This window comes from Paraburkholderia sp. Tr-20389, assembly GCF_017104565.1.
Taxonomy (GTDB): domain Bacteria; phylum Pseudomonadota; class Gammaproteobacteria; order Burkholderiales; family Burkholderiaceae; genus Paraburkholderia.
Window position 1 is genome coordinate 284,517 of the sequence record NZ_JAAGPD010000001.1, and the last position, 57,671, is coordinate 342,187.

Annotated in this window: 50 protein-coding genes and 5 pseudogenes (2 of these 55 cut by a window edge); 36 read left to right on the forward strand and 19 right to left on the reverse strand. The window is 60.2% G+C overall.

The features are described from left to right. From G3N95_RS01320 to antC, 13 genes and pseudogenes are all read left to right on the forward strand, one after another. Positions 1 to 408, forward strand: the 3' portion of a protein-coding gene (locus G3N95_RS01320; protein ID WP_205968152.1) for a thioesterase family protein. It extends 6 nt beyond the left edge of the window; only the last 408 of its 414 coding nucleotides appear in the window; its start codon lies off the left edge, out of view; the stop codon is at positions 406 to 408. Between the two features lie 34 nt (positions 409 to 442). Then, positions 443 to 1,216 (forward strand): SDR family oxidoreductase, encoded by a 774-nt coding sequence (locus G3N95_RS01325; protein WP_205968153.1) that lies wholly within the window; start codon positions 443 to 445, stop codon positions 1,214 to 1,216. Between the two features lie 355 nt (positions 1,217 to 1,571). After that, positions 1,572 to 2,243: a GntR family transcriptional regulator gene (locus G3N95_RS01330; protein ID WP_205968154.1), complete on the forward strand. Its 672-nt coding sequence runs from the start codon at positions 1,572 to 1,574 to the stop codon at positions 2,241 to 2,243. A 115-nt stretch (positions 2,244 to 2,358) separates the two neighbouring features. Beyond that, a complete protein-coding gene (locus G3N95_RS01335) occupies positions 2,359 to 3,153 on the forward strand; it encodes an ABC transporter substrate-binding protein (RefSeq protein ID WP_205968155.1) in 795 nt (264 codons plus the stop codon). A gap of 68 nt (positions 3,154 to 3,221) precedes the next feature. Continuing rightward, entirely contained in the window at positions 3,222 to 3,920 is a 699-nt protein-coding gene (locus G3N95_RS01340) for an ABC transporter permease subunit (RefSeq protein WP_205968156.1), read from the forward strand. Continuing rightward, the gene (locus G3N95_RS01345) at positions 3,917 to 4,642 is read left to right on the forward strand and encodes an ABC transporter permease (RefSeq protein ID WP_205968157.1); all 726 of its coding nucleotides are present in this window, start codon (positions 3,917 to 3,919) and stop codon (positions 4,640 to 4,642) included. The genes G3N95_RS01340 and G3N95_RS01345 overlap by 4 nt, the downstream gene beginning before the upstream one ends. A 10-nt stretch (positions 4,643 to 4,652) precedes the next feature. Further along, a complete protein-coding gene (locus G3N95_RS01350) occupies positions 4,653 to 5,417 on the forward strand; it encodes an ATP-binding cassette domain-containing protein (protein WP_205968158.1) in 765 nt (254 codons plus the stop codon). A 51-nt stretch (positions 5,418 to 5,468) separates the two neighbouring features. Then, a pseudogene (locus tag G3N95_RS01355) lies at positions 5,469 to 6,845 on the forward strand (aspartate aminotransferase family protein); the annotation flags it as partial. Positions 6,846 to 6,862: 17 nt separating this feature from the next. After that, positions 6,863 to 8,455: a gamma-glutamyltransferase gene (ggt, locus tag G3N95_RS01360; RefSeq protein WP_205968160.1), complete on the forward strand. Its 1,593-nt coding sequence runs from the start codon at positions 6,863 to 6,865 to the stop codon at positions 8,453 to 8,455. Positions 8,456 to 8,487: 32 nt separating this feature from the next. After that, positions 8,488 to 9,465 carry an agmatinase gene (speB, locus tag G3N95_RS01365; RefSeq protein ID WP_205968161.1) on the forward strand — a complete coding sequence of 326 codons (978 nt, stop codon included), beginning with the start codon at positions 8,488 to 8,490 and terminating at the stop codon, positions 9,463 to 9,465. A 149-nt stretch (positions 9,466 to 9,614) separates the two neighbouring features. Then, positions 9,615 to 11,006: an anthranilate 1,2-dioxygenase large subunit gene (antA, locus tag G3N95_RS01370; protein ID WP_205968162.1), complete on the forward strand. Its 1,392-nt coding sequence runs from the start codon at positions 9,615 to 9,617 to the stop codon at positions 11,004 to 11,006. Continuing rightward, positions 11,003 to 11,491 (forward strand): anthranilate 1,2-dioxygenase small subunit, encoded by a 489-nt coding sequence (antB, locus tag G3N95_RS01375; RefSeq protein ID WP_205968163.1) that lies wholly within the window; start codon positions 11,003 to 11,005, stop codon positions 11,489 to 11,491. Before antA ends, antB begins: the two co-directional genes overlap by 4 nt. 13 nt (positions 11,492 to 11,504) lie before the next feature. Then, on the forward strand, positions 11,505 to 12,533 hold the full coding sequence (antC, locus tag G3N95_RS01380; RefSeq protein WP_205968164.1) for an anthranilate 1,2-dioxygenase electron transfer component AntC: 1,029 nt from the start codon (positions 11,505 to 11,507) through the stop codon (positions 12,531 to 12,533). Positions 12,534 to 12,587: 54 nt separating this feature from the next. On the opposite strand, the gene G3N95_RS01385 is transcribed toward antC, so the two are convergent. Beyond that, on the reverse strand, positions 12,588 to 13,601 hold the full coding sequence (locus tag G3N95_RS01385) for a helix-turn-helix domain-containing protein (protein WP_205968165.1): 1,014 nt from the start codon (positions 13,599 to 13,601) through the stop codon (positions 12,588 to 12,590). A 620-nt stretch (positions 13,602 to 14,221) separates the two neighbouring features. On the opposite strand from G3N95_RS01385, the gene G3N95_RS01390 reads away from it, so the two are divergent. Next, positions 14,222 to 14,509 carry a hypothetical protein gene (locus G3N95_RS01390; RefSeq protein WP_205968166.1) on the forward strand — a complete coding sequence of 96 codons (288 nt, stop codon included), beginning with the start codon at positions 14,222 to 14,224 and terminating at the stop codon, positions 14,507 to 14,509. Between the two features lie 304 nt (positions 14,510 to 14,813). Beyond that, complete coding sequence (gene yegQ / locus G3N95_RS01395; RefSeq protein ID WP_205968167.1) at positions 14,814 to 16,115, forward strand: tRNA 5-hydroxyuridine modification protein YegQ; 1,302 nt, start codon at positions 14,814 to 14,816, stop codon at positions 16,113 to 16,115. A gap of 298 nt (positions 16,116 to 16,413) precedes the next feature. Here yegQ and G3N95_RS01400 read toward each other — a convergent pair whose 3' ends face one another. Next, positions 16,414 to 16,983, reverse strand: coding sequence for a cysteine hydrolase family protein (locus G3N95_RS01400; RefSeq protein WP_205968168.1), 570 nt, complete (start codon positions 16,981 to 16,983; stop codon positions 16,414 to 16,416). A 259-nt stretch (positions 16,984 to 17,242) separates the two neighbouring features. On the opposite strand from G3N95_RS01400, the gene G3N95_RS01405 reads away from it, so the two are divergent. Both G3N95_RS01405 and pip read left to right on the forward strand, forming a co-directional pair. Next, positions 17,243 to 18,106, forward strand: a complete 864-nt coding sequence (locus G3N95_RS01405; RefSeq protein ID WP_205968169.1) for a neutral zinc metallopeptidase — start codon at positions 17,243 to 17,245, stop codon at positions 18,104 to 18,106. Positions 18,107 to 18,398: 292 nt separating this feature from the next. Then, positions 18,399 to 19,331 carry a prolyl aminopeptidase gene (gene pip, locus G3N95_RS01410; protein ID WP_205968720.1) on the forward strand — a complete coding sequence of 311 codons (933 nt, stop codon included), beginning with the start codon at positions 18,399 to 18,401 and terminating at the stop codon, positions 19,329 to 19,331. 228 nt (positions 19,332 to 19,559) lie between these two features. Here the strand turns inward: pip and G3N95_RS01415 are convergent. Both G3N95_RS01415 and G3N95_RS01420 read right to left on the reverse strand, forming a co-directional pair. Next, positions 19,560 to 19,922: pseudogene (locus G3N95_RS01415) on the reverse strand (cytochrome C); the annotation flags it as partial. Between the two features lie 46 nt (positions 19,923 to 19,968). After that, positions 19,969 to 20,328: pseudogene (locus G3N95_RS01420) on the reverse strand (DUF1924 domain-containing protein). Between the two features lie 277 nt (positions 20,329 to 20,605). On the opposite strand from G3N95_RS01420, the gene G3N95_RS01425 reads away from it, so the two are divergent. After that, positions 20,606 to 21,103: a hypothetical protein gene (locus tag G3N95_RS01425; RefSeq protein WP_205968170.1), complete on the forward strand. Its 498-nt coding sequence runs from the start codon at positions 20,606 to 20,608 to the stop codon at positions 21,101 to 21,103. A gap of 144 nt (positions 21,104 to 21,247) precedes the next feature. Here the strand turns inward: G3N95_RS01425 and G3N95_RS01430 are convergent. Continuing rightward, positions 21,248 to 21,859 (reverse strand): annotated as a pseudogene (locus G3N95_RS01430) (cation diffusion facilitator family transporter); the annotation flags it as partial. 287 nt (positions 21,860 to 22,146) lie between these two features. On the opposite strand from G3N95_RS01430, the gene G3N95_RS01435 reads away from it, so the two are divergent. After that, complete coding sequence (locus G3N95_RS01435; RefSeq protein ID WP_205968171.1) at positions 22,147 to 23,037, forward strand: transporter substrate-binding domain-containing protein; 891 nt, start codon at positions 22,147 to 22,149, stop codon at positions 23,035 to 23,037. Between the two features lie 10 nt (positions 23,038 to 23,047). Here the strand turns inward: G3N95_RS01435 and G3N95_RS01440 are convergent, their stop codons facing one another. The 6 genes from G3N95_RS01440 to G3N95_RS01465 all read right to left on the reverse strand — a co-directional run bounded on the left by G3N95_RS01440 (position 23,048) and on the right by G3N95_RS01465 (position 26,999). Further along, the gene (locus G3N95_RS01440) at positions 23,048 to 23,386 is read right to left on the reverse strand and encodes a hypothetical protein (protein ID WP_241018161.1); all 339 of its coding nucleotides are present in this window, start codon (positions 23,384 to 23,386) and stop codon (positions 23,048 to 23,050) included. An 88-nt stretch (positions 23,387 to 23,474) separates the two neighbouring features. Then, positions 23,475 to 24,353, reverse strand: coding sequence for an ADP-polyphosphate phosphotransferase (locus tag G3N95_RS01445; RefSeq protein WP_205968172.1), 879 nt, complete (start codon positions 24,351 to 24,353; stop codon positions 23,475 to 23,477). 551 nt (positions 24,354 to 24,904) lie between these two features. Continuing rightward, positions 24,905 to 25,723 carry a sulfite exporter TauE/SafE family protein gene (locus tag G3N95_RS01450; RefSeq protein ID WP_205968173.1) on the reverse strand — a complete coding sequence of 273 codons (819 nt, stop codon included), beginning with the start codon at positions 25,721 to 25,723 and terminating at the stop codon, positions 24,905 to 24,907. Between the two features lie 55 nt (positions 25,724 to 25,778). Beyond that, complete coding sequence (locus G3N95_RS01455; protein ID WP_205968174.1) at positions 25,779 to 26,231, reverse strand: YeeE/YedE family protein; 453 nt, start codon at positions 26,229 to 26,231, stop codon at positions 25,779 to 25,781. A 1-nt stretch (position 26,232) separates the two neighbouring features. Next, positions 26,233 to 26,667 (reverse strand): YeeE/YedE family protein, encoded by a 435-nt coding sequence (locus G3N95_RS01460; protein WP_205968175.1) that lies wholly within the window; start codon positions 26,665 to 26,667, stop codon positions 26,233 to 26,235. A gap of 11 nt (positions 26,668 to 26,678) precedes the next feature. Then, the gene (locus G3N95_RS01465; RefSeq protein ID WP_205968176.1) at positions 26,679 to 26,999 is read right to left on the reverse strand and encodes a metalloregulator ArsR/SmtB family transcription factor; all 321 of its coding nucleotides are present in this window, start codon (positions 26,997 to 26,999) and stop codon (positions 26,679 to 26,681) included. Between the two features lie 84 nt (positions 27,000 to 27,083). Between G3N95_RS01465 and G3N95_RS01470 the strand changes: the two genes are divergently transcribed. Beyond that, complete coding sequence (locus G3N95_RS01470) at positions 27,084 to 27,944, forward strand: MBL fold metallo-hydrolase (protein ID WP_205968177.1); 861 nt, start codon at positions 27,084 to 27,086, stop codon at positions 27,942 to 27,944. 84 nt (positions 27,945 to 28,028) lie between these two features. Beyond that, positions 28,029 to 29,699, forward strand: coding sequence for a bifunctional protein tyrosine phosphatase family protein/NAD(P)/FAD-dependent oxidoreductase (locus G3N95_RS01475; RefSeq protein ID WP_205968178.1), 1,671 nt, complete (start codon positions 28,029 to 28,031; stop codon positions 29,697 to 29,699). Between the two features lie 165 nt (positions 29,700 to 29,864). Here the strand turns inward: G3N95_RS01475 and G3N95_RS01480 are convergent, their stop codons facing one another. Together G3N95_RS01480 and G3N95_RS01485 are read right to left on the reverse strand one after the other, a co-directional pair. Beyond that, the gene (locus tag G3N95_RS01480) at positions 29,865 to 30,428 is read right to left on the reverse strand and encodes a cytochrome b/b6 domain-containing protein (RefSeq protein WP_205968179.1); all 564 of its coding nucleotides are present in this window, start codon (positions 30,426 to 30,428) and stop codon (positions 29,865 to 29,867) included. Between the two features lie 36 nt (positions 30,429 to 30,464). Continuing rightward, a complete protein-coding gene (locus tag G3N95_RS01485; protein WP_205968180.1) occupies positions 30,465 to 30,839 on the reverse strand; it encodes a cytochrome b562 in 375 nt (124 codons plus the stop codon). A gap of 153 nt (positions 30,840 to 30,992) precedes the next feature. Between G3N95_RS01485 and G3N95_RS01490 the strand changes: the two genes are divergently transcribed. From G3N95_RS01490 to G3N95_RS01515, 6 genes and pseudogenes are all read left to right on the forward strand, one after another. Next, on the forward strand, positions 30,993 to 31,655 hold the full coding sequence (locus tag G3N95_RS01490; RefSeq protein ID WP_205968181.1) for a response regulator transcription factor: 663 nt from the start codon (positions 30,993 to 30,995) through the stop codon (positions 31,653 to 31,655). Positions 31,656 to 31,687: 32 nt separating this feature from the next. Then, complete coding sequence (locus G3N95_RS01495) at positions 31,688 to 33,001, forward strand: ATP-binding protein (protein ID WP_205968722.1); 1,314 nt, start codon at positions 31,688 to 31,690, stop codon at positions 32,999 to 33,001. A 185-nt stretch (positions 33,002 to 33,186) separates the two neighbouring features. Continuing rightward, positions 33,187 to 33,336 (forward strand): annotated as a pseudogene (locus G3N95_RS01500) (Tn3 family transposase); the annotation flags it as partial. A 254-nt stretch (positions 33,337 to 33,590) separates the two neighbouring features. Then, positions 33,591 to 36,530, forward strand: a complete 2,940-nt coding sequence (locus tag G3N95_RS01505; protein WP_205968182.1) for a molybdopterin oxidoreductase family protein — start codon at positions 33,591 to 33,593, stop codon at positions 36,528 to 36,530. Positions 36,531 to 36,554: 24 nt separating this feature from the next. Next, positions 36,555 to 37,298 (forward strand): 4Fe-4S dicluster domain-containing protein, encoded by a 744-nt coding sequence (locus G3N95_RS01510; protein ID WP_205968183.1) that lies wholly within the window; start codon positions 36,555 to 36,557, stop codon positions 37,296 to 37,298. A gap of 72 nt (positions 37,299 to 37,370) precedes the next feature. Then, the gene (locus G3N95_RS01515) at positions 37,371 to 38,324 is read left to right on the forward strand and encodes a DmsC/YnfH family molybdoenzyme membrane anchor subunit (protein WP_205968184.1); all 954 of its coding nucleotides are present in this window, start codon (positions 37,371 to 37,373) and stop codon (positions 38,322 to 38,324) included. Between the two features lie 172 nt (positions 38,325 to 38,496). Here G3N95_RS01515 and tssE read toward each other — a convergent pair whose 3' ends face one another. The 6 genes from tssE to tssK all read right to left on the reverse strand — a co-directional run bounded on the left by tssE (position 38,497) and on the right by tssK (position 46,180). Then, positions 38,497 to 38,928, reverse strand: a complete 432-nt coding sequence (gene tssE, locus G3N95_RS01520) for a type VI secretion system baseplate subunit TssE (RefSeq protein WP_205968185.1) — start codon at positions 38,926 to 38,928, stop codon at positions 38,497 to 38,499. A 13-nt stretch (positions 38,929 to 38,941) separates the two neighbouring features. After that, positions 38,942 to 41,674, reverse strand: a complete 2,733-nt coding sequence (tssH, locus tag G3N95_RS01525; RefSeq protein ID WP_205968186.1) for a type VI secretion system ATPase TssH — start codon at positions 41,672 to 41,674, stop codon at positions 38,942 to 38,944. Positions 41,675 to 41,837: 163 nt separating this feature from the next. Continuing rightward, a complete protein-coding gene (locus G3N95_RS01530) occupies positions 41,838 to 42,323 on the reverse strand; it encodes an Hcp family type VI secretion system effector (RefSeq protein WP_205968187.1) in 486 nt (161 codons plus the stop codon). A gap of 94 nt (positions 42,324 to 42,417) precedes the next feature. Further along, positions 42,418 to 44,079, reverse strand: coding sequence for an OmpA family protein (locus tag G3N95_RS01535; protein WP_346778337.1), 1,662 nt, complete (start codon positions 44,077 to 44,079; stop codon positions 42,418 to 42,420). Positions 44,080 to 44,156: 77 nt separating this feature from the next. Beyond that, on the reverse strand, positions 44,157 to 44,822 hold the full coding sequence (locus G3N95_RS01540) for a DotU family type IV/VI secretion system protein (protein WP_205968189.1): 666 nt from the start codon (positions 44,820 to 44,822) through the stop codon (positions 44,157 to 44,159). After that, a complete protein-coding gene (tssK, locus tag G3N95_RS01545; protein ID WP_205968723.1) occupies positions 44,819 to 46,180 on the reverse strand; it encodes a type VI secretion system baseplate subunit TssK in 1,362 nt (453 codons plus the stop codon). Before tssK ends, G3N95_RS01540 begins: the two co-directional genes overlap by 4 nt. Positions 46,181 to 46,746: 566 nt before the next feature. Between tssK and tssB the strand changes: the two genes are divergently transcribed. The 9 genes from tssB to G3N95_RS01590 form a co-directional block, all read left to right on the forward strand. Then, a complete protein-coding gene (gene tssB, locus G3N95_RS01550) occupies positions 46,747 to 47,262 on the forward strand; it encodes a type VI secretion system contractile sheath small subunit (RefSeq protein ID WP_205968190.1) in 516 nt (171 codons plus the stop codon). Between the two features lie 70 nt (positions 47,263 to 47,332). Then, on the forward strand, positions 47,333 to 48,883 hold the full coding sequence (gene tssC, locus G3N95_RS01555) for a type VI secretion system contractile sheath large subunit (RefSeq protein WP_205968191.1): 1,551 nt from the start codon (positions 47,333 to 47,335) through the stop codon (positions 48,881 to 48,883). Between the two features lie 119 nt (positions 48,884 to 49,002). Next, positions 49,003 to 51,498 carry a type VI secretion system Vgr family protein gene (locus G3N95_RS01560; RefSeq protein ID WP_205968192.1) on the forward strand — a complete coding sequence of 832 codons (2,496 nt, stop codon included), beginning with the start codon at positions 49,003 to 49,005 and terminating at the stop codon, positions 51,496 to 51,498. Continuing rightward, a complete protein-coding gene (locus tag G3N95_RS01565; protein WP_205968193.1) occupies positions 51,491 to 53,569 on the forward strand; it encodes a DUF3274 domain-containing protein in 2,079 nt (692 codons plus the stop codon). Before G3N95_RS01560 ends, G3N95_RS01565 begins: the two co-directional genes overlap by 8 nt. Before the next feature lies 1 nt (position 53,570). Next, positions 53,571 to 54,449, forward strand: coding sequence for a hypothetical protein (locus G3N95_RS01570; RefSeq protein WP_205968194.1), 879 nt, complete (start codon positions 53,571 to 53,573; stop codon positions 54,447 to 54,449). After that, on the forward strand, positions 54,446 to 54,826 hold the full coding sequence (locus G3N95_RS01575) for a hypothetical protein (protein ID WP_205968195.1): 381 nt from the start codon (positions 54,446 to 54,448) through the stop codon (positions 54,824 to 54,826). The genes G3N95_RS01570 and G3N95_RS01575 overlap by 4 nt, the downstream gene beginning before the upstream one ends. A gap of 263 nt (positions 54,827 to 55,089) precedes the next feature. Next, positions 55,090 to 55,359, forward strand: a complete 270-nt coding sequence (locus G3N95_RS01580; protein ID WP_205968196.1) for a PAAR domain-containing protein — start codon at positions 55,090 to 55,092, stop codon at positions 55,357 to 55,359. A gap of 3 nt (positions 55,360 to 55,362) precedes the next feature. Next, on the forward strand, positions 55,363 to 56,799 hold the full coding sequence (locus G3N95_RS01585; RefSeq protein WP_205968197.1) for a hypothetical protein: 1,437 nt from the start codon (positions 55,363 to 55,365) through the stop codon (positions 56,797 to 56,799). 76 nt (positions 56,800 to 56,875) lie between these two features. Continuing rightward, positions 56,876 to 57,671, forward strand: partial view of an ImcF-related family protein gene (locus G3N95_RS01590; RefSeq protein WP_205968198.1) — the 5' portion only. 2,792 nt of this gene lie beyond the right edge of the window; 796 of the gene's 3,588 nt are visible here — the first part of the coding sequence; its start codon is at positions 56,876 to 56,878; its stop codon lies off the right edge, out of view.

Below are 57,671 nucleotides of genomic sequence, written 5' to 3' on the forward strand. Positions count from 1 at the left end.
AAGGAAATCATCTACAGCGTCGACGTGCAGTTTGGCGATTGCGATCCGGCGGGCATTGTCTTCTTTCCGAACTTCTCGCGCTGGATGGACGCAGCTTCACACCATTTCTTCAGGCAATGCGGCCTGCCCGCGTGGCATCAACTGACGGACCCGGCCGAGTGCATTGGTCCGCCGCTGCTGGAAATTCATACGCGCTTTCTAACCTCGGCGACTCACGGCGAGAAGCTCGATATCCATACCCGCATCGAAGAGTGGCGCGGCAAGGTTTTCATTCAGAATCATCGCATCATGCGGGGCAATACGCTGATCTGCGAGGGGCAGGCGACGCGCGCGCTGTGTGTGCGGCGAGCAGACGGCGGGCTCAAGGCAGTCCCGATGCCCGACCATATCCGTGCCGCGTGCGCCTGATCCGTGATGGCATGGCTGATACAAAGGAGCTTCCATGACGACCATGAATGACACGCGCGTCCTCATCACAGCAGGCGCGGGCGGAATTGGCCGCGCGATCGCGGAAGCGTTTCTCGCTGCCGGTGCCAAGGTGTTTGTCTGCGATATCGACGAGGCTGCGCTGAAGCAACTGCGCGGGCAATTGCCCGGTGTGATGACTTCGTCGTGCGATGTCGCCGATCGTGCTTCGGCCGCACGCATGATGGCCGAAGCGGTGGCGGCGCTAGGCGGCCTCGATGTGCTCGTGAACAACGCGGGCATCGCCGGCCCCGCAGCGAGCGTCGCGGAACTGGATCCCGACGCATGGGACAGCGTGCTGCGCGTGAACCTCACCGGCACGTTCATCGTGACGCAGCTGGCCATTCCGCATCTGAAGCAGTCTGCGGCGGGTTCGATCGTCGTGATGTCGTCGCTCGCCGGCCGCTTCGGTTATCCGAATCGCAGCGCCTATGCCACGACGAAGTGGGGGCTCATCGGCTTCACCAAGACACTTTCTCGCGAACTGGGTGAGTTTGGCGTGCGGGTCAATGCCATCCTGCCCGGCGCAGTGGAAGGGCCACGCTTGCAGCAGGTCTTTCAGGGACGGGCATCCGTCAGCGGACGCAGCGTCGCGGACGAAGAAGCGGCGGCGCTCGCCAACCAGTCGATCAAACGCTTCGTCGATCCTGCCGATATTGCGGCGCTCGCCGTCTTTCTCGCTTCGCCGGCGGGACGTTCGATCTCCGGCCAGATGATCCCTATCGACGGGGATTCGCAGAGCGCGTCGTAAAACCATGACGGCCCTGGCGGCCGTCTCGTCTGCCAGCCTGAAGGTCGGACCATGGCGCCCCGCGTTGCGCAGGGGCGGTCCACCTGTCACGTTCCTGATTCTTCCTCCCTCCCTTCTCCTTGTGGCCGGATCTCGAAGCCGATAGGCCCAGTCGCCCGAATTCAACGCGCGCGGCGCGAATTTCCCACGGCCGGACTTCTGTCTTCGTCGCCCAAAAGCGCACGAAAGAAATCAAACGATCACCCCAGGGTTATCCCTTATTTGCTTGCCTTTTTGGATTGATATATTAAATCCACGGATACAAATATCCAGTCTTACAAATAAATTTCAAACGAGTGCGACGATCCAGAACATCATGGAAGACAGCGTTCATTCATTTCGTGCCGGGTTCGCGGTCACGGCGGAAGAAGAGGCATACGCCTATGTGCTGTATCGCATCCGCATGGGTACTTACCGCGCCGGCGACCGGCTGATCCCGGAAGAAATCGCGGCCGAGATCGACACGAGCCGCATGCCTGTGCGCGAAGCATTCCGCAGACTCGCGAGCGAGGGGCTCGTGGTCATCCGGCCAAATCGCGGGGCGATCGTTCGTGGACTCGATGCCGACGAAATGGAAGAGGTCTTCTGCATGCGCGGCGCGCTCGAAGGTCTGGCGGCGAAAATGGCGTTGCCGCGAATCACGCCGGTGCATATCGGCGAACTCACCCGCCTGCTCGACGTGATGGAGAGCCACGAGCAGGATGCGCACCAATGGGTGAGCGCGCATCGCAACTTCCATGAATACCTGTGCCAGTTGAGCGGCCGCAAGCGCCTTGTCGCGCAGATTGCCGGACTGCACACCGTCGTCGAACCCCATATGCGTCTCTGGTTGCAACTCGCGGAGAAGCAAATGACTTCGCGCGACGACCATACGACGATCATCGACGCCATCAAGAGCGGCGATCCGGCTGCCGTCGAAACGACAGTGCGGGAGCACATCGAAGCGACCGTGCCGGCGTTGCGTCAGTGGATGAAGTCGGCCCGCTAGAAGGACGCGCCGCGAAGCGAACGGCGAATATTTATTGTCATTAGTAGTACGTATATAAAAGAGTGCGACGGAAGAAAAGGTCGCACATGATCACATCAACCCATTGAGCCTCGACATGAAACGACTCGCAAAGAATCTTCTGGGACTGGCCTTCTGTGTTCTTGCCTTGAATGCCCATGCGAAGGAATGGAAAGACATTCGCATCGGCTATGAAGGTGCGTATCCCCCGTTCTCGTCGATCCAGCCAGACGGCAAGCCGGTAGGTTTCGATATCGACATGATCCACGCGCTGTGTACGCAAATGCACGCGAACTGTACGCTGGTGCAGATCAACTGGGACGGCCTGATTCCCGCGTTGCAGGCGGAGAAGATCGACGCGATCGTCGCGTCCGTCGCGATTACGGCAGAGCGCAAACAGAAGGTCGACTTCACGGAGAAGTACTACAACTCGCCGCGCAGGCTGATCGCGTCGAAGAACAGTCCGATAAAAGACGCGACGCCCGCCGAACTGAAGGGCAAACGCGTCGGTGTGCAGCGAGGCACGCTGGCCGACAAATATGCGAGCGCGTACTGGTCGCAGAGCGGCGTGCAGGTCGTGCGTTATGCGACGCAGGACGAGGCCTATATGGACCTTCGCTCCGGGCGTCTCGATGCCGGCTTGCAGGATGCGACGGCCGCCTATAGCGCGTTCCTGACCAAGCCGGAAGGCGCGAACTTCAAGTTCGTGGGCCAGCCGATACTTGGCAGCACGCCGGAACAGAAGGCGCTGCTCGGCGAGGGCTATGGCATCCCCATCCGCAAAGGCGACGACGATCTGAAGCAGCAGTTCAATCACGCGATCGAAGCGATCCGCGCGAACGGCACCTATCAGTCGATCGAGAAGAAGTACTTCGACTTCGACATCTACTGATATCGCCGGCGATCTGCTGCAAGCATTCCTGCATCGCGGCCTTCCATTACGCATTCACAGGCGGAATCATGCTCGAACTTCAGCGGTACTTCCCCGCGCTTTTGCAGGGCGCCGGGATCACGCTCATCCTCGCTGTTCTCTCCGTGGTACTCGCGGTATGCCTGGGGATGATCGGCGCGGTGGCCAAGCTCTACGGTTCGCGTCCTGTCGTGTCGATGGCGTCTGCCTATACCACGCTCATTCGCGGCGTGCCTGAGTTCGTGATGATGCTGCTGGTGTTTTACGGCGGGCAACTGATCCTCAATCAGCTGGCATCGCTGCTGGGCTTTCATGCGCCGGATGTCGACGCTTTTGTTGCGGCCGTGCTGACTATCGGCTTCATCTTCGGCGCCTATTACACGGAGACCTTCCGCGGCGCGATTCTCAGCGTGCCGCGTGGCCAGATGGAGGCGGCGCGTGCGTACGGCTTCTCGGGCTGGCTCGCATTCCGTCGCATCCTGTTCCCGCAGATGATGCGGCTGGCGCTCCCGGCTGCCGTCAACAACTGGCTGGTGCTGCTCAAGGCAACGGCGATTGCTTCGCTGATCGGACTGCACGATGTGATGTTCATCGCCGACCAGGCCGGCCGCACGACGCAGACGCCAATGACGTTCTATCTGGCCGCCTGTGTCGTGTATCTCCTGGTCACCTCGGGCTCGACAGCCTGTCTTGCCCGGGCGCGCACATATCTGCACCGGGGCGTTCGCGAAGGGAGTCTGCACCGATGACATACGAACAATTCGGCCAACTGTTTGCTTCGTACGCGGGCGGTCTGTGGGTGACGGTGCAGCTCACGGTTCTGTCTCTCTCGCTCGGCTTGCTGATCGCGATTCCGCTCGCCGTGCTGCGTGTGTCACCGAACCGTTTTGTGAGCGGGCCGGTTGCGGTCTACACATGGTTCATGCGGGGCACGCCGCTGCTCGCGCAACTGATGATCGTGTACTACGGATTCGGCCAGTTTCAGTGGATGCAGGACGCCTGGCAGCGCGGCAATCCTGTTCTGTCTCTACTGCGCGATCCGTACTGGTGCGCGCTGATTGCCCTGACGGCGAACACGTGCGCATACACGACGGAGATTCTTGCAGGCGCACTGCGCGCGACACCTTATGGCGAGATCGAAGCCGCACAGGCCTACGGCATGAGCCGGACCATGGCGTGGCGACGGATTCTTCTGCCTTCCGCGCTGCGCCGCTTCATTCCTGCGTACAGCAACGAAGTGATCCTGATGCTGCACGGCACCTCGATCGTGAGCGCGATCACGATCGTCGATCTGACGGGCGTTGCGCGCGATTTCTATGCGAATTATTACGCGCCGTTCGAGGCATTCATTTCTGTCGGAACTGTCTATTTCGGGCTGACGACGATCATCACGTTCCTCGTGCGACTCACCGAGCGCAGATACCTGGTTTATCTGCGTCCCCAGAACTTTGCCACTCTCGCTAAAGGCTAAAGCACGTCACATGAATGCATTGACTGTCGAAAATCTGCACAAACGATACGGCGACAACGAAGTGCTCAAGGGCGTTTCGCTGTCGGCGAAAAGAGGCGACGTGATCAGCATGATCGGCTCGTCGGGTTCCGGCAAGAGCACGTTTCTGCGCTGCATCAACTTCCTCGAATCGCCGTCATCGGGCCGCGTGAGCCTGAACGGCAGCGAAGTGCGCACGTCGACCAGCGGAAGCGGTGAAATCCGCATCAGCGATCCCGCCCAGTTGCGGCAGATGCGGACCCAACTCGCGATGGTCTTCCAGCACTTCAACCTTTGGGCGCATATGACCGTGCTGGAAAACGTCATGGAAGCGCCGAGGCACGTGTTGAAGCTGACGAGAGCGGAGGCCGCGGAGCGTGCCCGGCGCTATCTGGAGCAGGTCGGCATGACCCGCTTCGCGAACGCCTACCCGTCGCATCTGTCGGGCGGACAGCAGCAGCGGGTAGCCATTGCGCGGGCACTTGCGATGGAGCCGGAAGCCTTGCTCTTCGATGAGCCCACGTCGGCGCTGGATCCCGAACTCGTCGGCGATGTGCTCAAGGTGATGCGCGATCTCGCGGAAGAAGGCCGCACGATGATCGTCGTGACGCACGAAATGGGCTTTGCGCGCGAGGTATCCAATCATGTGGTCTTTCTTCATCAAGGTGTGGTCGAGGAAGAAGGGCACCCACGGGACGTGCTGAAAGCGCCGAAGAGCGAGCGGCTTCAGCGCTTTCTGTCCGGGGCGATGAAATAGTCCGCTTACCGCACGACGAGAACATCAACGTGGAAGAGACGAACAAGGAATAAACCCATGCAAAACCTGAAACAGAACGACATCGAACATTATCTTCATCCGTACACCAATCTCAGCCTTCATCGCGAAGTCGGTCCGATGGTGATCGAGCGAGGCGAGGGCGTGTACGTCTACGATGCAGAGGGCAAGCGATACATCGAAGGACTCGGCGGACTGTTCTGCGCATCGCTCGGCTTCAGCGAAAGCCGGCTCGCGGATGCCGCCGACAGGCAGATGAGAAAGCTGCCGTTCTATCACGCGTTCGGCCATAAATCGTCGGAACCTTCCATCCGGCTCGCGGAGAAGCTGATTTCGATGGCGCCTGTGCCGATGTCGAAAGTGTTCTTCGCGAACTCCGGTTCCGAAGCCAACGACACCGCCGTCAAGCTGATCTGGTATTTCAACAATGCAACCGGCCGGCCGCAGAAGAAGAAAATCATTTCGCGCACGCGCGCTTACCACGGCGTAACGGTGGCATCGGCGAGTCTCACGGGCTTGCCGAACAATCATCGCGACTTCGATCTGCCTATCGACCGGATTCTGCACACCGACTGCCCTCACTTCTACCGTTACGGTCTGCCGGGCGAGAGCGAAGAGCAGTTTGCGACGCGCTGTGCCGAATCGCTGGAACGCCTGATTCTCGAAGAGGGTGCCGACACCATCGCGGCATTCTTTGCCGAGCCCATCATGGCGTCAGGCGGCGTGATCGTTCCGCCTGCCACCTACATGGAGAAGATACAGGCGGTGCTGAAGCGGTATGACATTCTGCTCGTCGCCGACGAAGTCATCTGCGGTTTCGGCCGCACGGGGAACATGTGGGGCTCGCAGACCTACGGCATGCAGCCCGACATGATCACGATGGCCAAGCAGCTGTCGGCAGGCTATCTGCCGATCTCGGCGCTGATGGTCAACGAGCGGATCTACAAAGGTCTCGTAACGGAAAGCGAGAAGATCGGCACGTTCGGGCACGGCTTCACGTATAGCGGTCATCCCGTGTGCGCAGCCGTCGCGCTGGAGACGCTGAAGATCTATGAGGAAGACGGGATTCTCGAACACGTGCGAGCCGTCACCCCGCATTTCCAGGAGCGTGTGGCGGAACTCGGCCGACATCCCCTCGTCGGCGAAGCGCGCGGCGCGGGTCTGCTCGCGGCTGTCGAGCTGGTCGCGGACAAAGAGAGCAAGGAACCCTTCCCGCCGTCGGAAGCCGTGGCCGCTTATGCCGGCACGCGGGCCTTGTCGCACGGACTGATTACGCGCGCGTTGGGCGATACCGTCAATTTCTGCCCGCCGCTGATCGTGTCTCACGCGCAGATCGACGAAATCTTCGACGCCGCGAAGCGCGCGCTCGACGACACACTCGCATGGCGCAAAGCGCTGCACGTCAATTGATGGAACGGGGATACAGCATGAGAGATTTCGAGCAACCGGGACGGTCGCTGGTGATGTCGAAAGACGGCATGGCGGCGACGTCGCATCCCGCTTCGACGCTCGCCGCAGTGAAGATTCTGGAGGCGGGCGGCAATGCGATGGATGCGGCGATTGCCGCGTGCGCGGTGCAGTGCGTGGTCGAGCCAGGTTCGACGGGAATAGGCGGCGACTGCTTCGCGCTGTATTCGCGCGGCGGCAGCGACGATATCGTCGCCTTCAATGGTTCCGGCTGGGCCCCGCAGGCAGCCAGTGTGCCGATGCTTGCGTCGATGGGCGTGTCATCGATCGAGCGTCATTCGCCCCATGCCGTCACGGTGCCGGGCGCCGTCGATGCATGGGCGACCCTCGCACGCGATCACGGTTCGATGCCGTTCAAGTCGCTGTTCGCGTCGGCGATCAGGCTCGCCAGCGAAGGCTATGCCGTGGCGCCGCGCGCGGCAGCGGACTGGGCGCATCAGGCCGTCTTGCTGCGGCTGGACAAGACGAGCCGTGAGCAGATGCTGATCGACGGCGCGTCGCCTGCTGCGGGCACGCTGCACCGGCAGCCGTTGCTCGCGAAGTCGTTGATGGCCATTGCCGAAGCGGGACCGCGTGTGTTCTACGAAGGCTTCATCGCGGAGGATATCGTCGCGTGTTTGAAGAGCAAGGGCGGCCTGCATACGCTCGACGACTTCGCACAGTATCGCGGCGAGTACGTGAAGCCCATCAAGGCGAGCTTCCGCGGCTACGACGTGCACGAGTGTCCGCCGAACGGGCAGGGCATCATCGCACTGCTGATCCTCAAGATACTCGAGGGATTCGATGCAAGCGACGATCCGCTGGGCGCCGACCGCCTTCATCGCGAGATCGAAGCGACGCGGCTAGCGTATTCGATCCGCGATGCGCTGCTCGGCGATCCGCGCGGCCAGCCGCTCGATATCGACCGGCTGCTGTCGGACGCAAACGTGTCGAAGCTGCGCGCGCGAATCTCGCTCGACCGCGCGATGTCCGACGTCCCCACGTATCGTCCCGCCGATCACAAGGACACCGTCTATATCTGCGTCGTCGACAAGGACCGCAATTGCGCGAGCTTCATCAACTCGCTGTTTCATCCATTCGGCAGCGGCATCATGGCGCCGCATAGTGGCGTGATGCTGCACAACCGAGGCCAGAGCTTTTCCGTCGAAGAGGGGCATCCAAATGCGATCGCGCCGCACGCGCGACCGATGCATACCATCATTCCCGGCATGGTCACGAAAGACGGAAAAGTCCAGATGACCTTCGGCGTGATGGGCGGCCACTATCAGGCAATGGGGCACGCGCATTTTCTGTCGAAGGTGCTGGACTACGGGCTGGACATGCAATCGGCGATCTCGCTGCCGCGCGTGTTCCCGCAACCTGGCACGGGTGTCGTCGAAGCGGAATCGACTTTGCCGCAAGCGACGCGCGACGAGCTGACCCGACGTGGCTTCAACCTCGTGCCGCCCAACTGGGCTATCGGCGGCGCGCAGGCGATCTCGATCGATTGGGAACGCGGCACGCTCACCGGCGCGTCGGATCATCGCAAAGACGGCTGCGCACTCGGCATTTGACGCACTCACATCGACCACACGTACGGATCGACATGGACAAACGCGAAGTCATACGCGGCGATGGTGCGATCCGTCGCGAATCGCCCTACGGGTCGTCGAAGGAAAACACCTATGCGGGTGTCGTTTCCTTCATGAGGCGTCTTTATACAAAAGATCTTTCAGGTATCGATCTGGCCATCACGGGCGTGCCGCTCGATATCGCCACGACCAACCGGCCCGGCGCGCGTCTCGGTCCTCGCGCAATACGTGCGGCGAGCAGCCAGCTCGGCGTGCTGCTGCCGTATCCGTGGGGGATCAATCCGTTCGACGACTATGCCGTGATCGACTACGGCGATTGCTGGCTCGACGTGCACAATCCGTCGACGGTGAAGGAGACGATCGTCGAACACGCGCGCACTATCCTGTCCTCAGGCGCGAAGATGTTGACGCTGGGCGGCGATCACTACGTCAGTTACCCGTTGCTGGTCGCGCATGCCGAGAAGTATGGCAAGCCGTTATCGTTGATCCACTTCGACGCGCATTGCGATACGTGGCCAGACGACCAGCCTGACAGCCTCAATCACGGTTCGATGTTCTACAAGGCCGTGAAAGAAGGCCTGATCGACCCGCAGCGGTCCGTGCAGATCGGCATCCGCACATGGAACGACGACTTCATGGGTTTCCATGTGCTGGACGCGCCGTGGGTGCACGAGCATGGCGTGAAGGCGACGGTCGAACGCATCGTGTCGATCGTCGGCGATCGTCCAACCTACTTCACGTTCGATGTGGACGGGCTCGACCCCGCGTTTGCACCCGGAACGGGAACGCCGGTTCCGGGCGGTCTTTCGACGGCTCAAGCGTTTTCGATCATCCGTGGGCTGGGCGACATCGACCTGATCGGCGCGGACGTCGTCGAGGTCGCGCCGGCGTACGACCACGCGGATATCACGGCGCTGGCGGCCGCGCACGTGGCGAGCGAACTGGTCTGCCTGTTCCGGCACCGCGCAACGAGCAGAAGATCTGCGCGATGAACATGCATCGAGCACGCACATTTACAAACGGAGTTCGATCGCCAAAATAACTGGATAGCAAACGCAAACTGGCTGGATAGTCCACCTGCCCCAATCGGTATTCAATGGTGCCATCGACATTCAAGCGATGACACGGAGGGGCAGAAATCATGAGTGAAACGCGAAGCGCATCCGAATGGAGCGAGTTCGTCAGCGGCTGTCTGGACTTCCGGCCGACGGAAGGCGTCTACCGGATTGCGCGCGAGATGTTTACCGAGCCGGAACTGTTCTCGCTGGAGATGGAGTTCATCTTCGAGAAGACCTGGATTTACGCTTGCCACGAGAGCGAGATAGCCAACAAGAACGACTACCTGACGATGCGCGCGGGGCGCCAGCCGCTGATCATCTCGCGCGACGGCAACGGCAACCTGAACGCGATGATCAACGCGTGCCAGCACCGTGGCGCGACGCTCACCCGCATGAGCAAGGGCAACCAGTCCACCTTCACCTGTCCGTTTCATGCCTGGTGCTACAAGAACGATGGGCGGCTCGTCAAGGTCAAGGCACCGGGCGAGTACTGCGAAGACTTCGACAAGTCCACGCGCGGCCTGAAAAAGGCGCGTATTGCCAGCTACAAGGGCTTCGTGTTCGTCAGTCTCGACGTGGACGGCACCGACACGCTGGAAGACTATCTCGGCGACGCACGCATCTTCTTCGACATGATGGTCGCGCAATCGCCCACGGGCGAACTCGAAGTCTTGCCGGGGCGCTCGACGTATACGTTCGACGGCAACTGGAAGCTGCAGAATGAAAACGGTCTGGACGGCTATCACGTCAGCACGGTTCACTACAACTACGTCGCGACCGTCAAGCATCGCCAGGAATCGAATAGCAAGAATGGCGAAGGTCCGAACGGCACGCTCGACTACAGCAAGCTCGGCGCGGGCGACGCCGATACCGACGACGGCTGGTTCGCGTTCAGGAACGGGCACAGCGTGCTCTTCAGCGACATGCCGAACCCGGAAGTCCGTCCCGGCTATAGCAGCGTGATGCCGCGCCTCGTCGAGGCATATGGTCAGCAGAAGGCCGAGTGGATGATGCACCGCCTGCGCAACCTGAACGTCTATCCGAGCCTGTTCTTCATGGATCAGATCAGTTCGCAGCTGCGCATCGTGCGTCCCGTTGCCTGGAACAAGACCGAAATCATCAGCCAATGTATCGGCGTGAAGGGCGAGTCCGACAAAGACCGCGAGAACCGCATCCGTCAGTTCGAAGACTTCTTCAACGTGTCGGGGATGGGCACGCCCGACGATCTCGTCGAATTCCGCGAGCAGCAACGCGGCTTTCAGGCGCGGCTCGAACGTTGGAGCGACATCTCGCGCGGCCATCACAAGTGGACTTCCGTCCCGACCGCGAATGCGGAACTGCTCGGTATCGCACCCGCCATGACGGGCACCGAAATGACGCAGGAAGGCCTGTACGTGAACCAGCATGGCACGTGGCGCGACGTCATTCTCAAAGGGCTGGCGAAGTCCGGCGCGATTCAGGGAGAGCAAGCATGAGCCAGCTTCAGCACGACATCGAACAGTTTCTTTATCTCAAGTCCGATCTGTGCGACCGGCAGCAATGGGACGCGTACCTCGATCTGTTCGATCCGCAAAGCGTCTTCCACGTGCCGCAATGGGACTCCGAACACGTGCACACGCAAGACCCCGCGCGGGAAATGTCGTTGATCTATTACACGAGTCGCGCGGGACTCGAAGACCGCGTGTTCCGCCTGCGGACGGGCAAATCGGCAGCATCGACGCCGCTGCCTCGCACGATGCATCAGATCAGCAACGTACGCATCACCCAAAAAGCGGACGCGCAGATTGAAGCGGCGGTGAACTGGTCGACGCTCTACACGCGCCAGGGCGTGACGGACTACTTCTATGGCCGCGCGGTCTACGATCTGCGCCCGGCAGCGGACAGCTGGAAGATCACGCGCAAACACGTGCTGTTGCTGAACGACACCATTAACGCGGTGTTGGACTTCTATCATCTGTAACGGGAGCACGGCCATGACGCATAAGGTCGCGTTGAATTTTTCCGACGGCAAGACCGCTTTCTTCGATGTTCACACCAACGAGCTGCTGCTCGACGCAGCGCTGCGCAACGGCGTGAACATTCCGCTCGACTGCCGTGAAGGCGTGTGCGGCACCTGCCAGGGACGCTGCGAAGCGGGCGCGTACACGCAGGACTATGTCGATGAAGAGACGCTGAGCGAGGACGATCTCGCGCAACGCAAAATGTTGTCGTGTCAGACGCGGGTCCAGTCCGACGCGTCGTTCTACTTCGACTTCGATTCGAGCCTGTGCCAGGGCGGCGGCACACGCACCGTGTCAGCGCGCGTCGAAGCCGTCGAACTCGTCTCCGAAACGACCGCGATCCTGCGTATCGATGCGAGCGCGCATGATCGACGGGTCGACTTTCTTCCCGGCCAGTATGCGCGTGTGAAAGTGCCCGGCACGGATGAATGGCGGTCGTACTCGTTCGCCCATCATCCGAACGACGCCAACCATCTGCAGTTCCTGATTCGCCTGCTGCCCGATGGCGCGATGAGCAATTACCTGCGCGAGCGATGCACGGCCGGCGACGCAATCGAGTTCGAAGCACCGCTGGGCGCGTTCTATCTGCGCCAGGTCGAGCGGCCGCTCGTGATGGTGGCGGGCGGCACGGGTCTCTCCGCGTTCCTCGGCATGCTGGATGACATGGCGCAGAAGAACGATGCGGGCTATCCCGTCCAGCTCTACTACGGCGTCACCCATGCTCGCGATCTGTGCGAAATGGCGCGCCTGAACGGTTACGGCGAGAAGATCGACGCCTTCACGCTCGAAACCGTCGTGATGAATCCCGCTGCGGAATGGACGGGAAAGACGGGCCTGATACCCGAGCACTTCGACCGGTCGTTTCTGGAGTCGAATGGATTCGATATGTACGTGTGCGGGCCGCCGCCGATGGTCGAAGCGATCAAGACCTGGCTCAGTGAGCAAGGCATTCAGGACTATCGGCTGTTCTACGAGAAGTTCGGCGAGAGTCACGCGCGATAACGTCGAGCTTCTAGCTCACGTGCACGACTCGCGGGCAAGCCGTCTGCGAGTCGTTTAACGTTTGACTTTGGATTTGCTTGCGGTGCGCTTGAGGGTATCGGATGGAGACTCGCCGAACAGCGCCTTGTACTCCGTCGAAAAGCGCCCGAGATGCGAGATGCCCCAGCCCATCGCCGCCGACGAGATATTGCGCACCGAACCGTCTTCGATGATCTCCCGTCTCACGGATTCGAGCCTGTATTGCTTCAGGTAGCCCATCGGCGTGCAGCCGAAGTATTCCTTGAACCCTTCGAACAGCTTGAAGCGGGACACGCCCGCGCAACGCTCGATGTCTTCGAGCGCAAGCGGTTCGCGTGCATTGTCCTGGATGAACTGACGTGCCTTCGTCAGATAATGCGGCGGCGTCTTCGCGGACCGGCCGGCCAATTGTTCCGAGTAGTTGTGCGGCTGCGAGAGAAGCAGGCCCTTGAGCAACGTCAGTTCGAAGTCGCTGGACAGATAGAACTGCGCGAGGAGCGGCCCGGACCGCTCCATTTCACTCATCAGGAACTTCACCATGCGCCACCACGACGCCTGATCGCCCGTGATCGCATCCATATCCGGTTGAAAGACGATGGGTGCGTCGACGGGCCGTTGCAGCATGGCTTGCAGCACCTGTTGCAATGCGGAGCGAGGAATCGCGAGGTGAATCTTCCGACAATTGCCGGCAATGTCGAGATCCTGTGATTCCTGCGGACTGACGATCAGCCCGCGATCCTGATCGGAGACCCAGAGCTGTCCCTGCGCAGCCAGTTCCTGCTGGCCGATCACCGGCAGGCTGACGCTATAGCAATTCAGCGGACTATCGCCGCGGACTGCCACCGTGACATCGGTTCCATACTCGACATAACCGATTGTGGTGGCCATCGAGCGCAACACCGTTCCCGACTGATGAAACTTCAGCCGTTCGGGACGGGTGACGCGCAGGCCGTGAGGCCCGCAAATGGACGCCATCCAGTCGCGCGCGCCATCCATGTCGCTGATCGCGGCCTGCATGTCAGTAAAACCACGCTCCGGGGTTGGCTGCATCTTTTTTGACGGTATATCGGGGAAATCGCACAACGGCTGTTAAAGGGAATTCGGGCGCGCTGAGGCCGGCCGGTGCGGCAGGGGGCATCGTCGATCTATTCGATATTGCCCAGGAAGAAATTGATGGTCAACTTGAAGTACCGCGCCGCGAAACCCTCTATGGCGTCGCCGATGCAGGTTTCGACTATCTGAGTTCGGGCGGCACGGCGTCGCGCGTGCGGGCACAAAGCAGCGACTGGGGGCGAGCCGGTTCCGCTTGCTTCGCGGCATGTACGACGCGATTCGCGATGTGAACAGCCGTATGCGCAATGTGTTCGTGGGTGCGCACAAAGAGCGGCCTGCTGTGCCAGATCATTACGCGCCGCCTCGTGGCGAAGATAGTTCGTCACGAAGCGGCTCGATCTCGTGACGAATGTGAGCTTCGTTCGTGCACGACACGCGAGCGAAGCTGCAATGCGGATGCCTGGCGGTGTCGGATGTTGCTTGCTTGCGATCGTCGCTCCTTACCGACCGTTACAGATTGACGCGGACGGTTTCATTCGCCGGCGCGTCGAGCGACTATTCTTCAGATGGCCATCTCATAGTCGGGCCAAATTGGCGAACCGATGGGAAGTCACATCATGAAGTACAGAATCTTGCTGCTGGCAATCGCTGCGACCACCTGCGTACCCTTGTCGGCTCTGGCTCAGGCCAATGCGGGCAACTATTACGCGCCGATTCCTGCGCCACCGCCGCCGGTGGTCTATCAATCCCACTTTGCGCCGCCGGGTGCCTATGGGGCGCCGGGTACCTATGTCTACCAGACCAGTCCACCGCCGGTCGTGTATTCGAGGCCGCCGACGGGCTATGGCTACGGCAATGGGCAGGGCGGTTGGCACAATGGATCGGAACACCATCGCCACTGGTGACGCTCTACAGCTTCGGGTCGAGAGCGCCGTGCTGCGTGGGTAAAGGCCGTTCTCGAAACCGATTGTTGCTTGGGTTGACCTAATGCCAGGTCGACTTGATCTCAGCGAATGACGACGTTGGCAGAGACGTCGGGGAATCCCGATGCGGCGGCTTAGTCCTGAGCGCGGCGATGCATGCCCGGCTGCGGACGGTCTGATCCGATCTCTGCGACGCGTTGAAATCAACGCTCCGACATGCGCTAGCGCAAGGCTTTTTCAGAGAAACGCGGGTACGCTCGCGAGCTTTGTTCCGCGAGCCTACGCCATGAAGCGTCCACACCTCCTTAGCCCCGCCGGTTCGCTGCGCGCCTTGAACTACGCCCTCGCATACGGTGCCGATGCCGTGTACGCGGGCTTGCCGCGCTACAGCCTGCGTGCACGCAACAACGAATTCCGCAATACGGGGTTCCTCGGCGAAGGTATCCAGGCCTGCCGGGCAGCCGGCAAGCGCTTCTATCTGACCGTCAATCTGATGGCGCACAACCGCAAGGTCGACACCTTCATTCAGGACTTGCGCGATGCGGTGGCCCTCGGGCCGGATGCACTGATCATGGCAGACCCCGGACTGATCATGATGGTCCGCGAGACGTGGCCCGACATGCCGATCCACTTGTCCGTGCAGGCCAATACTGTCAACTACGCCAGCGTCCGTTTCTGGAACTCGATCGGCGTATCGCGCGTGATCCTGTCTCGCGAACTCTCGCTCGACGAGATCGCCGAGGTCCGCCAGCGCTGCCCCGACACCGAACTCGAAGTCTTCGTGCACGGCGCATTGTGCATCGCGTATTCCGGCCGCTGTCTGCTCTCGGGCTACTTCAATCATCGCGACTCGAATCAGGGAACGTGCACCAACGCCTGCCGCTGGAGCTATCGCATGACCGAATCTGCGCTCACGACTGAAGGCGAACATGTGCCGCGCCACACGGCCGCGGACGGCGTGTATCTGCTGGAAGAGGAAGGGCGCCGCAGCGGCGAATGGATGGAGATATCCGAAGACGAACACGGCACGTATCTGATGAATTCACGCGACCTGCGCGCGATTGAGCATGTCCGGAGACTGGTCGATATCGGCGTCGATTGCCTGAAGATCGAAGGTCGCACGAAGTCACACTACTACGTCGCGCGTACCGCGCAGCTCTATGCGCAGGCCATCGACGATGCGATCGGCGGTCGCCCGTTCGACGCGCGGCTCATTGGCCGCCTCGACGGCCTCGCCAATCGTGGCTACACGAGCGGCTTTCTGCAGCGACATCCGTCGGAGGACTATCAGAACTACGCCAGCGGAGCCTCAGGCAATGGGCGTCAGCAGTTCGTCGGGGAGTGGCTGGCTTACGATACAGAGACCGGGCTGACGACGCTCGAAGTCAAGAATCGCTTTTCCGTTGGCGATGCACTGGAGATCATTTCTCCGGACGATACGCGGGACATAACGTTGACACGCATGAAAAACATGGAAGGCCAATCCTGTCATGTCGCGCCCGGCAGCGGCCACACGGTCCGGGTCGATATCGGAAAAACCGGGCCGATGACGCTTGTGGCTCGATATGTCATGCAGAACGATCAATAGGCGTTGAACAGAAGGATTTTCCCGCACCGCTCAGCCGGTGCGGGTGATACGGCGCGAGTAACTGCTCCTGGAAGTGGAGCCGCCGCTTCGACGCGCGCACCTTTAATGGCGGAGTCGGATAGGCTGTTCTCCTTAGGTCGGGCGTCTGACGTTCGTGTTTCAAGCACGGACATTCGGCGTTGCGCGAACGGCAACACTGGCCGACCGCTGCACATGATCCTCGAGTTCACAGCCTGCACATTTGGGGAGCCCTTGAATTGCACTTCTCGGATGTTCACATGCAGTTGTCAGCAACGCCTTAACCGGAAACGCTTAAAACCAGATCCGCAGTCACGACAGTGCAGTATTCGGAATCGAGATTGGCCAGCGACATCGCGTGAACGTCCTCGGCGCTCCGTGGTATTCCGTTCCAGTCCTTGCGGGCGAAAGTGAAGCAACCGTCTGCCACGAGATAGGGATGGAAGCCAAGGTTGCCGGCCATCCGAACCGTTGCCTCGACTGAATTGTTCGTGATGACGCCTGCCACGACCAATGTGTCGTGGCCTTTAGTGCGAAGCCGTTCTTCAAGATGCGTTCCGATGAACGCATTGTTCGTCTGTTTCTGAATCACTGGCTCGCCAGCGACCGGGGCAGTCTCCGGCTTGAATTCATGCCCGGGCTGGCCTGCCCTGTAATGGGACTGCGGATCGGTGGAGTCATGCCGAACATGCCACACCGGCCAGCCTCGGCTGCGCCAATGGACCAGCAGCCGGGCAATTTGCACCTCCGCATCCGGATTGTTTCGTTTTCCCCAGCTCGGGTGGTCTATAGCGCGTTGCAGATCAATCAGCAAGAGTACGGAACCGGGAGGCGGAAGCAGGTGGCTCATCTGTCGAGGCGGAAAAGTTTCGGGTCGATACGGCGCGGTTCTGGTTTGCGGTTCCAGCGGACGCAGACTCTATAACATGACACCGACCGGGTTTTCTTGTCTTGTACAGCCTCGCCGGATGCCTGTCCTGCATTTCTCGCGCGGCGCATGTCCATGCGCTCATGCCACCCATTGGACCTGCGTGCACGGGCATATAGAATGCAGCATCTTACGGATCATATAGCCTCGCAGGCGTCGCGAGCCATTTAAAGGAAAACACATGCGCCTTGATGATGAAGCAGAAAGTCAGAACGTTGAAGACCGGCGAGGCGGAGGGGTACGCGTCGGCGGTGGCATCGGTATCGGGACCATCCTCGTAGCGCTGGCCGCTTCATACTTCCTCGGCATCAATCCAATGACCATTATCAATGGCGCACAAGTGCTGCAAGGCGGCCCGCAGCAGCACCCGTCGCCGTCGAGCGCGCACCCCGTCGACGATCAGGGTAGCCACTTCGTTCGCCGCGTGCTTGGCAATACAGAACGAACATGGCAATACATTTTCAGCACGCGATTCCATCAGGACTATCCGGCGCCCAAGCTTGTGCTCTTCACCGACGCAACACCTACCGCGTGCGGCACCGGCCAGTCTGCGATGGGCCCTTTCTACTGCCCGGGGGATCGCACGGTCTATATCGACCTGTCGTTTTACCGCGAACTGCGTGACCGTTTCGGTGCGAGTGGTGACTTTGCTCAGGCGTATGTTATCGCGCATGAGGTCGGGCATCACGTGCAGAATGTCCTCGGGATCTCTGAGAAGTACGAAGCGGCGCGTGCGCGCCTGTCTGAGGCGCGAGGCAACGCGTTGTCCGTGCGCCTCGAATTGCAGGCGGATTGTTTTGCTGGCGTGTGGGCCGCTGTCGCGCAGCAACAGAATGCCAGGCTGATCGAGCCTGGCGATTTCGAGCAGGGTCTTCAGGCAGCCGGCGCGATCGGCGACGACCGGTTGCAGCGGCAATCGCAGGGACGCGTCGTGCCTGAAGCCTTCACACATGGTACGAGTGAGCAGCGCCAGCGATGGCTGAATCGCGGTATGGCATCGGGTGACATCCGACAATGCGACACGTTCTCGGCGCAGTCCTTGTGATCCTCACGCGTCGCGAATCGTGCACTTTAGCGGCGTGAATGGCATCGCCTACGGCCCCACTCACCCACGGCCGGAGCCGGAAGGCTGGAGCTAGAGGCACATCCGCTTGACGAGCGTACTGATGTATCGTTACTCCGGCAATGGTATTCGAGCAGGGGATGCGAAGGTAAATCAGAACCGCGTCTGATGGTGAAAGAACTACGTTAAACAGCACGAGAACACGGCGCGACCCATTCCTCCATTTTGCCGCCAACGCTTCCCATTTCCCTTCATGCACTCGAGTCGAAACATGATGTATCCACCCATCGAACCATACGCACACGGCCATCTCGACACAGGCGACGGCCATCAGGTGTACTGGGAGCGCTGCGGCAATCCCGCCGGCAAGCCCGTTGTGTTCCTGCACGGCGGCCCGGGTAGTGGTTGCAGCCCTGAGCATCGTCGCCTGTTCGACCCCGAGCGCTACGACATTCTGCTGTTCGACCAGCGCGGCTGCGGCCGCTCGATGCCGTACGCGAGCCTCGAAAACAACACGACCTGGCATCTCGTCGCCGATATCGAGCGATTGCGCGACATGATCGGCGCCGAAAAGTGGCTTGTATTCGGCGGCTCATGGGGTAGTGCACTCGCACTCGCCTACGCTGAAACGCACCCGGAACGCGTGAGCGAGATGGTGGTACGCGGCATTTTCACGTTGCGCCGCGCGGAACTGCTCTGGTACTACCAGGACGGTGCGTCGTGGCTGTTTCCGGATCTGTGGGAAGAATATCTCGCACCGATTCCCGTCAACGAGCGCGATGACCTGATGGCTGCTTACCATCGCCGCCTGACCGGCGATGACGAAACCGCCAAGCTCGACGCCGCGCGAGCGTGGAGTCGCTGGGAAGGCCGGACGATCACGCTGCTGCCTGACCAGACGCTGACGGATCACTACAGCGATGGCCACTTCGCGTTGGCATTCGCGCGAATCGAGAACCACTACTTCGTCAACAACGGCTTCGTCGACGAAGGCCAACTGCTGCGCGACGCACATCGTCTCGCGCACATTCCGGGCGTGATCGTCCAGGGACGCTACGACATGGCGACGCCAGCGCGCACCGCATGGGATCTGTCGAAGGTATGGCCACACGCGACGCTCGAGATCGTGCCGGATGCGGGTCACGCGTACAACGAACCGGGGATCCTGAAGGCACTGATTGCGGCGACAGACCGGTTTGCGACCTAGCGCGCAAGGCGGACTACCCCGGCGAATACCTGTCGGCGGCGTCACCCTTCGGGCTCTCGACTGTACTGCGCAGGACCACGACGAGTACGCACCCCATACGCCCTGCGGGATCATGGCGCTGTCGAATCTTCGCCGTTCCCGTTGCGGCCATCGGGCGGCAGGGCGCGTCTCGCGTTGGCTTGCGCCGCAAGGCTTCGTTTGGCGTTCGGAGTTCCAGAGATAGCTTGATTCGTGTCGAAACCACGTCGAGCGGGTGATGCGATCTTCGGGCGGATCAGCGTGCGTAGCCCCATCCGTTGCCGAATTTGCGGCGAGCCATGTCGAAATCTGCCTGACGGCGTCAGCGTCGAGTGACGCATCGGCGCCGAAATGGTGTTGCAGGTTGCCCAGAATGCGCTGCCACGACGCGGCAGGCAACATGTCCGGCGGATAGGCAATATGGCAGGCTGCGCATTCCTGCCGATACCTGGGCAGCAGGTTGACCTGACGGTATGTCTCTTCAGTTTCGGCGGCAGCAATCGAGGCCGCCAAAGCAGCCACAAGAGCGACGGCACAAACCTCAACAGAACGGGGCACGAGATTGAACAGCATGGGCAGCGCTCCGGTGGAAAGAACTTCCAATAGTGAAGAAAGTCGCCTACGGCTTGAGCGTCAAAAGCCAGGCGAGCAGATCCGCCTTCTCGGTTGCGCTGCACTCCCGTCCGACGACGCCGTTGCAATTGCGGCGGAACCATTTGTCAGTCTTCGAAGCGTCGGTAAAGCGCTCAGGGTTGAACGCAGGGGCTAGCGGCGCTATCGACTATCCTGTGGCGGCATGCCTGCCAGTCTGGGTGGGTACTGCGCCGTGGCACGAAGCGCAACGCCACTCGTGGCCATGTGAAGCATTTAAGAACTGTTGCCCACGCGACGAGTCCGGTTCTGCATTGCCCGACTGGGTACGATAAGCGCCGAGAAGTTCTGATGGCGTGGCGGCATTGGCGGCCGCCATTGAGATCATGGCAAGGACCAGCGCAAGCGGCCAATACAAACCCGGCAGCGAAAGAAGCGGTTTGCTCACGAGAATCTCCAGTAGATGCAGAACATCCTGGGCGAACTTCCTTACCGGAGTCTTAACGCTTCAATCTCGCGGTTTACTCATACCGCTTCCGACTTCTTTGCGAGAGTGCAAACCAGCGCGTCAATCCTTTGATGCGTGTCAAGGGGGGACGCCGATTGGCGGGTAGTGTTGAATGAAGACAGTGTCATTGCCGCTTGCTGCCACCGCGGAGACTTCCATGAAAGTGCTTCTGTTTCCTGTTGCAATCTGCATTGCGTTGACTCCACCGATGCTCTATGCGGCGTCAAAGGATGCAGCTGCCGCGCAAAGCACGCCAAAGGCTCAGAGCCCAGATACGGCGGCATTCGACAAGAATCTGGCCCAGTTCCAGGAGCAGATGAAAGCGATGCAGGCGCAGATGAATCAGATCCGTCAAACGCAGGATCCGAAGGAACGCCAGAAGCTTCTGCAGCAACACTGGGCGACGATGCAAAGTGCAATGACTACGATGCACGCGATGTGGGGCCCCGGCATGATGGGGCACGGAATGATGGGCCAGGGGATGATGGGCGGCGGCTGGGGTCATATGGGAGGGTACTACTCCCGGCTCAATCCCGAGCAACTGCGCCAGCGACAATATATGACTGACCAGTACCTGCAGATGCAACAGGAAATGATGAACAACATGATGTGGCAACAGCAGTATTTAACGCAGCCCCCTGGCTCGCCGCAGTAAAGTGCACGGGAGCGGATGATCGGACTGGCTTCAAGGCCAGGAAAATGCCGCCCCGAAGTATCCGGCGATGTTTCCGGACTTCCGTAGATCAAGACGTTCGCTGCTGACTCGCCAAGACGCTTACATCAGGCGTAGTTCGGGTTGTCACACGCCGGTTTGCACAGCGGTTCCATCGACACCGCTCAACTTGCGCGGATCCACATGGGTCATAACATTGAGCACGCGATGGCGGGTCAGTACCTGCTGGCGCGCAGCGACCGCTATCTGGTGGCCCGCTTCAACGGAAATTGCGGCGTCGACCTCGATGTGCACGTCGGCCACAATCATGTCGCCCATCTTGCGCGTGCGCAGATCATGCACGCCGATTACGCCGGGCGTAGCGAGCAGCGTCTGACGGACGGCGGTTACCTCGTGTTCATCCGCCGAACGGTCCATCAGATCGTGCAGGGCATCCCAGCCGAATTGCCATCCCATCTTGAAGACAAGCAAGCCGACGATCAGTGCGGCGATCGGATCCAGTATCGGGTAACCCGCCAGATTGCCGACGATGCCGACTCCCACCACGAGCGACGACGCGGCGTCCGACCTGGCGTGCCATGCGTTGGCGACAAGCATGCTGGACTTCACGCGCGTCGCCATCGCGAGCATGTAGCGGAACAGAAGCTCTTTCGCAATCAATGCGCCAATGGCCACGCAGAGCGCAGCGATGTGGACGCGCTGCACGGTTTCGGGATCTTCGAGCTTGCGAACCGCGGAAATACGGCGACCGTCGGGTTCGGAACGCTCTCAGGCATTCACAGTGCTTAAGGGGCCTGGCCTTCGACTGTTGCTCAACGCTCCAGCTCTATCAATTGTGAGACCGCGTTGCAAGGCAACGGAGCCGTTGATTTGAGTCAATCTGACGCCACCACTGCGGACCTATCGTCGATCTAACGTGGATTGATTCCTGACGAATCAAACATCCGTCGACCCGCCCACCGGGTCGGAGCGGCTTTCAAATGAAGCTCGTAACGCAACGCGTGTGTCGCGATCCGGGAGGCATCATGATCTATCGACTCCAACTGACGCTGGCCGCATTGATTGTCGGTCATGGCACCCTGACGGTCTCACACGCGCAGACATTGGACAAGATTGCCCGAACCAACCAGATCGTCGTTTCCTATCGAGAGTCTGCGATACCATTCAGCTATCTGCTGACGCCGCATAAGGCCGTTGGCTTTTCGGTGGATGTGACCGAAGCAATTGTTGATGACGTGCGCAAGGCACTCCGAAGGCCGGACCTGCATACTGTCTATATGCCTGTTACCGGGCAGAACAGAATCCCATTGCTCGTCGACGGCTCGATTGACCTGGAGTGCGGGTCGACGACCAATACATCGGCCCGCGGCAAAGAAGTCACATTTTCAACCAACTACTTCTATGCAGGCACGCGATTGATGGCCAAGCGTGAATCGCACATCGGCGATTACTCTGATCTCGCGCACAAGGTTGTCGCAACCGTTGGAGGAAGCACCAACGAGAAAGCCCTACGCCGCCAGCTCGACGCACAGCACGTCGATGCCGACGTAGTGCTGACAAAAGATTACGCCGATGCGCTGCGGGAGGTTGCGAACAACAGGGCAGCAGCACTGGCACTCGACGACGTTCTGCTCTACGGGTTACGTGCGAATGCCAGCGATCCAGATACGTGGGAAGTCGTCGGCAAGACGCTGCAGGTCGAGCCGTACGCATGTATGGTCCGAAAAGATGATCCGGCGTTCAAGCGGCTCGTCGATAGTACGCTGACAAGGCTGATGAAGAGCGGCGAGTTCACGCGCCTCTACGCAAAGTGGTTCGACTCACCGATTCCACCGCGCGGCGTAGATCTCAAGATGCCGATGGGCGCAGAGTTGAAGGGGAACCTGACCGAACGCAGCGATCGCCCCACACAATGAGTAGAGGCGATCACCCGCACATGAGCGTATCGTCGATCACTCTTTGCCCCGCGCTAAACCCTGCCATGAGTGCCGCCGCTTCCGTTCCGAACGGTTTCTGATGGTCATTCATCAGGCGGATGGGCGACAACAGCGCAGCTGGCGCGCCCTTTACGCCGATCGATACGATCGCGACAAAGCCGGTCGGTGGCGATAGCACGGCGCTGCGGGAGGGTACCCATATGGGTTCGAGGGATACAGTTACTTCGAAGCGATTGTAGGGGTAGGTCCTTTGCATAGCGGTGCGTGGATAGTCCTTCGGCGGCCCGAAGTGTACGCGTTCTTCGTCTTTCAAACCTGAAGGCAACATTAAGACGCGTGGAATAGCGGTGTTCACGAAGCGGGAGAAAATTCACGCGTTTTCTGGGTTTTGCCTAAGCACGACTTCTGGGCGCCACCTATGACTGCTCCCGATCGAGTGCCACACGAATCTGGGCCAATTCATTGCGGCGCTGAGTCGTGGTTTCGGGATACCGAAGATTCAATTTCTCTAGCATGTTCAGAATAATCTGGGAGACTATGAGCCGAGCGTTTTCCTTATCATCGGCAGGCACGACATACCATGGTGCGTTTTTAGTGCTGGTTGCACTGAGACATTGCTCATAAGCCTTCATATACCCAGACCAGAAATTTCGTTCTTCGACATCGGCAGTGCTGAGTTTCCAGTTCTTGTCGGGTTCATCGATCCGCGCGAGGAATCGCTTTCGCTGCTCCTCCTTTGAAAGGTGCAGGAAGAACTTGACGATGCGCGTGTCGTTGCGATGAAGATGGCTCTCAAGATCATTGATCGAGCGGTAACGGCCCTGCCAGAGGGCCGCCCCTGCGCCTGGTGAGTCGGATACGCCCTCTGCGCGAAGGATCTCTGGATGGACACGAAGGATCAAGACCTCTTCGTAGTACGACCGGTTGAAAATCCCGATCTGTCCTCGCTCGGGAAGATCGCGCGTAGTGCGCCAAAGGAAATCGTGTTGAAGCTCGGTCGCGCTCGGATGTTTGAAGCTGAACACTTTGCAGCCTTGTGGGTTGACACCCGACATCACGTGCTTGATTACCCCGTCTTTTCCAGCTGCATCCATTGCCTGGAGTATGAACAATACCGCGTAGCGATTATCGGCATACAGGACGCTTTGCAATGCGCGCAACTGTTTGATGTGTTCTGCGAGCATGGCATGGTACTGCTCTTTCGAGCCGTATACGGGCGCCACGCGCGATGGTGATTTGCCCAGGTCGACCACCGCACCTTCGTGAATGCGAAATGACTCGGGGTCGATCTTCATGTCCATTCATCCTGTCGAATCTGTTTGAGCGCAGCATCGGTCGCCGGGCTGTCGGATGCCCAGTGTGACTGTGCATCGGTCAGATCGAGGATGCCGGCGCCGGCCATCATGCCAGACACGGCTCCGCATCCCCAGTCTCCTCTGCCCGAGGGAGAGGGGTGCTCGGGGAGGTGTCGTGTCCTGAGACCGAAAAGAGCGGGAGATTCCGGTTGCAAGCGCGATGAGGCTCTTGCTCCATACTTGAATACGCGCTCCTGTCTCCCTCGCCTCGATACATTCATGTTCCCGCGCGCGAGAACCCTGACCAGACAGATCCAGCCTAAGCGCTGGGGACCAGTCTGTCTTGATACTCATCAACGCAGGGCGCTGCGCGTGTCGTTGATGGAAGGACAGCCATGAACTGGGAAGTCCTCAACAAGAACCGAATGGGGGAGGGAGCACTCGGCCCGGATGAGCCGTGCGCATTGAAACGCGTCTGCCAACGTGTGGCAAGTTCGCGCGAGGCCGCTAAGGAAAGTCCGGAAGTACCGGTGAGCTTCTGATTGGCGAACTTAAACGGACATGGCGACCTTGGCGACCATGCCGACGGCAATGAGACCCGCGACGAGTGCGAAGCCCTGTTGCAGCCTGTTAGCGCTCAACCGGCTGGCAACGAGCCGCCCAGCCAGCATGCCACTCAGCGCGCCTGCGGCGAACGGCACCCCCACCGGCCAGTTCATGTGACCTGAAATTGCGGTCGAGATGACCCCGGAGGCGGACACCAGCGTGATGACAGCAAGCGATGTCGCCGTGATTGACGGCATCGGCGCATTGGTGGCTTTACGCAGCGCGGGAACAATGATGAAGCCTCCGCCCACGCCGAGCAGGCCCGACAGGAAGCCTGCGCCGATACCCGCAAGGGCGAGTGCCCGCGTGCAGGCGGCGGTCCACACGAAACGCCCTGTGCCGCTATCGAGCTGACATGGTTGTAAAGGCGGAGCGCCGCGAACTTCATGAGGTGTGCCGGCGGCAGCCTGTCGGAACATCCGGAGCGCGACGTACGCCAATACGCCTGCAAAAGCGAGTGTGAGCGGTCTGTTCGGCAGCCGATGGGCAAGCCACAGGCCGACGGGCGAGAACACCGTCCCGGTCACTGCCATCAGCGTTGCGGCGCGGTAGCGAACGATGCGGGCCTGCAGTCCTATCAATGCACCAAGCCCGGCGGAGGCGCCTACAGCCAACAGGGCGATGGGCGCGGCGTCGGCGATGTTCAGATGAAGCACAAACAGCAGCAATGGCACTGCGAGGATGGCGCCCCCTGCCCCCGTGAGTGCGAGGATGAGCCCGACGACAAGCCCGAGTGCAGCGCTGCTGGCAATCACGTGTTCCATCGGACAACCTCTGTTTATTCAACTGCGTGACTTTCGCGGGTAGCGCAGATTGCACTCACGCGCGTTGCATCGTGGCTTTCGTCCGCTCGATCAGCTCGAAGACGGCCATGCCGGCAACCATTGCCGCCACGAAACCGAAGGCCTTGGGGTAGCCAGCGCCCAGTGCAACGAGCGCGGGGCCCGGGCAGAACCCGGCCATCCCCCAACCGATGCCGAACATGGCGCTACCCAAAACCAGTCTCGGCGTGATGGCCGTGCTGACGGGAAGTTGCATCGGCAAGTCGAGGTATGACCTGTCACGGCGTCTGGCTGCGAAAAATGCGAGTGAGCCGACCGCAATGGCGCCCGCCATCACGAAGGCGAGTGATGGGTCCCACCGGCCAGCCAGATCGAGAAAACCCAGCACCTTCGCCGGATTCGCCATGCCTGACACCATCAGGCCGACCCCGAAAAGAAGGCCGGCGAGCAATGCCGTAACCGGCGCAGGCGTTGTCTTGAGGGCTGCCATATCAGCCTCCGATCAGGTGACGTTGTACAAAGACAGTGAGAAATCCTGCGGCCATGAAGGTTGCGGTAGCGACCAGCGAGCGCACGGACCCTCTGGAGAGACCACATACGCCGTGGCCGCTGGTGCAGCCGCTGGCATAGCGGGTACCCATGCCGACAAGAAATCCGGCCGCAAGGATCGCGCCCCAGCTCGCCTTAATCTCCGCCTGTGCAGGCTTACCCAGCAGTCCCGCGATGACGGGTGCGCCCACGAGCCCTGCCAGAAACGCTAGACGCCAGTTGACGTCGTCGCGCGGCCAGCTCAACAGGGCGCCGAGGATGCCGCTGATCCCGGCGACGCGTCCGTTGAACAGTATCAGCACGGCAGCCGCGGCTCCGATCACGAGGCCGCCTGTCAACGAGAGGCCAGGCGTGAAGTGTCCAAGGTCGACCAGCATGATGCGTCTCCTCACTGCTTTGGGCAGAACTGTTCATAAAGTACCGCCATCACGGCGAGCGCCTCTGGACTCGCCACCGAATAAAAGATGTTCTTGCCTTCCCTGCGAGTGGCGACGAGGTCGTTTTCCCGCAATACCCCCAGTTGCTGCGACAGCGTGGGCTGACGGATGCCAAGCTGCTCCTCGAGCTCGCCGACCGACATCTCGCCTTGCGAAAGCTGGCACATCAGCAGCAGGCGGTCAGGATTGGCGAGCACCTTCAGCAGGGCGCATGCATTCGCAGCGCCGGCCTGCATCGTGACAAGGTCGATGGTTAGACGAGATTTTTTCATGGCCGATATTCAATCTACATCAACATAGTATATTGAAAAATAGATTGTATGTGAATAGAATGTTTTCATTCCTGGAGATTAGACATGCAGCCGATCATTCATCCCTTCTTTGACCCCGCCACCTGGACCGTGACTTACGTGGTGTTTGCAGAGGGCCATGCCGGGTGCGCCATCATCGATCCCGTGCTGGACTACGATCCCAAGGCAGGGCGGACGTCGACGGCCAGCGCCGACAAGGTGATCGATTTCGTGCGTGAGCGTGCTTTGGGTGTCGAATGGATACTGGAGACACATGCACACGCCGACCATCTTTCTGCTGCCGCCTATCTCAAGCGCAAACTGGGTGGTCGTATCGCGATCGGCCAGCACATCCGGCGCGTGCAGGGTGTGTTCAAGGCGCTCTTCAACCTCGATCCGTCGTTCCGTCTGGACGGATCGCAGTTCGATCACCTGTTCGAGGATGGCGAGATGTTCGCCATCGGTGGTCTGACGGGCAGGGCTATGCATGTGCCCGGGCACACCCCGGCCGATATGGCGTATCAGATCGGGGACGCCGTGTTTGTCGGAGACACGCTTTTCATGCCCGATGTGGGCACTGCACGGTGCGACTTCCCGGGCGGTGATGCGCATGAACTGTATCGCTCTATACGCAAGCTGTTGAACCTTCCGGCGGACATGCGGCTATTCATGTGCCATGACTATCCGCCCGAGGGACGCGCACCCGCATGGGAAACGACGGTGCGGGAACAGCGGGAGCGCAATATTCACGTGCACGACGGCGTAAGCGAAGAGCAGTTTGTCGCCATGCGCCAGGCACGCGACGCGACCCTCGCCATGCCCACGCTGATCCTGCCAGCGGTGCAGGTCAATGTCCGCGCCGGTGAGTTTCCGCCGCCGGAAGCGAATGGAGTGCGGTACCTCAAGATCCCTCTGAATGCCGTGTGACGTGATACCGCTCAAGTACGTATTCAGTGGAGGGGCGTGCCGGGCGGTCATCGGTCAGCCGTTAACGATTCCAGGATGCAGCCCATGAATGTGTGTTCTCTTACCGCAGATATTTCGGTTTCCCCGCAGATTGCCCCTACTGACGTAGCGACACTACTGACGCTGGGATTCAGGTCTATCGTCTGTCATCGGCCAGATGCAGAGGCGCCCGACCAGCCCAATTTCGAGGAAATCGCGCAGGCTGCGACGGCCGCCGGTCTCAAGGCAGTTCATCAGCCCGTGCCGGCAGGTCAAGCTTCGGATAGACAGGCGGCCGCCTTTGCCACGCTCCTCGCAGAACTGCCCAAACCTGTGCTCGCTTATTGCCGCACGGGAACGCGGTCTGCGACGTTATGGGCGCTGTCGCAAACCGACAAGCTAAGCGTAGTGGAAATCGAGCGCGCGTTAGCGAACGCGGGTTACGACCTCAAAGCAGTCGTGCGACGTATTTCGAATGCGCGGGTAGCATCGCTGGACGTTGTGGATGCGGAGCATACTGTAGTAATTGTCGGCGCCGGTGCTGCTGGTATCGCAGTAGCCTCGAGCCTGCGTACCCGTGATCCTTCGCTGGATATCGCAATCATCGATCCCGCCGACGTGCACTACTATCAGCCCGGTTGGACGCTCGTGGGCGCTGGCATCTTTGCCGCGGCTGACACGGCACGCACGATGGCGTCGCGCGTGCCCCGAGGCGTACATTGGCTCAAGGCCGCGGTAGTGGGATTTGAACCGGACAGACATGTCGTGGTGCTCGAGGGATGTCGGAAAGTGCGCTATCAGCGGCTCGTCGTTTGCCCGGGCATCAAGGTTGACTGGCATGGTGTCGAAGGCCTCGTCGAGACACTGGGGCACAACGGCGTGACGTCGAACTACCGTTTCGACCTCGCGCCGTATACGGCGGAACTGGTCAGGGCGCTGCGCGGTGGCAAGGCACTGTTTACGCAGCCGCCGATGCCGATCAAGTGTGCTGGCGCCCCGCAGAAGGCCATGTATCTCTCGTGTGATACGTGGCGCCGAAACGGGACCTTGGACAAGACGCAGGTGCAGTTCTTCAACGCGGGCGCGGCGCTGTTCGGCGTGCCGGATTACGTACCAGCACTGATGGAGTATGTGGAAGCGTACGGCATTGATCTGAAGTTCAGCCACACGTTGAAACGTATCGATGGTGCCCAGCGGCGCGCCGTCTTTGATCGCGCGTTGCCGGACGGCAGCACGGACACCGTCGAAACCGACTTTGACATGATTCATGTGGTGCCGCCGCAGACGGCTCCGGACTTTGTTCGCGCAAGTCCGCTTGTCAACGTTGCCGGTTGGATCGATGTCGACCCCGGCACGTTGTGCCACAAGAGCCATGAGCACATCTATGCGCTGGGCGATGCAACGAGCACGACAAATGCCAAGACGGCCGCAGCCGCGCGGAAACAGGCGCCTGTCGTCGCGCATAACGTGCTGGCGAGTCTTGGTCGCGTCGGCGGAACGGCCACTTACGATGGCTACGGTTCGTGTCCGCTCACGGTCGAGCGCGGCAAGGTGGTACTCGCCGAGTTTCTTTATGGCGGCAAGGTCGCGCCCAGCTTTCCTGCGTGGCTGCTCGACGGCAAACGACCGTCGCGTCTTGCCTGGTTTCTCAAGGAGCGGATCCTGCCGCCGCTCTACTGGGACGCCATGCTCAAGGGGCGCGAGTGGATGGCGCGACCCGCACTTGCTGATGGCTAACGCGACTGGAGAAAGCCGTGCATGGAAAGGATAGCGCCCCCATCGTCGTCCGATGCCCAAATCGCCCTTCGAAACAGGCAGCCAGGCGCAATGGCGCCGTTGCTGAGTGCACTGCATTCCGCCGGTTTTGCCGATGGTATTTGACTCGAGCGCCGCGCGAACAATTCAACCACGATCGCTCGTTGGCATCTTGTGCTCGACGCGCCTGGGAAAAGGCAGTATCCGGGGAAGAATGTTTTCCGACTTGAATACCCGGTGCGCTAGCGCCCCCAGTACATGCAATCCGACCAGTGCAGCCAGCCCATAGGCCGCCAGCGCATGCAGTTCCCCCAACCAGTGCGACAATTCGTGGCTTTTCGGCACCAGCGTTGGCAGCGAGAAGAGCCCGAAGCAACTGGCCACGTGTCCGGCCGCATTGGTCTTCACCCAACCGAGCAGGGGAATGGCGAGCATCAGCACGTAGAGCAGGTGATGGGCGGTCTTCTCGGCAAGGTAAGCGGGCGTTCCGGCCGGATTGGTCGACGGCGGCAGCCGACGCCGCACGCGCAAGCGGTTCGCGACACGGATCGACACCAGCCCGAGGATGACGATGCCGATCGACTTGTGTAGTCCAAGCAGATTCTCGCTATCGTCGAGCATCCAGCCGATGATCAGATTGCCGATCAGCGCGACGGCCAGCAGCCAGTGCAGCAGGCTGATTGAGAAAGGGTAGCGGGGCGCGTGTTTCATGCTACGGGGTTCCTTTTTAAATGCTTTTCAGGTTCGTCAGCTCAGCAGGTCGTGATAGTGCTTCCTCGTACCGTTAATCCGGTGCAATGCGCGCTTGGCGGCGTTCATGTCGTCTGCCTGGATAGCACGGTCGACCTCGGTCAATTCCTGCCGCAGCGACTGCATGCCTTCGTCGTAGGTGGATTGATCGCTGCGATAAGGCTGCCGGCTGGCCCGCTGCGCGTCGCTTTCGAGCCTGGCCACGTAGCCGCGCAGCTCGGGCATCGTGGTACTGGACATCGCGCCCTGCATCGCCAACTTCATGTCCTTCATCAGTGTCTTGATCTCGCCTGCATGGGCTAGCGGCGCGGCCACAAGCAGCGAGACGCACAGCAACGTACGGAAATGGGGGTGGAACGGCAGCATGGCCATGGGCATTGATCCTGTAAGGACAGTGAATGCCCGCGAGAATAGTCAGGTCAGGTTAACGGAATCTTAACGACAAGCCACGGCGACGCACGGGCTTGATACACGTCGGTGTAAGCGGTTATCGTTGCCGCCAGGAGCGAACAGGAGCACGGCGCGATGCGCGTATTACTCGTCGAGGACGACAGGCTTATTGGCAGCGGTGTGGAAGACGGCCTGATCGAGGCGGGCATGACGGTCGATTGGGCGTGCGACGGCAAGCACGCGCAACTGGCACTTGAAACCACGCCATACGATCTGGTCGTGCTCGATCTTGGCCTTCCCCGCATGTCGGGCGACGAACTGCTCGACTGGATTCGCAAGCGCCGTGACCATATTCCGGTGCTTGTCATGACCGCGCGCGACACCGTCGCCGACCGGGTGAGTGGCCTGAGCGCCGGTGCCGATGACTATCTCGGCAAGCCGTTCGACCTGACTGAACTGGTCGCGCGTTGTCGTGCGCTCGTGAGGCGCTCGCAGGGTCGAAGCACCGACACGATCGAATACGGCGACCTGCTGGTCGATCCTGGGAGCCTCACGGTCATGCGCGGAAGCGAGCGCATCGCGCTCAGCTCGCGCGAGTGCGCATTGCTGGTGGAATTGCTGGCGAATCAGGGCCGTCCTCTTTCCCGCGCGCGTCTCCAGGACAGCCTATACGGCTGGAACGAGGAGATCGAAAGCAATGCGATCGAGGTGCATATCTCGAACCTGCGCAAGAAGCTGGGCGCCCAGCTGATCCGGACGATCCGCGGTGTCGGGTATGTGGTGGAGAAGGCAACGTGAGGCGGTCGATCCGCCGACGCCTGACCTTGCTGATGTTGTCTGGCATCGTGCTGGTGTGGTTGTACTCGCTCTATTCGAGCTATCGTCAGGCAGTCCACGAAGTCGAGGAATGGGACGAAACACGTATCGAGCAGGTCGCCCGTGCGTTGCTCGTGCTTGACGTGCGCGATCTTTCGGCTTTTGCAGGCGCAAGCCTCACACCCCGTGACGACGACGGCGACAACGATACGGCGATGCTGCTCTATGAGGTGACTGCTGCAGACGGACGGGCACTCGCCGCCAGCCCCGGCTTGTCCTTGCTCGGCCTGCCGGCACGTCCGGCCCATGCATCTGGCCTGCTGCGGGCAGACGACGCGAAGTGGCGCATCTATGTGCTTGGCGACGCCGCGCGCGGCCGTACCGTGCGAATCTTCGAGCCGCGCACGCATCGCTCAGAGTTCTCCACGATGGTTGCGCAGCGCATCGCGCGCCCACTTGCGATTGCGTTGCCCGTGCTGGCCATCCTGGTCTGGCTTGCGATCGGCAGCAGCCTGACGCCCTTGCGTACGCTGTCGGAGGCCATCGAGGCACGATCGCCCGACAGTCTCGATGCCGTCTCGCTGAAGAGTGTTCCCGACGAAGTTTTTCCGCTCGTCGCTGCGCTCAATACGCTGTTGCAACGCCTGCGCCAGTCGCTCGATCGCGAGCGCGCGTTTACCGGCGACGCGGCGCACGAACTCAAGACCCCGCTCGCCGCCATCAAGGTTCAGGCACAAGTCGCGCTCACCGCGAGTGATCCGGAACGTCAACGTCGCGCGATGCAACGCGTAGTCGAAGCCGTGGACCGAAGTACGCACCTGGCCGACCAGCTGCTCGCGCTGGCGCGGCTTGAGGAAAGCACGCCGCTTCCCGGTGCGCGGGTCGATCTCGCGGACATGGCCAAAGCATGCATCGTCGACCAGCATGCCCAGGCGGACCACAAGCAGATGTCGCTGATGCTGCGGGCCGATGGAGCGACCACCCTGTGCGCGCCGCCCACGCTGGTGCGCATACTGCTCGACAATCTCGTCGATAATGCAATCAAGTACGGCCGCGCACAGGGGCACATAGAAATCGCTATCTGGAGCGATGCCGACACGAGGTTTCTTGAGGTGCGAGACGACGGTCCTGGTGTCGCGGAGGCGGACCTGTCACGCCTGCAGAACCGCTTCTTCCGTGGCGCGAACCACGTTGAGAAGGGAAGCGGGTTGGGCCTTTCGATCGTCGCACGCATCGTGGCCCAATTGCGGGGGAGGATCGAGTACACGACGGGAATAGATGGGCGGGGCTTCGGTGTGCGCGTCGGGTTGCCCTTACCTATGCGCTAGTCGACTGGAGGGAGGAGGAGAACGGCTCCTGACACTATCTGGCCGCGACATCTGCTGAGGCCACGAATCGCGCGGCCACACGAAAGAAAAGGGGAGTCTCCTCCGTGTCGCGGAGGAAACGATTCGCGAGCGAGCGCCGTTCGAACTATTGAGCCAACTGGGCGGGCGCGATCGGCTGTGCTTGATACACGGATTTGGCGATGGGTTTGGCACGGGCGCCTGGTTTTCATCTGTGCCCCCGCCTGTCCCATGTTCGTGACCGTCGACTCTACGTCCCCCGTAGGCACGACGTCCCACCACAACTTGTCAGGATCACCGATCGCGCTGTCAGTCTTGATCGCGACTGCTCGTTGCAATTGGGCGCGCACGTCAACCGCACACCATCAGGAGGCGACCTGTCTCAATGACGTACCGTCATACGATCGCCCCAGGTCTTTGGCAATCGTCACCGCAAGGATCCAGCGGACGGGAAAATTGCCAATGCATCAGCGCTTGCGATATTTTAGATCGGAAATTGCGATTTTCTTTGTGCGGAGCCGCCGTCTAGGATGAGCGGATTGTTACAGGACTCTCCGGATGGAGGCGCGCGATGGAGCACAAGGCACGAACCCAGAATGAGCAACTGGAAGTCAAGACGACGACGTGCTACATGTGCGCCTGTCGGTGCGGCATTCGCGTGCATCTGCGCGATGGCGAGGTGCGTTATATCGACGGCAATCCGGAGCATCCGCTCAATCAAGGTGTGATCTGCGCGAAAGGCTCGTCGGGCATCATGAAGCAGTACTCGCCTGCGCGCCTCACGCAGCCGTTGATGCGCAAGCCGGATGCGTTGCGCGGCACGGCGCAGTTCGAGCCCGTCTCGTGGGAGGTCGCGTTCGACGCGCTTGAAAAGCGCCTCGCGCACCTGCGCGCGACCGACCCGAAGAAGTTTGCGCTCTTCACCGGCCGCGACCAGATGCAGGCGCTGACGGGCCTGTTCGCGAGGCAGTTCGGCACGCCCAACTACGCGGCGCACGGCGGCTTCTGCTCGGTGAACATGGCCGCCGGCATGATCTATACGATGGGTGGCTCGTTCTGGGAATTCGGCGGCCCGGATCTCGATCGCGCCAGGCTCTTCTTCATGATCGGCACCGCGGAGGATCACCATTCGAATCCGCTGAAGATCGCGATCTCGAAGTTCAAGCGTGCGGGCGGCCGCTTCATTGCGATCAATCCGGTGCGCACCGGCTACGCGGCGATTGCGGACGAATGGGTGCCCATCCGTCCCGGCACCGACGGCGCGCTCTTCATGGCGCTGATGCGTGAGCTGATCGAAAGCAATGCGTATGACCGCGAGTTCGTTGAGCGCTTCACGAATGCGGGCGAGTTGCTCGACATGCGCGAAGACAACGACACGTACGGTCTGTTCGTGCGCAACGAACAGGCGGAAGAGCACAATGCGCTGTTCCCGCAGAATCATCTCTGGTGGGATCCGGTCGCCCAGCGCGAAGTGCTGCATCACGCGCCGGGCGTGCGTCCCGCGCTCGAAGGCCGCTACACGCTTGCGGACGGCACGCCTGTTGCACCGTCGTTTGCCCTGCTGCGCGAGCAGGTGGCGAACTGCACGCCCGAATGGGCGTCGGAGATCACGGGCATTCCCGCCGATACGATCCGCCGTCTCGCGCGCGAGATGGCCGATGTCGCCCACGACCAGAAGATCACGCTGCCGATTCCGTGGACCGACTCGTGGGGCGAAACGCACGACACCGTGACGGGCGCGCCGATCGCCTTTCACGCGATGCGCGGCCTTGCCGGTCATTCGAACGGCTTCCAGACGATCCGTGCGCTCGCCGTGCTGATGTCGCTGCTCGGCACCATCGACCGCCCGGGTGGCTTCCGCCACAAGCCGCCGTATCCGCGCGCGGTGCCGCCGTCGGCGAAACCGCCGAACAGTCCCGACGATGTGAAGCCGAACACGCCGCTGTCGAATGGTCCGCTCGGCTGGCCGGCCGGTCCCGAAGACCTGTTCATCCACGATAACGGCGACCCCGTGCGAATCGACAAGGCGTTCTCGTGGGAATACCCGCTCGCCGTGCACGGCCTGATGCACAGCGTGATCACCAACGCATGGCGCGGCGATCCTTATCCGATCGACACGCTGCTGATCTTCATGGCCAACATGGCCTGGAACTCGTCGATGAATACCGTCGAGGTCCGCAAGATGCTCGCGGACCGCCACGAAAACGGCGAGTACAAAATCCCGTTCATCGTGGTGTGCGATGCGTTCCAGTCGGAGATGACGGCGTTCGCCGATCTGATCCTCCCCGACACGACGTACCTCGAACGCTACGACGCGATGTCGATGCTCGATCGCCCGATCTCCGAGTTCGATGGTCCCGTCGATTCCGTACGCGTGCCCGTCGTGCCGCCGACAGGCGAATGCAAGCCGTTCCAGGAAGTACTCGTCGAACTGGCGAGCCGCCTGAAGCTGCCTGCCTTCACGACGCCCGAGGGGACGCGCCGGTATCGCGGTTATACCGATTTCATCGTCAACCATCAGACCGCTCCGGGCTCGGGCGTCGGTTTCCTGATGGGCTGGCGCGGCAGGGACGGCACGGATGCGCTCGTCGGCGAGCCGAATCCGAAGCAATGGGAAGAGTACGCGAAGCACAACTGCGTCTATCACTACGCGCTGCCCGAGACGTTGCAGTACATGCGCAACAGCAACGGGCCGTACCTGAAATTCGCGGTCGAGAAGGGCATGCGCAAGTTCGACACGCCGATCGTGATCGCCCTCTACTCGGACGTGATGCAGAAATTCAGGCTCGCCGCGCAGGGCAGGACAAAAGGGCGGCAGCCGCCCGATCATCTGCGCGCACGCATCGAGCGGTATTTCGATCCGCTGCCGGTGTGGTACCCGCCGCTCGAACACGACACGACCGATCACGCGCGCTTTCCACTCGCGGCCATCACGCAGCGGCCGATGGCGATGTATCACTCGTGGGACTCGCAGAACGCATGGCTGCGCCAGATTCACGGCGAGAACTATCTTTACATGAATCCGCGCACGGCCGCCGCACAAGGTATCGAGGACGGCGGCTGGATCTACGTCGAATCGCAATGGGGCAAGGTGCGGTGTCTCGCGCGCTATAGCGAAGCCGTCGAGCCGGGCACCGTGTGGACGTGGAATGCAATCGGCAAGGCGGCTGGCGCGTGGAATCTCGGTCCGGACGCGAACGAATCGCGACGCGGCTTCCTGCTCAATCACGTGATCACGGATGAGATTCCCGTCAGCAATCCGGCTTACCCGCGCACGTCGAATTCCGATCCCGTGACGGGGCAGGCCGCGTGGTACGACGTGCGCGTGCGTATCTTTCCGGCAGAGCGCGACGCCGATCACACGCTGCCGCAGTTCGCGCCGATGCCCGCGGAGATGCCGGGTGTGGTGGGCGCGAGCCTGGGCGACCGGATCCACCGCGTCGTGCAGACGTATTTCGCGGGGCGCGGCGAGTTCGTGGCGCGGCTGCGCAAGCCGACACAACGCAACTGAAGAGACTGGAGCGGGGAGCATCGTATGACACAGATGGCGCTCGTTATCGATCTGAACGTCTGCGTGGGTTGCCATGCCTGCGTGACGAGCTGCAAGGAATGGAACACGTCCGGTGAAGCGGGCAGTCTCGCGGATTTCCGTCCGTATGACGCGGACCCTTCCGGCACGTTCTTCAACCGCGTTCAGACCTTTGAGGCCGGCGAGTTTCCGCTCGCCGACACGATCCATTTTCCGAAGTCGTGCCTGCACTGCGAGGATCCGCCGTGCGTGCCCGTCTGTCCGACGGGGGCGAGCTACAAACGCAAGGAAGACGGCCTGGTGCTGGTCGATTACGACCGCTGCATCGGCTGCAAGTACTGTGCGTGGGCCTGTCCCTACGGCGCGCGCGAGATCGACGAAAAGCGCAAGGAGATGACCAAGTGCACGCTGTGCTCGGACCGTATCTATAACGAGGCGCTGCCCGAGCGCGATCGCAAGCCCGCGTGCGTGCTCGCGTGTCCGACGTCGGCGCGGCTCTTCGGCGATATCCACGACCCGGAGTCGGTCGTGTCGAAGGCGATCAGGGAGCGTGGCGGCTATCAACTGATGCCGGAGTGGGGCACACGGCCCTCGAATCATTATCTGCCGCGCCAGAAGGTGACGTCATGCGGGGGCGGTTCGTGTTCGTGCAAGACGGCGTCCGGCGGTGACGAAGCCGGGACTGCATCTGTTGAAGTGCAGGCGGAGCGGGGCGAACTGCATCTCGCCTCGATTGCGACGCGAATTTGAGTCAACAGGCTGAGTCAACTGACGATCGGAACAGGGTCCGGTCAGAGTCAAGGCACGATAAGGGAGACGCACATGAATCCGGCTTTTTCAGTGGTGTTTCTTACGACACTTAGCGGCGCCGGGCAGGGCCTGCTGATCGCGCTTGTCGGCGTCGAGGCGGCGACGCGGTTCGGCCTGTTCAACGCCGGCGCGGTGCCGCCGATGTTCTACGTGATTGGCGCGGCGTTGTCGTGCGTGCTCGGAGCATTGGGGCTGCTCGCATCGTTCTTCCACCTCGGACACCCCGAGCGCGCCTGGCGTGCGATTGCGATGTGGCGCACGTCATGGCTCTCGCGTGAATGCCTGGCGCTGCCGTTGTTTCTGGCGAGCACGTTCGCTTATGGCCTCGCGCATGCGTTTGCATCGGCATACACGCTTGAGGTTGGCGTTGTTGCGGTGGTCGCGAGCACAGTGCTGTTCGTCTGCACGGGGATGATCTACGCGTGTCTCCGCTTCCTGCAGGAGTGGGCGACTCCGCTCACGCTCGTCAATTTCGTGCTGCTGGGCTGCGCATCGGGCTTCACGCTCGCGACGGCAAGCGCAGCCGTGCTGGCGACGACACTCGTGCCGTCGCTGGCCGTCGCGGCCTGTGTGCTGACGTTGGCGGGTTTCGTGTCGCGCAGCGCCTCGCTTGCGCGCAACGCGCGGCTCAGGCCGAGATCGACGGTGCAGAGCGCAACGGGTATTCACGCCGCGCGGGTGGAGCAGAAGTCACGCGGCTTTACGGCTGGCGCCTTCAATCTGCGCGAGTTCTTCCACGGCAAGACGCCTGAGACACTCCGGCGTATCAAGTGGACCTTCATCGTCGCCGCGTTTATCGTGCCGTTTGGCCTCGTCGCGTTCGGTGGAAGTGTCCGCTCTATCGGAGTGTCGTCCGTGCTACTGTGCGCGGCGTCGGCGATCCAGTATGCGGGGCTCGTGGCAGAGCGGTGGTTCTTTTTTGCAGAGGCGCGGCATCCGCAGAATCTCTATTACCGGCAGGCCTGATCCGCCCTCTGCACGATAAGCATGATAAAGACCGCCGAAGGTCGATTTGCAAAGAACGTAACCCGTGTGATCGCAAAAGCCTCAACCGGCCGTTTTTTGGGGATCGCCGGGCACAGGCAATACCGCGCATTGTCCGCGGTCATGCGCGGCACCTTGAGGCCATGGCGATCCGTTACCGGTTGCGATCCGGATTGGTGAGCCTTTCGACACGCATGCGTCCTGGCGGCTCGAAATACGTCCCGAAGCGGACGAGCCCTGCTTTTCGCAGGTGACAGACCATCGTGAAGCTCACGAGCAGGCCCGGGTCGCGGTTGTCATTGATTTCGATTCCGACTGAACGCAGGCGCGGCTCGAACTTCAATAGCGTGCCTTCCATCTCGTTGCGCAGATCGTGGACGGAGGCCGGAAGATTCTTGTAGACCTCGGTGAGATCTGGCAGGCCGTAGTCTGGGACATGCTTTAGCGCCCCGGCGCGCGTGTTGAGGATGCGCCGGATGTTCGCCTGGACGCTTAGGATTTCGAGCGTGTTGTCGTCGTGATCTTCGAGCGTCTCGCCATCGATGTGGCCGAGCAGCATGTCGTACAGGGACGGTCCCGTGGGCATCGTGCAGTTCTCCTCAAGCGAAAGACGTTTCAGTCGCCGTTTCCGCGGCAGCCGGCGAGTCGTGGTCGAAGAAGTCGATCGTCAGGCTGCCTTCGGCCGAGCTGGACAGCGAGATTTTCGCCGGTGCCTTACTGCTGGCCAAGCGCGTCAGCAGTTCGCGCGAGACTGCCGGAAGGATGCGCTGGTTGAGGAACGCATCGACGTTGCGCGCGCCGGATTCCCGCGCGAGGCAGAGTTCAGCCATTGCGGCGACCAGTGAATCGTCGCAAGCCAGTTCGACATCATGCTGCCGGCGCAGTCGTTCAGCGACCTTCGCCAGTTTCAGGCGGACAATCTCAGCGAGCGCGGCTGCGTCGAGCGGCCGATAGACGAGCGTCTGGAAACGTGCGAGCAGGGCGGGCTGGAAATGGGCGACCAGTTGCGGATGAATGGCCTCAAGAAGCCCCGCCTGCGCGATATCCGGAGTGTCAGACGTGACCTCGTCAATCTGTGCGCTTCCGAGATTCGAGGTCATCAGGATCACGCAGTTGCGGAAGTTGATCTCGCGTCCTTCACCGTCGCGCATCGTGCCGCGGTCGAACACCTGGTAGAAGATGTCGAGCACGTCGCGGTGCGCCTTTTCCACCTCATCAAGCAACACGACACTGTATGGGCGCTGACGCACGGCCTCGGTCAGCATGCCACCGCGGCCGTATCCGACGTAGCCCGGAGGCGACCCCTTGAGCTGCGATACGGTGTGCGATTCCTGATATTCAGACATGTTGATTATGGTCAAGGCTGCCTCGCCGCCGAAGAGCAGGTCCGCGAGCGCGAGCGCGGTCTCGGTCTTGCCGACACCCGACGGGCCTGCGAGCAGGAACACGCCGAGTGGCGCATGTTCGTTCTTCAGGCCCGCTTTCGCCGTGCGCAGGCTTTCCGCGAGCGCGCCGAGCGCATCGTCTTGTGCGACGACGCGTTTCGCGAGTTCGGTTTCAAGGGTGAGCAGCCCCTTCAGTTCATCTTCGAGCAGGTTGCCTACCGGCACGCCCGTCCATTCCGCCACCACCCGCGCGACCGCCTGGGCGTCCACATCCGCGAAAATCAGGGGCGCCTTGCCCTGCGCGTGCGCGAGTGCTTCACGTGTCCCTGCCAGGGTGGTGTTGTCCCCTGCAGTGACCCTAGTCGCAGCTTCACGTTGCAGGAGCAGTGACTGCACGAGGGCGAGTTCCTGGCCATATCGCTGTTGCAGCGTCTCCATCCGGGTTCGCACTTCGGTGAGTGCGGTCGCGAGCGCGTCGCGGCGCTCCTGCACATCGCCGATACCGGCACGCGCGTCGTCTTCAATCGTTGCGAGTTCGAGTTCAATGGCTGAGACTGCGGCTTTTGCGCGCTGCAGTTCCGCCGGCGGCGATTCGAGCCCTACGCGCACGCGTGCTGCCGCCGTGTCGATCAGGTCGACGGCCTTGTCCGGCAACTGCCGCGCGGGGATATAGCGCCGCGAGAGCTTGACTGCGGCCACCAGCGCTTGATCACGGATGTGCACATTGTGATATTTCGCGTAACGCTCCTTCAAGCCACGCAGCATCAGGCAGGCTGCGTCGTCATCCGGCTCATCGACCTTGATCATCTGAAAGCGCCGTTCGAGCGCTGCATCGCGCTCGAAGTATTCCTTGTACTCCGACCACGTTGTTGCGGCGATCGTACGCAGCTCGCCCCGCGCGAGCGCCGGCTTAAGCAGGTTGGCCGCATCGGCGCCGCCCACTGTATTACCGGCGCCAATCAGCGTGTGGGCTTCGTCAATGAAGAGCAGGATCGGCACGCTGGATGCCTGCACCTCGTCGATCACATTCTTCAGTCGCTGCTCGAACTCGCCCTTCACGCCCGCGCCCGCCTGCAGTAGACCCATATCCAGCGTGAGGATCCGCACGTCCCGGATTGCATTGGGCACGGTGCCTTCTGTCACGCGCAGTGCGAGCCCTTCGACGAGGGCGGTCTTGCCTACGCCGGGCTCGCCCACCAGGATAGGGTTGTTCTTGCGGCGCCGCGCCAGCACGTCGACCATCTGCTGGATTTCGCGATCGCGGCCAAAGACGGGATCGATTTCACCACGATGTGCCTTTTCGGTCAGGTCAATGGCGAAGCGGGCGAGGGCGTCTCCTTCTACGCTGCGTGGCCGCGCCTGTACTGTCTTCTGTGCGGAAGCGGCAGCCGCACCGGTTTGCGTTGTCGCCGCCGTTTCGCCCCTTACTGTTTGCGGCACTTCAGGTTCGTTCTCGCATGAACGTTGCCCAAGGCGCGGCAGCAGACGCTGGATCTGCGCGCTACTGACCGTCATCAACTGCCATGTCTTCGGCGTGCGAAGAACATGCGGCGCATCAACGATCGCCTGAAGGACATGCCCCGAACGGATGGCCGGATTGCCGGCGTCGGCAGACGAGTGAAACCAGGCTTCCTGCAGGACGTGTGCGAGTTGCTGGGAGAGGCTGGGACGGCCACGCAGGTTGCGCGGGGTGCGCTCGATCGCCGCGAGCAGGGCATCCCACACCGCGTCCACATCCAGATCGTAGTCATTCAGGATGGCGGGGATATCGCCGTCTCCACTCTCGATCAGCTTGAGCAGCCAGTGCTCGACCGAGATCTCTTCCGCGAGCCGTGTCTGGCACAGGCTCGCTGCAGCTTCAAGCGCCTTGGCGCAGTGTGAATTGAGCCGGCGCAGAAGCTGGCTGGTGTCGCGGGCAGAGCTGCTCAGGTCGTGGCGCATGGGCATGTTCGGGCTGTTCGCACGTCTTAAGAGGGAGCGCACCCGCTATGAGCGAGCCGTCCTTGGCAATCAAAAGGCCAGTCCGCGCAGGCAGACCGGAAAAGGAAGGCCGGCGATTCCCAGAGAGAAGCACACCGGGGAGATGGTCCGTCCTTCAGACCAAGGGTGATCAGGAACGCTCGTTCCAGGTATCCTTGTGGATGATGTTGCCGTCCTTGTACGACCAGGTGATCGTCTCGTAGCGCAGCTCGACTTCCTCGAGGTGGTTGTGCTTTTCGAAGTCGGGGATCTTGATGTCGAGCATCTTCGGGCGCACCGCGACTATCTTCACGTTCTCGAGCTTGGTGTTGAAGTATTCCTTTTCCTTGCCCGCGTCGTCGATCTTGTACCACTTGATCTCGGCGGACTTAAGCGTTTGTCCGCTGGTCACGGCCTTGTACAGATACGGTGTCGAGGCGTCGGTTTCCTTGATGAGCTTGATCGGGGCGTGAACACGTGTTCCCGTCAGCTTGCCAGTGTTGTTGTCCGTCGGAATGTGCAGATCATGCTCGAACGCGGTGATCTCGACGCTGCCTTCGCGGTTCTGTACCGTCACCGAACCCTTGATGTCGGCGCCGCCATCGTCCTTGAGCCACATGTATGCCGGAATTGCCATTTCTAAAACTCCCTTCATTACTGCGACAATCGCCCGGAGTCGGTGACCGGGCTTCCTATCCCGAAGCCTGTGCTTCGGGGGCTAAAGCAGTGCCTCACTTCACCTGGGCTTTGGGCGCGGCCGGTCCCGGGGCACGAGGCGGTGCAGCGTCCGGTACGAGCGTGATCTCCACACGGCGGTTCCTCGCACGTCCCTCATCCGTGTCGTTGCTGGCGATCGGACGCGTATCGCCATAGCCCTGGATGGCGAACTGCGTTGACGCAATGCCCGAGGCCTCAATCAGCCAGTCACGCACGGCTTCGGCGCGCGCAGTCGACAGTTTCAGGTTGCTGGCGGGGTCGCCCACGTTGTCGGTGTAGCCAGCCACCAGGATCCGCTTGTCGGAATGTGCCTTGATCAATTCGAGCGCGTTGACCATGACGCGCGTCGAACCGTCTTTGAGCTGGGCCTTGCCGCTGTCGAAGAGCGACATACTGTCGAGCGTCACGACTGAGGGCGGTGGTGGCGGTGGCTGATAGGACGCGATTGCGCTGTTGAGTGCCGGGACCAGCCGCGCACCCCTGTACATGCCAAACGAAAGCCGCAGGGGCACGCCGGTGCGCTGGTATTCCAGAAGCCTGTCACGATCGGCAACCAGCGCCTTGAGGGCATCCTGTCGCGCGACGTCATGGTCGGCCGGCATCACCGCGTAACGTCCGAGGTCCGCGCCGATTTGGTCCAGCAATGCGTGATTGCTTCGCCCGGCAGCCCAGAACGCGATCATGGCGAGGCATCCCGCAATGCTGAGCACATGCGCGAGCGCCCGCAGTCTCGGGGAAACCCATAGCTTTCGTGGCGCGGCTTCGACGATGGGCTGCGGTAGCGGCCACGGCGCGGGTGTTGCGTCCAGTACCGGCGCGACGAGCCGCGTGCGCATCGCGACGGCGGCTTTCCACGCACTCTGCCCGGTGTCCTGCGGTCCGCAGTTGATCCACCCAATGCCATACAGGTTCCAGCGGGTGGCCGGATGATGACGGTCGTGTAGTGGCCCAATGACAGCACGCTGTGTCCAGTCGACCAGCGATGCGAGTTCCGCGGCCCGCCAGGCGGGTGTGCTGTCGTCTTCCGACTGCCATGCGGTGCGCTCCGCCGCACGAACCACGGTTTCAAACCGGGACACGTCCTCGAAAGGCGTCGCGCTGGAAACGCCGTACCAGCGTGGAGTCGGGATCGGCTGGTTGGGGGCACCCAGCCGCTGATAGATCGCCACGTAACCTGGCAGACGGGCACCGACGAACTTCGATGCATCGCTGACCGCCTGACGGATCAACCTCAGCTTCTGCGCAAGCGCATCGTCGTCTGCGTATGCCGCCGGGGTGAGTGTCAGCACGACCCCTTCCGGGGCGCGGCCATCACGCCACCGTCGCACAGCATCCGCGATTCGTGGCAGGCTTTGTGGATTGCCGATGCGCAGCCAGATTGCCCCGTCGCCCACCCACGCAAGCTGCTCTCTTCCATTCTCCCGGTCAAAGATCTGTGCAAGACCGTCGCCCGTGACGAGGAATACGGGCATGCGCGTACGCATGTTTGCGGGAAAGTCCGATGTCGTGCTGCCGAGTGCGGCCATGACGGCCTGCTGTTCGTCCTCGCGTTCGCGCAGTCGCCATGTGCGAAACAGCACGAATGCCGCACCGAGAACAAGCGATCCGGCCGCAATCCACCACGCGAGTGCACGGTCGACGGGAAGCACCGCGAGCGCAAGTGCGATGACCAGCACGGTCGTTATCCCCGCCACTCTGCGATAGGGATAACCGCCGTGAAAGATTCGCCATGAGGCTTCGGATCCCGCGAGCATCAGGTCTTCGCCGACAGCAGATGGGAGACCTGCAAATCGAGGCCTTGCCCGATCAGCACGAAGACGATGGCGCCGGCCGCACACGCGAGCCCGGCGATAGCCCATGGCGAGAGGCGGTAGAACCAGTCGAAGCGGTGCATACGCGTTGCATCAACCACCAGCCCTGAATTCCGCGACGGAACCCGCTTCTCCAGGCGCTCATTGAGTGAGCGGATGATGGCTGCACGCTGCTGGGCACCTTCGCGCGCATACCGTCCCTGGAAGCCCAGGCCGAGTACAGTCGCGTAGCACTCGAGCAGTTCCACGTTCGCCGGTGTTTCACGCATGCGCGTCGCCAGGCGGCTGTACACCTGTTCGCCAGCATCGTGTTCGCCGTAGCGCTCCACCTGCAACGGTGTCTGTTCCCAAAGCGAGCGGGTCTGCGCCGGCAGATGGGCGAGAACCGTTTCGTCGAGCAGACCGCATTGCATGTACAGCGCGTCGCGTGCGACGTCAGCGGGTACCTTGCGTGCGTCGAGGGTCGAAGCGAAGTCGTCGATCAGCGAGCGGCATTGTGCCCGCAGCTCCTCGGCGTCGTTCGTCGTCGCACCCTGTGCCAGCTGCGAGATTTCGAGCGCTGTATTACGAAGCAGGGCGAAGAGCGGAAGGGCGCTGCTGGTTGTCATTTGTTGCCCGGCGATGTCAGAGCGGCATAGAGTTCCAACGACGCGTCGGGCACGGTTCCCGGCAAATAGATCTGGCAGGTCCGCGCGGCAAGCATCCTGGCGAACATGGGGTCCGTCGCATCGAGCGCGAAATACTGGTTCTCAAGCCGTACCGGAATAGCCGCGGGGACGCGCTGTACCGCGCGAAGCCGTACGCCGGGGAGTGCAGAGTTGACGACATGGGCGATATCGTCCGGTGCGCCAATCTTGCAGAGCCGTGGAATCGTCTCGACCAGATCGAAGGCCGGGACCGAGGCATTGACCGACAGATACCAGTCGGCGCTTTCGAGCAGGCGATCGTCGTGAATCTGGCCACTCCAGTAGGCCGGTCCTTTTTTCAGCAACCCGATCGGTACGACGCGTGACGGAATGACGGCGTTGAGCAGATCGCGGATCAGGTCTTCCAGCTTCGAGAACACCTCGTCCTGGCGGTCATGCTCGTACGCAGGGATCTCGGCGAGGTTCGTGCGTGTCGAAAATGTCATGAGCGCGCCTGTGAGTTGCGCCAGGACGTGATAGAACCGCTCGGGAGGCTGGTACGGGTGGCTCGCAAGAAAGCGCAGTTCAGGCCAGTGCGTGTTCAGGCAATGAAGGAGCCAGAAAAGCGAGACGTCCGCCACGCCGAATTCGGCGACGTCGTCCACGCGCTCGCTGCGGCGCGCAGCAAGCGCAATGCTTTTGGCCTGAATGATGTCAGCAATACGCGACACCCGCGCCTCATGCCGCGGGTGGCCGCATAGCGCGAGGCAGGGTGGCACCCAGTCGGGGTCCAGCGCGAATACCCCATGCTGCCCGCGCGCAAGCCGGAAGACCGGGCAGACCAGGTAGTCCGCATGCGATTCGAAATCGAACAGAAGCTGGAGGGAGTGGCGCTCGACAGCAAGCTCGGCGTCGGTCGTACCGAGCAGGTCCGGCACTTCTACATACTCCCGGAAGTAGCGGCGCGGGCGCGAGACCGTTTCGCCATCCACACGGCAGTTGTTCCCGACCGCGTCCAGCAACGGAAGGCAGACATAGACGATTACGCTCTGAACGTCCGGCGCAACATCGCGTGCAAGATCGCGCGCCGGCGGCAGTACGTCAGCGACTGATGTATCGATAGGTGTGCCATCTGCGAAGCGCAGCTTGAGGGCGGTGGCCTTCACCCGTCCGTTGAGCAGTGTCTCCTCGTCGAGGCTCGCTTCCAGCACGCCCGATGGCTCGGCTATCGCAAGGCGAACGACCTGTTGCTGGGAGAAGTTCCACCAGAGTTCCTGTTGCTGAAAGTGATGTGGCGAGAGCACAAGGCCCTCCTGCCAGAGCGGTTTGAATGTCCGCATATTTTTGTCAATCAATCAGGTTTGCTTAATATCTTGTGGCGAATTTTAAACACAAACGGTCAGGTGTCGTCCAGCAATTAATGTTACATGCGTACCAATCGTGCATGCAGTGAATTTTTCGTAAATCGGATATGCGAACAGTTATCTCAATTTAAAAGATTGACCCTTCTCAAATTAATTTGATTCCATACGAAAGTAATCACAAAAAAGCCTGTTGGCGGGATGCTCCGTGTCTTTTATTCCGTTAAATCAGAAAAGTCGTATCGTGCTCTTAAAAATACGTATATCAATGTCAATCAAACAAAACTAAATTTAACAAAGAATAACAAATGAAAATTCCGTGCAAGAGAATCCCCCTTTGACGAATTAAGTAATAAGGTTTCTAATGCAAAGCTCATATGACGGGCGACAGGCTTCGCCCGCTATATGACGAGAAGAGAAGGCGGTAGCATGAATAGGATTCCTATTGGTAGCAGTACTTGAACACCAGGGATGATAGGCACCCGCTGCGCCTGCCGGACGGCACCAGCTACGGTGGGTTTGAGTGACCACTTATTGGAAAAGGTATGGCTGACAGCTTTCAGAAAGAAATTCCGTCAAGCAGAATTAACATTTCGGTCGATCTGCATACGGGTGGCGCGCAGAAAAAGATCGAACTCCCTCTGAAGCTTCTTGTGGCGGGAGACTTCAGTGCTGGCAAGGCAACGGGTGCGCTGGGTGAGCGCAAGAAGGTTTCGGTCAACAAGAACAATTTTGATAGCGTCCTCGCTGAGTTCAATCCTGAACTGAAGATCGCCGCCGAGAACACGCTGGCTGGTGACGGGACTGAACTCCCGGTGTCGCTGAATTTCCATTCGATGAAGGATTTTGAGCCGGAACAGGTTGCACGTCAAATCCCTGAATTGCAGGCCATGCTCGCCATGCGCAATCTGCTGCGTGACCTGAAATCGAACCTTCTGGATAACGGTACCTTCCGCCGTGAGTTCGAGAAAGTCCTGAAGGATTCGGCATTGTCAGCACGTCTGCGCGAAGAACTGTCGCAGATCGCAACTGCGGCAATCCGCCCCGAAGGTCATGCCTGAGGCAAAGCCTGAACGGGCCTTCACTGCATTGCGAATCTCTCTGGCTGCAAGGCGGCCGACAGGACATCACATGGCACACAACGAATCCCAGCAGGCTGGCACGCGCGAAAGCGTTGTGCTGCACGCTCCCGAAGCAGAGCATAACAGCGTCTATCAGGCTCTTTGCGAAAAGATCAATCTCAAACCGGTTCGCGAGGCGCGGCCGCTCGAGGCATTCCAGAACAGCGACCTGCTTTCGGAGTCGTCGGCCAGCGAGCGTATCGCACGCGGCATGAGCGCGTTCCTCGAACTGGTCGGCAAAGGCGACAAGCCCGTTGAGCGGCTGGACAAGTCGCTGCTCGACTTCCATATCGGGCAGCTCGACGAGCAGATCAGCCGTCAGCTCGACGCTGTCATGCATCACCCCGAGTTCCAGGCACTGGAGTCGCGCTGGCGCGGCGTGAAGTTCAACATTGATCGCATCGATTTCCGCCGTAACGTGCGCGTCGAAATGCTCGATCTGTCGAAGGAAGGTCTTCTGCGTGATTTCGAGGACTGCGCTGAAATCATCCAGAGCGGTCTCTACCGGCATACCTATATCGACGAATACGATACGCCGGGCGGCCAGCCGATCAGCGCGATGATCGCCGATTACCAGTTCACGAATTCGCCGCAGGACATCGCGCTTCTTCGCAACATCTCGAAGGTGGCTGCTGCCGCGCATATGCCGTTTATCGGTTCCGTCGGCCCGAGGTTCTTCGGCAAGCAGACGATGGAAGAAGTGGCCGCAATTCAGGACATCGGCAACTACTTCGATCGCGCCGAATACATCAAGTGGAAGAGCTTCCGCGATACCGACGATGCACGCTACATCGGACTGACGATGCCGCGTGTGCTCGGCCGTCTGCCGTACGGTCCCGACACGACGCCGGTGCGCAGCTTCAACTACCAGGAATCCGTGAAGGGCCCGGACCACGAGAAGTATCTGTGGGTCAACGCGGCGTTTGCCTTCTCGGCAAACATGGCGCGCAGCTTCATGGACAATGGCTGGTGTGTCCAGGTGAGGGGACCCCAGGCGGGTGGAAAGGTCGAAGACCTGCCGGTTCATCTTTACGACCTCGGCACTGGTGTACAGCCCAAGATCCCGACTGAAGTGTTGATTCCGGAGACGCGCGAGTTCGAGTTCGCCAACCTCGGTTTCATTCCGCTGTCGTTCTACAAGAATCACGACTACGCGTGCTTCTTCTCCGCCAATTCGGCCCAGAAGCCGGCGCTGTACGAGACCAGGGAAGCGACGGCCAACAGCCGCATCAACGCGCGCCTGCCGTACATCTTCCTGCTCTCGCGCATCGCGCATTACCTGAAGCTGATCCAGCGCGAGAACATCGGCACGACCAAGGACCGTCGTGTACTGGAGCTTGAGCTGAACAACTGGATCAAGGGGCTCGTGACCGAGATGAAGGATCCGGGCGACGAGCTCCAGGCTTCGCACCCGCTGCGTGAGGCCCGCGTCATGGTGGAGGATATTGAGGACAACCCGGGTTTCTTCCGCGTCAAGCTCTTCATCATCCCGCACTTCCAGATCGAGGGTATGGACATCGGCCTGTCGCTGGTGTCGCAGATGCCCAAGGCCAAGAACTGAGGGCCGGTTGCCGGCGCGCACGAGCGTGCCGGCTCCCACTTGTCATTTGTCGGCCGCCGCGCATTCGCTGAAGTACTAACCGGTGCATTCGGCCGCAGGTCTTTCCGGGAGTGTCGAAGGTGGGCGTCAACAAAGCAATTGGATCCCTGAAGAGGGATAGCCTGCAGGCCTATTATCTTGATGTCACCGCCAGCAAGAACGCGCCGGGTTTCGACGTCGTGGAATTTACGGGTGTCGAGGAGGCGGGTGCGCCCACGCGCTTCAAGATGAAGCTGACCCACCGGGTCGCGGATCTGCCTGTCGACGATATCCTGACGAAGACGGCGGTCTTTTCCATCCGGCCGCCCACTCTGGCTGGCGTAGCCTTGCCAGCGGGCCCCGGCCGGCAGTTTCAGGGAGTCATCACAGAGTTTAACCAGCTTTCCAGTAACAGGGACGCGACGACCTACGAGGCTGTGCTCGAGTCACGCATTGCGTTGCTGAGAAACGTCAAACGTTGCCGCATCTTCCTGGGTCAGACCGACCCAGAAATCATCGAGCAGATATTCCGCGAGCAGGGGTTCGGCGCCGGCACAAGTGACTTTGAATTCACGCTTCGTCGTGACTATCCGAAGCGCGACTTTGTGATGCAATGGAACGAGACGGACCTCCAGTTTTTTACCCGTCTCGCACGCCGCTCCGGCATCTGGTTTGTGGTTCGCCAAGGCGAATATGGCGAAGTGACGCACTTCGGTGATGACTTCACGCACTACGAGCGCAGTGACGCATTCGTCGCTCCCTTTCGGCCCGCCTCGGGTCTCGAAAGCACCGGTGCCGAGTCGGTTGAGAAGTTCGAAACCCGGACGAAGACGATCGCCCAGGCCGTAACGGTACGCCACTACAACCATCGCAAGGCGCCGCAACCCATCGATGGGGAAGCTAACGCCGCCCCTGATGACAAGACCACGTGGGGCACGCCAGACGTATGGGCTGCCGGTCACCTGAGCGATGATCAGGCTGAGTGGGAGGCCCAGTTGCGGCACGAAGCTCTGCTGTGCGAAAAGATCGTCTATACGGGCGAGGGTAACGTGCTTTGCGTTGCGCCCGGTCGCGTATTCCGGTTCACCAATCGGACGCTGCCGGAGGCCGAGTATGGTCAGTTGATCACTCGGGTCGAGCACTGTGGATCGCGCGACAAGGCTTACCACAACACCTATACAGCGGTCCCGTCACACCTGATCTACCGCATGCCGCTGATCGAGGAGACGTGGCCCAAAATCCACGGCACCATCAGCGGTCGTATCACGTCTCCCAACCGATACAAGTACAGCTACGTCAACAAGGACGGCCACTATATGGTCTCGTTCGATTTCGACCGCGAAGAGCGTGCGGGCGGGTTGACGAGTTGCTGGATGCGTATCGCCAAGTCCTTTGCGGGTCCCAGGACCACCGGAAATCATTACCCGGCGTTAGACGGCTCGGGAGTCGAAGTCGCCTTTGAGAACGGCAATCCGGATTTCCCGTATATCGCTCACGTGATGCACGACAGCGTGAATCCGGATGTGATCACGAGCGACGATCGCTGGATGACGCGCAACGTTATCAGGACACAATCGAATAATACCCTTCAGATGGAGGACTTTGAAGGGGAAGAGCACATCAAGCTCGCGACCGAAGGTGGTGGCAAGAGCCAGCTTAACCTTGGGAATATCGTCAACGCTAGCCGCGACAAGCGAGGTAGCGGAGTTGAGCTGCGTAGTGATGACCATGTAGCCGTTCGCGGTGGCAAAGGCGTGCTGATCTCTGGCGACGAGCAGACGCGAGCGAGCGGACAGCAGCTCGATAATCGCGAAGCCATGAAACAGTTGCAAACAGCCCTCGACGACGCGACCACACTCCGCGCTATTGCTCAAGCCGCACAGGCCGAACTGGCAGACGTGAAATCCCAGCAAACAAGGCTGGAAAGTGCCTACAAAGAGCTCAAACAGTCCATCATCATGCTTTCGGCGCCGCATGGAATCGTCGGTGCAACGCCCGAGGACATCCAGTTCTCAAGCGGTCGTCATCTCACATCAACGGCCGGCGGTAACGCCGAATTTAGCATAGCGAAGAAGTTCATCGTCGGCGCGGGCGAAGTCGTGTCGATTCTCGCTCAGAAACTTGGCATTCTTCTGTTCGCCATCAAGGGCAAGATCCAGATTCAGGCTCAGGCTGGTCCGATCGAGATGACTGCAAGTGGTGACGTCATCATCAAGGGGAAACGTGTCATTCTCGCGGGCCAGGACGAGGTGTTGATCTCTAGTGGCGGCGGTGCGTACTACAAGGTCGCTGGCAGCGTGCCTGAAGTCGGTGGCACAAGTAATCTGACCGTCAAAACACCATCAATTTCGAAGGCGGGCGCTGCGAGTGTTTCAAACGCAATGCCGAAGTTTCAACAGGGTTCTTTTGCCCGAAAATTCTTTCTACACCCAGAAGGCGATCCCGACACGCCACTTTCGGGTCAACGCTTCCGCCTTCACATGTCTGATGGTTCGACGACGGAAGGCATAACTGACGCGAACGGAACAAGTACGCTGTTCAACCGCAACGACATCGAAAATCTTCGAATTGAAGTTTTGGGACCCACCCATGGCTGATACAAAAACACCGAACAATACACTGCGAAATTCCAAACATGGCCAGGAGGCCATGCCGATGCCGGAAGGTAGTGGTGCCATGCTGACCTGTAAGGTTCCGGTGAAACCCCCAATGCCTTGCGCCGTAATCGTGATTCACGGCGTAAATGATGACGGACAATTCTTTCCGGTGGTGGATCAGAATATCTGTAGTGGATTGAACAAACGTCTCGGTCGCGATGATCTGTTTCCCCATAAATGGGAAAGCTGGACTCCTGAAGGCAAGGTGCCTTCGCTTGATACCACTGCCTCATCGTCCGACTGCATGACAAGGATTTCGGAGGAAGGACGCTCACCGGTCATTCCTTTCCACTGGGGCTATCATCCGGTTAACTTCCAGGAATATCATCAAGACCAACTGCGTTATAAGGAGCAACTTGACGCTCGCAATGCGAACCCGGATCTTCCGTACAGCACGTATTACCTAGCCAACCAGGCCAAGTATGCGAACAAGGACAGCTTGGGAAACTGGCTGGACGGATCGCAGGCCAAGGAGGGTGGGCCATTTGCGAATGCGACTACGAACCTGATCGATATGTGGGGGCCGTCGGCAAACGGCGGCACATACGACGCGATCGCGTGGGCGAAGAGACAGTTCACCGACACATCGAGCCCGATGTATCCCAATCCACACCGCATCTACTACGTGCATGCTGCGCAACGGTTAGCCAATCTGATCCTCCGGATTCGTCGCGAAAAGAATGCAGGCCCAGACACGATTAACATCGTCGCCCACAGCCAGGGGACCGAAATTTCCATGCTCGCCAACTTCCTCGTAGAGGAGGCTGGCGAGCGCCCAGTTGATTGCGTGATTATGTGTAACTCGCCGTATGCACTTGAGCCCGCCACCGCTGAACTGGTGCTACCTGGTAAGCACCAGTCACGTAACGCGAGAGTGCAGACGCTGGTGAATTTCGCGAGCCTGATCTATGAAAACAGGAACCAAGAATCGGCAAAACAAGTTGTGTCAAAAGGGGTAGCCAATAAGCATGCGTGGAGTAATCCAGATCACGGCCGCGACAACTTCGGGCATGTTTATAATTACTTTTGCCCACAAGACGGGGTTGTATCCTTGCCTAACATCCAGGGCATCGGTTGGCAGGGTGTAGATGGTGAGGGGAAGCAAGCGATTGCTGCAAAAGCTCCAAGCTTTTTCCAGCGGGTGTTTTCAGATGGCCATGTAGTTGGTAGGGGGCCTGAATCATTCGCGTTTGGCAGTCAGGCGGAGTCCCCAATCGCCGGCTCTTTCATGTCCCGCGACAGGAGCAGAATGATAGATGGTCCGAAGTTGCCCGAGTCGTATGCATTTCGCACGCTGTCTAATGATCCGGACCACGCAGACCACGTCGGTGAGCATCTCGCCGGGACCACCCTTGCGCAGGAAGGTCCGCAAAAGCTACTGAGACTTGTGGATACGCGTACGGGAGCAGAATCGGTCTCGTCAATTGCTTACCCGTCCGGTATGCAGGCAAGCACTCAACAAGTACAGGACCAACTTACCGCCGCAGGTTACAAGAACCAGGTTCTTAAAGCGTGGTTCATGGGAATTCCAACGTCAGAGCAAAACCAGTATCTGGTCCAACGATATGAGAAACCGGATGAAGCCGTGGCTCGACTTGGAAAGCGGACAGCGACATGGAGCCAACACTCGGCGATCACTTTGCATGCCGAGACGATAGCGAAATGCATGGCCTACGATCTGGCAATTGGGCTGTGCGTGGCCTTCGACGATGAAAAGCTGTGGTGGGACCTGATACGTCAGGCCGACTGGCGCAATCCGAAAAGTCCTGACATCGATGCTGCGGCTTACTACACGAGCGGGAAGCTGCCCTTCGTAACGAAACGCCAGATGAGCAAACCAGAATTGCCGAAAGGCGTGATCAGCGAGGTCGTGACGGCTAGTGGTGATGTGGTGGGAAGCGTTCTGCGCGCGATTCCGGGCAGTGCATTGGTCGAGGCTTGGCAGTCGGCGACTACGCCACCCGGTGGCGCAGGTCTGTGGCCGCTGCCGCAACCTGATGTGAGGGGGTGATATGGGTGAACCTCTCTGGTCGGCAGTCTGGTGGCTGGTTCCGCTATGGAGCGTGGGGCTGATTGTTTACGTCGCCGTGAGATTGCGAAAGCGTGTAGGCGGAAGGCAATGGTCAATCGCTATGGCGGCGCTGGCATTAATTGCCGCAATCCCCTTGTTTCCAGCTCTGGCCGCCCAGCGTATCCAAGCCCCGCCAACCCAGGTGGTGTATCGATTTGACGATCACCGTTGGCTGGAAGTGACGGGCTGGATGTGTGAAGGGGCATTGACATACGTGGATGCCAAACAGGGCATCCGGACGGAAGCCGCGGCTCAGTTCTACCGCATCGTGTTCTTTCCGTATATCCATCCATCGGAACGCTATATAGCCATTCCGGTCGAGGATTTGAGTGAATTTTTGATCTCGCGCGACGGTGGCCGGACGTTTGGACCTGCGGACGGACAAATAGCTATTGGCTTTAGGAACCGTTATGGGGAATCCCGTCCACTTGTTGAAGACGTGAAACAGTTCGTGGTGGCTGACGACCGTGGTTTTCTTGAAACGAAGAATGGACGCGTCCTTCAAAGTTCGTTGCCGATTGGTGAGTATTGGGGTCTAACCTACATTGACTATCCGCTAGCGCCGAGCGACGAGACCATGACGTACTACGATGAACCAGGCTTCCAGGATATGAAGCCCAAAGCTCCCGAGGTCAAAGATTACAAGGGATGGACGCACATGCAATGCGATCCTAACGCAGGAATCGTGCCGCCGAAAACCAGCTTGTTGGGGGCGCCAGGATTGATCTATTCGGCGGAGGCGTACACGATCGGAGCACCAATATATTTCGGCTGGCGCATATACACGCACCTACGTGGATCGAGATCAAGCGCGATATGACCAACGGACAAGTGCCCTATAGATGCATTGCGGTTGACGACAATCGAATGCGGGGATTCTTTTGGGCTGTTGCCTTTGGAATCGTTCAAGTCATCGCGCTTTGTTGTGCCGCGCTATTTTGGTCATGGCAGGCTGGCTTTGGGTTGCGCATGGATTGGGGTTTCCTATTCGGCCAACGCCCGCTGCAGATTGCGGCGTGCCTCATTGTTCTGGCACCAATCGCAATTGCCTCGAGAAGGATGGCTCGCTCCTCGATTCGAAAACGCAATGTATTCATCGTGACACAAGTCGTGTTTTGGCTATTAATCGTGTTGACTGCACTAATTGATTTTGTGATGGGTCTCATGAGCGCCCTTTCTCTTGCTGGACATTCATGACGGCGCAGGACTCAAGTGCCTAGTTCAACGACCGATAGACATGATCCTTGATTTGGGAACCCATGAAGAAACTTCTAGGATCGTTTGCTGGGTGCGTTCTCGGAGCTTTAATTGCAGTCGTTGTGCTGACCTGCGGTTCTGATGGAGGCCCTTATCGAGCCATCGGACCGGCCTACGCATTTGTCTTTTTTGTTCCCCCGGCAGCGCTGCTTGGCGCGATTGTCGGGGGGGTGATTGCTCACAAGAGCTTCTGAGTTGGAAACATGAAAAAATCACCCGTCAGATACAACGATGTTTCAACTCACGATGGGCAGGACAACGGGCGAGTGGTCACGGCCTCATCAACGCTCATTATCGACAATCGTGCTGCAGCACTCGACGGCGATTTCGTCGACTGCCCGAAGCACGGAAAGGTCCAGCTGGTAGGGGGCAACGATGGCTATGTCGAAAACGGACGCTACCTGATTGTCCACCGCTGCAAGACCACGTGCGGCGCTGAGGTCCTTGCAAGTACTGACGAATTCGAGATCTAGCCGATGGGTTGGCCAATTCCGTGCATTTCTGCGGCCCGTGAATCGAAGGCGCCTTCGGGGTGGCTGGTTATTGGGCTTTGTGTTGTTTGTTTTGTTGTCGGTGCAGTACTGACGCTACTTCTATGGCCTTCTGCCAGCGGAACCGCCCGAAATCCGCGGTTCTGGGCATGCATCGTCGGCGCACCGACGGTAGCTGTGGTCGTGCTGGTGGCCGTCATCTTTCATTGGTATTTGATGGATGTGTTTTATTGGGCGTTCTGGAGTGTGAAGAGGCTTGTGATCGATCTCGCGTGGCGTCGCTGGGCGAGGGCAAACCTTGCGATTACGGCATTCAGAACGCTAACGCCGGAGCCGGAGCTGGCAGAGCGAATTGCTGGTCTTGCAGGCAAGGCGCCATCAAACAAATTAGAAATAGAGACCCTTCAAGGGTTCGATGCGGATTTGCACGCAAATCGTACTGAAGTAGTGATCAAACGGCTGCTCGATGAGCTGAGGCCTACGCTCGATCAGATGGGTTCCCGGCAAGTTTTGCGCGTGGTCGTATGCGGCGGGAGAAGCGATGAGTCGCAGGATCTTGGAGACGCAGTTGACCGGCACTGGCGTTCGAATTCTATTCTTCCTCATGCCCAGGTAGAGGTAGTGTCGGAGGTGTCGTGGCTCGGTGTCGAGCGTTACGTTCGGCAGCAACGCGGCGCACTGCTTCTGCTTTGTGCGCAGCTTCACGACGCGGGTGAAGAGGAACGACGGTTTACCGAAACTGCCGTTGGACTTCTTTTCGAACCCGTTACGTCGGCTCGTCGCCCGGGTACTACGCCGGTACGCCTTTTTCGATCAATGCCGACCGCGATTGAGTCCATGGCGGCTGATCTACGCCAGCTCGGCGATGCTGGTGCGGTGGAACTTGCGAAGCTGCGCATGGGCTGGACCTGCGGGTTGGGCAAGCCTGAGAAATACGCCCTGACTCAGGGGATTACTGACTGCGGGCTCGCGCTCAAGGGCGGGGCTAATGGCCTTATCAATCTCGACGACTGTATCGGTCCGGTAGGCCCGATCAGTCCGTGGATCTCACTGGCACTAGTTGCCGAACTCGCAAGTTACGGACAGGGTGCGCAACTGATCGCCCTTCACGAAGCGAACACCGTACGTCTCGCCGTTGCAGCGCTCGCAGGCACATCGGTAGCGTTGGAAGCACCCGGGGAAGCAAGTCGCAATCTTGGCGCGGCTGCAGTTTTGGTGTGCATGTCGCCATGGGTCGCTGCGCTGCTCGCGGCAATCGTGAATCCAGCGAACGCTTTTTTCTGGATTCTTGGCGGAATCGGCGCAGCAGGATTGCTTGCCATTTTGCTGATGTTCATTCACCCATTGATCGTGCAGACGAGAGTAGAGCGCGACATTCAGGACGCGGGCGGTCGCATGCCCACCGACGCCATCGAAGCATGAAGACAATGTCGACCCCAAGAAAGCAAAATATTTGCACCATGTGTGTGATGTCCGCGACATGGTGGCGGGTGGCACGATGACTACGACTCAACGTAAGAATCTATCTTTCAGAGTGTTGGTCTGGTTCTTCGTCGCCCTGCTCTGTACCGCGTGTATCTTCTGGATCGCTGGAAAGCAACTCGGCTGGAACGACAATCAGTTGCTGATCGTAGAGCTCGGTTTTCTCTGCGTCATGTTGCTCGCAGTCGTTGGCTATCTCATCGCGAATCGATTGTCCGCTGACACATACGGCGCCACGTCGAGCGAGGCGCCAGGCGTTGCGAGTGCAACACGGATGGATGAAGGAGCGCTAACACAGCAACCGATGACGCTTGCTGATCTCGCAAAGCGATTGCGTTTGAAACACGGCTGCTTCTGGAAGTATCGGGAATCGTGGCTGCTTCTCGTCGGACCGGCCCGGTCCGTTGCCGCACATATTCCGAATCTTGCGACGCAGGACTGGTACGTCGAGGGAGAAGCGGTGTTGCTGCATTGCCCGGTTAATGCGAGCGGCCAGCCCGACAGCGACTGGCTCCGGCAACTCGCAAAGCTCAGGCGGCATCGCCCGATCGATGGTGTCGTCCTGTTCAGTGACGCCATGAGCGACATGCCAGCTGCGCAGCGAGCCGTGCTCGCTGCGAGACCGGTGCTCTCGCAAATCACAGTGGGGCTTCACTGGTCCGCGCCAGTGCACATCGTGACTGAGACCGGTCTAGCCGCGACGGGACGCGATGTCGATGCTGTTATCGGTTGCTCTCTACCTCGGCGGGAGGATGAGTCTACGACGATTGATGCGCTCTCTGTCCTCGGGAATCGTCTCGCGGTGTCGGGTA

Coding starts and splice junctions, on each gene's coding strand:
- G3N95_RS01325 (WP_205968153.1), top strand. CDS start 443: ATGACGACCATGAATGACACGCGCGTCCTCATCACAGCAGGCGCGGGC.
- G3N95_RS01330 (WP_205968154.1), top strand. CDS start 1,572: ATGGAAGACAGCGTTCATTCATTTCGTGCCGGGTTCGCGGTCACGGCG.
- G3N95_RS01335 (WP_205968155.1), top strand. CDS start 2,359: ATGAAACGACTCGCAAAGAATCTTCTGGGACTGGCCTTCTGTGTTCTT.
- G3N95_RS01340 (WP_205968156.1), top strand. CDS start 3,222: ATGCTCGAACTTCAGCGGTACTTCCCCGCGCTTTTGCAGGGCGCCGGG.
- G3N95_RS01345 (WP_205968157.1), top strand. CDS start 3,917: ATGACATACGAACAATTCGGCCAACTGTTTGCTTCGTACGCGGGCGGT.
- G3N95_RS01350 (WP_205968158.1), top strand. CDS start 4,653: ATGAATGCATTGACTGTCGAAAATCTGCACAAACGATACGGCGACAAC.
- ggt (WP_205968160.1), top strand. CDS start 6,863: ATGAGAGATTTCGAGCAACCGGGACGGTCGCTGGTGATGTCGAAAGAC.
- speB (WP_205968161.1), top strand. CDS start 8,488: ATGGACAAACGCGAAGTCATACGCGGCGATGGTGCGATCCGTCGCGAA.
- antA (WP_205968162.1), top strand. CDS start 9,615: ATGAGTGAAACGCGAAGCGCATCCGAATGGAGCGAGTTCGTCAGCGGC.
- antB (WP_205968163.1), top strand. CDS start 11,003: ATGAGCCAGCTTCAGCACGACATCGAACAGTTTCTTTATCTCAAGTCC.
- antC (WP_205968164.1), top strand. CDS start 11,505: ATGACGCATAAGGTCGCGTTGAATTTTTCCGACGGCAAGACCGCTTTC.
- G3N95_RS01385 (WP_205968165.1), bottom strand. CDS start 13,601: ATGCAGCCAACCCCGGAGCGTGGTTTTACTGACATGCAGGCCGCGATC.
- G3N95_RS01390 (WP_205968166.1), top strand. CDS start 14,222: ATGAAGTACAGAATCTTGCTGCTGGCAATCGCTGCGACCACCTGCGTA.
- yegQ (WP_205968167.1), top strand. CDS start 14,814: ATGAAGCGTCCACACCTCCTTAGCCCCGCCGGTTCGCTGCGCGCCTTG.
- G3N95_RS01400 (WP_205968168.1), bottom strand. CDS start 16,983: ATGAGCCACCTGCTTCCGCCTCCCGGTTCCGTACTCTTGCTGATTGAT.
- G3N95_RS01405 (WP_205968169.1), top strand. CDS start 17,243: ATGCGCCTTGATGATGAAGCAGAAAGTCAGAACGTTGAAGACCGGCGA.
- pip (WP_205968720.1), top strand. CDS start 18,399: ATGTATCCACCCATCGAACCATACGCACACGGCCATCTCGACACAGGC.
- G3N95_RS01425 (WP_205968170.1), top strand. CDS start 20,606: ATGAAAGTGCTTCTGTTTCCTGTTGCAATCTGCATTGCGTTGACTCCA.
- G3N95_RS01435 (WP_205968171.1), top strand. CDS start 22,147: ATGATCTATCGACTCCAACTGACGCTGGCCGCATTGATTGTCGGTCAT.
- G3N95_RS01440 (WP_241018161.1), bottom strand. CDS start 23,386: ATGTTGCCTTCAGGTTTGAAAGACGAAGAACGCGTACACTTCGGGCCG.
- G3N95_RS01445 (WP_205968172.1), bottom strand. CDS start 24,353: ATGAAGATCGACCCCGAGTCATTTCGCATTCACGAAGGTGCGGTGGTC.
- G3N95_RS01450 (WP_205968173.1), bottom strand. CDS start 25,723: ATGGAACACGTGATTGCCAGCAGCGCTGCACTCGGGCTTGTCGTCGGG.
- G3N95_RS01455 (WP_205968174.1), bottom strand. CDS start 26,231: ATGGCAGCCCTCAAGACAACGCCTGCGCCGGTTACGGCATTGCTCGCC.
- G3N95_RS01460 (WP_205968175.1), bottom strand. CDS start 26,667: ATGCTGGTCGACCTTGGACACTTCACGCCTGGCCTCTCGTTGACAGGC.
- G3N95_RS01465 (WP_205968176.1), bottom strand. CDS start 26,999: ATGAAAAAATCTCGTCTAACCATCGACCTTGTCACGATGCAGGCCGGC.
- G3N95_RS01470 (WP_205968177.1), top strand. CDS start 27,084: ATGCAGCCGATCATTCATCCCTTCTTTGACCCCGCCACCTGGACCGTG.
- G3N95_RS01475 (WP_205968178.1), top strand. CDS start 28,029: ATGAATGTGTGTTCTCTTACCGCAGATATTTCGGTTTCCCCGCAGATT.
- G3N95_RS01480 (WP_205968179.1), bottom strand. CDS start 30,428: ATGAAACACGCGCCCCGCTACCCTTTCTCAATCAGCCTGCTGCACTGG.
- G3N95_RS01485 (WP_205968180.1), bottom strand. CDS start 30,839: ATGGCCATGCTGCCGTTCCACCCCCATTTCCGTACGTTGCTGTGCGTC.
- G3N95_RS01490 (WP_205968181.1), top strand. CDS start 30,993: ATGCGCGTATTACTCGTCGAGGACGACAGGCTTATTGGCAGCGGTGTG.
- G3N95_RS01495 (WP_205968722.1), top strand. CDS start 31,688: ATGTTGTCTGGCATCGTGCTGGTGTGGTTGTACTCGCTCTATTCGAGC.
- G3N95_RS01505 (WP_205968182.1), top strand. CDS start 33,591: ATGGAGCACAAGGCACGAACCCAGAATGAGCAACTGGAAGTCAAGACG.
- G3N95_RS01510 (WP_205968183.1), top strand. CDS start 36,555: ATGACACAGATGGCGCTCGTTATCGATCTGAACGTCTGCGTGGGTTGC.
- G3N95_RS01515 (WP_205968184.1), top strand. CDS start 37,371: ATGAATCCGGCTTTTTCAGTGGTGTTTCTTACGACACTTAGCGGCGCC.
- tssE (WP_205968185.1), bottom strand. CDS start 38,928: ATGCCCACGGGACCGTCCCTGTACGACATGCTGCTCGGCCACATCGAT.
- tssH (WP_205968186.1), bottom strand. CDS start 41,674: ATGCCCATGCGCCACGACCTGAGCAGCTCTGCCCGCGACACCAGCCAG.
- G3N95_RS01530 (WP_205968187.1), bottom strand. CDS start 42,323: ATGGCAATTCCGGCATACATGTGGCTCAAGGACGATGGCGGCGCCGAC.
- G3N95_RS01540 (WP_205968189.1), bottom strand. CDS start 44,822: ATGACAACCAGCAGCGCCCTTCCGCTCTTCGCCCTGCTTCGTAATACA.
- tssK (WP_205968723.1), bottom strand. CDS start 46,180: ATGCGGACATTCAAACCGCTCTGGCAGGAGGGCCTTGTGCTCTCGCCA.
- tssB (WP_205968190.1), top strand. CDS start 46,747: ATGGCTGACAGCTTTCAGAAAGAAATTCCGTCAAGCAGAATTAACATT.
- tssC (WP_205968191.1), top strand. CDS start 47,333: ATGGCACACAACGAATCCCAGCAGGCTGGCACGCGCGAAAGCGTTGTG.
- G3N95_RS01565 (WP_205968193.1), top strand. CDS start 51,491: ATGGCTGATACAAAAACACCGAACAATACACTGCGAAATTCCAAACAT.
- G3N95_RS01570 (WP_205968194.1), top strand. CDS start 53,571: ATGGGTGAACCTCTCTGGTCGGCAGTCTGGTGGCTGGTTCCGCTATGG.
- G3N95_RS01575 (WP_205968195.1), top strand. CDS start 54,446: ATGACCAACGGACAAGTGCCCTATAGATGCATTGCGGTTGACGACAAT.
- G3N95_RS01580 (WP_205968196.1), top strand. CDS start 55,090: ATGAAAAAATCACCCGTCAGATACAACGATGTTTCAACTCACGATGGG.
- G3N95_RS01585 (WP_205968197.1), top strand. CDS start 55,363: ATGGGTTGGCCAATTCCGTGCATTTCTGCGGCCCGTGAATCGAAGGCG.